Source organism: Chromobacterium sp. FG89, from assembly GCF_057808735.1.
Map to the genome: position 1 here is coordinate 1 of NZ_JBMDIQ010000034.1, position 46,778 is coordinate 46,778.

35 protein-coding genes are annotated in these 46,778 nt (G+C 64.7%); 25 read left to right on the forward strand and 10 right to left on the reverse strand.

The features are described 5' to 3' along the window. Nucleotides 1-137: 137 nt before the first annotated feature. Nucleotides 138-1,670: a type VI secretion system contractile sheath large subunit gene (gene tssC / locus ACODRW_RS22720; protein ID WP_488906737.1), complete on the reverse strand. Its 1,533-nt coding sequence runs from the start codon at nucleotides 1,668-1,670 to the stop codon at nucleotides 138-140. 15 nt (nucleotides 1,671-1,685) lie between these two features. After that, nucleotides 1,686-2,192, reverse strand: coding sequence for a type VI secretion system contractile sheath small subunit (gene tssB / locus ACODRW_RS22725; protein WP_107799467.1), 507 nt, complete (start codon nucleotides 2,190-2,192; stop codon nucleotides 1,686-1,688). Nucleotides 2,193-2,696: 504 nt separating this feature from the next. Between tssB and tssK the strand changes: the two genes are divergently transcribed. The 12 genes from tssK to ACODRW_RS22785 all read left to right on the forward strand — a co-directional run bounded on the left by tssK (nucleotide 2,697) and on the right by ACODRW_RS22785 (nucleotide 17,298). Then, nucleotides 2,697-4,040 carry a type VI secretion system baseplate subunit TssK gene (tssK, locus tag ACODRW_RS22730; protein WP_488906738.1) on the forward strand — a complete coding sequence of 448 codons (1,344 nt, stop codon included), beginning with the start codon at nucleotides 2,697-2,699 and terminating at the stop codon, nucleotides 4,038-4,040. After that, a complete protein-coding gene (locus ACODRW_RS22735) occupies nucleotides 4,037-4,699 on the forward strand; it encodes a DotU/TssL family secretion system protein (RefSeq protein ID WP_107799465.1) in 663 nt (220 codons plus the stop codon). The genes tssK and ACODRW_RS22735 overlap by 4 nt, the downstream gene beginning before the upstream one ends. 12 nt (nucleotides 4,700-4,711) lie before the next feature. Further along, a complete protein-coding gene (locus ACODRW_RS22740; RefSeq protein WP_488906739.1) occupies nucleotides 4,712-6,355 on the forward strand; it encodes an OmpA family protein in 1,644 nt (547 codons plus the stop codon). A 125-nt stretch (nucleotides 6,356-6,480) separates the two neighbouring features. Continuing rightward, complete coding sequence (locus tag ACODRW_RS22745) at nucleotides 6,481-6,966, forward strand: Hcp family type VI secretion system effector (protein WP_488906740.1); 486 nt, start codon at nucleotides 6,481-6,483, stop codon at nucleotides 6,964-6,966. 148 nt (nucleotides 6,967-7,114) lie between these two features. Then, nucleotides 7,115-9,736 carry a type VI secretion system ATPase TssH gene (gene tssH, locus ACODRW_RS22750; protein ID WP_488906741.1) on the forward strand — a complete coding sequence of 874 codons (2,622 nt, stop codon included), beginning with the start codon at nucleotides 7,115-7,117 and terminating at the stop codon, nucleotides 9,734-9,736. A gap of 192 nt (nucleotides 9,737-9,928) precedes the next feature. Beyond that, a complete protein-coding gene (motA, locus tag ACODRW_RS22755; protein ID WP_107799462.1) occupies nucleotides 9,929-10,786 on the forward strand; it encodes a flagellar motor stator protein MotA in 858 nt (285 codons plus the stop codon). 15 nt (nucleotides 10,787-10,801) lie between these two features. Continuing rightward, the gene (gene motB / locus ACODRW_RS22760) at nucleotides 10,802-11,731 is read left to right on the forward strand and encodes a flagellar motor protein MotB (RefSeq protein WP_107799461.1); all 930 of its coding nucleotides are present in this window, start codon (nucleotides 10,802-10,804) and stop codon (nucleotides 11,729-11,731) included. 19 nt (nucleotides 11,732-11,750) lie between these two features. After that, a complete protein-coding gene (locus tag ACODRW_RS22765) occupies nucleotides 11,751-12,494 on the forward strand; it encodes a class I SAM-dependent methyltransferase (protein ID WP_488906742.1) in 744 nt (247 codons plus the stop codon). After that, on the forward strand, nucleotides 12,481-13,806 hold the full coding sequence (locus ACODRW_RS22770; RefSeq protein WP_488906743.1) for an HDOD domain-containing protein: 1,326 nt from the start codon (nucleotides 12,481-12,483) through the stop codon (nucleotides 13,804-13,806). Before ACODRW_RS22765 ends, ACODRW_RS22770 begins: the two co-directional genes overlap by 14 nt. Nucleotides 13,807-13,811: 5 nt before the next feature. Further along, the gene (locus ACODRW_RS22775; RefSeq protein ID WP_227103699.1) at nucleotides 13,812-14,615 is read left to right on the forward strand and encodes a TrmH family RNA methyltransferase; all 804 of its coding nucleotides are present in this window, start codon (nucleotides 13,812-13,814) and stop codon (nucleotides 14,613-14,615) included. A 29-nt stretch (nucleotides 14,616-14,644) separates the two neighbouring features. Then, nucleotides 14,645-15,205: a hypothetical protein gene (locus ACODRW_RS22780; RefSeq protein WP_488878085.1), complete on the forward strand. Its 561-nt coding sequence runs from the start codon at nucleotides 14,645-14,647 to the stop codon at nucleotides 15,203-15,205. Nucleotides 15,206-15,315: 110 nt separating this feature from the next. After that, nucleotides 15,316-17,298: a rhomboid family intramembrane serine protease gene (locus ACODRW_RS22785; RefSeq protein WP_488906744.1), complete on the forward strand. Its 1,983-nt coding sequence runs from the start codon at nucleotides 15,316-15,318 to the stop codon at nucleotides 17,296-17,298. Between the two features lie 13 nt (nucleotides 17,299-17,311). On the opposite strand, the gene ACODRW_RS22790 is transcribed toward ACODRW_RS22785, so the two are convergent. The 7 genes from ACODRW_RS22790 to trkA all read right to left on the reverse strand — a co-directional run bounded on the left by ACODRW_RS22790 (nucleotide 17,312) and on the right by trkA (nucleotide 25,892). Then, nucleotides 17,312-18,430 (reverse strand): 2-methylaconitate cis-trans isomerase PrpF family protein, encoded by a 1,119-nt coding sequence (locus ACODRW_RS22790; RefSeq protein WP_253315413.1) that lies wholly within the window; start codon nucleotides 18,428-18,430, stop codon nucleotides 17,312-17,314. A 1-nt stretch (nucleotide 18,431) separates the two neighbouring features. Beyond that, a complete protein-coding gene (locus ACODRW_RS22795) occupies nucleotides 18,432-19,655 on the reverse strand; it encodes a multifunctional CCA addition/repair protein (RefSeq protein WP_253315414.1) in 1,224 nt (407 codons plus the stop codon). Between the two features lie 15 nt (nucleotides 19,656-19,670). Further along, nucleotides 19,671-20,618, reverse strand: a complete 948-nt coding sequence (locus ACODRW_RS22800; RefSeq protein ID WP_107799454.1) for a complex I NDUFA9 subunit family protein — start codon at nucleotides 20,616-20,618, stop codon at nucleotides 19,671-19,673. A gap of 71 nt (nucleotides 20,619-20,689) precedes the next feature. Continuing rightward, complete coding sequence (locus ACODRW_RS22805; protein ID WP_488906745.1) at nucleotides 20,690-22,585, reverse strand: lytic transglycosylase domain-containing protein; 1,896 nt, start codon at nucleotides 22,583-22,585, stop codon at nucleotides 20,690-20,692. 80 nt (nucleotides 22,586-22,665) lie between these two features. Then, nucleotides 22,666-24,120, reverse strand: coding sequence for a TrkH family potassium uptake protein (locus tag ACODRW_RS22810; protein WP_227103684.1), 1,455 nt, complete (start codon nucleotides 24,118-24,120; stop codon nucleotides 22,666-22,668). Nucleotides 24,121-24,123: 3 nt separating this feature from the next. Next, nucleotides 24,124-24,516: an SMU1112c/YaeR family gloxylase I-like metalloprotein gene (gene gloA2, locus ACODRW_RS22815; protein WP_488906755.1), complete on the reverse strand. Its 393-nt coding sequence runs from the start codon at nucleotides 24,514-24,516 to the stop codon at nucleotides 24,124-24,126. Between the two features lie 2 nt (nucleotides 24,517-24,518). Beyond that, on the reverse strand, nucleotides 24,519-25,892 hold the full coding sequence (gene trkA, locus ACODRW_RS22820; protein WP_107801804.1) for a Trk system potassium transporter TrkA: 1,374 nt from the start codon (nucleotides 25,890-25,892) through the stop codon (nucleotides 24,519-24,521). Between the two features lie 183 nt (nucleotides 25,893-26,075). Here trkA and ACODRW_RS22825 point away from each other — a divergent pair, with 183 nt between their 5' ends. The 7 genes from ACODRW_RS22825 (at nucleotide 26,076) to ACODRW_RS22855 (ending at nucleotide 34,212) form a co-directional block, all read left to right on the forward strand. Further along, nucleotides 26,076-26,807 carry a glutathione peroxidase gene (locus ACODRW_RS22825; protein WP_107799452.1) on the forward strand — a complete coding sequence of 244 codons (732 nt, stop codon included), beginning with the start codon at nucleotides 26,076-26,078 and terminating at the stop codon, nucleotides 26,805-26,807. Between the two features lie 148 nt (nucleotides 26,808-26,955). Then, nucleotides 26,956-28,350, forward strand: a complete 1,395-nt coding sequence (locus tag ACODRW_RS22830) for a dihydrolipoyl dehydrogenase (protein ID WP_488906746.1) — start codon at nucleotides 26,956-26,958, stop codon at nucleotides 28,348-28,350. A 517-nt stretch (nucleotides 28,351-28,867) separates the two neighbouring features. Continuing rightward, nucleotides 28,868-29,596, forward strand: coding sequence for a DUF1120 domain-containing protein (locus ACODRW_RS22835; RefSeq protein ID WP_488906747.1), 729 nt, complete (start codon nucleotides 28,868-28,870; stop codon nucleotides 29,594-29,596). Between the two features lie 135 nt (nucleotides 29,597-29,731). Beyond that, nucleotides 29,732-30,460: a fimbria/pilus chaperone family protein gene (locus ACODRW_RS22840; protein WP_488878079.1), complete on the forward strand. Its 729-nt coding sequence runs from the start codon at nucleotides 29,732-29,734 to the stop codon at nucleotides 30,458-30,460. A gap of 15 nt (nucleotides 30,461-30,475) precedes the next feature. Continuing rightward, a complete protein-coding gene (locus tag ACODRW_RS22845) occupies nucleotides 30,476-31,147 on the forward strand; it encodes a DUF1120 domain-containing protein (RefSeq protein ID WP_488906748.1) in 672 nt (223 codons plus the stop codon). Between the two features lie 33 nt (nucleotides 31,148-31,180). Further along, nucleotides 31,181-33,658: a fimbria/pilus outer membrane usher protein gene (locus ACODRW_RS22850; protein WP_488906749.1), complete on the forward strand. Its 2,478-nt coding sequence runs from the start codon at nucleotides 31,181-31,183 to the stop codon at nucleotides 33,656-33,658. Then, nucleotides 33,655-34,212: a DUF1120 domain-containing protein gene (locus ACODRW_RS22855; RefSeq protein ID WP_107799447.1), complete on the forward strand. Its 558-nt coding sequence runs from the start codon at nucleotides 33,655-33,657 to the stop codon at nucleotides 34,210-34,212. The genes ACODRW_RS22850 and ACODRW_RS22855 overlap by 4 nt, the downstream gene beginning before the upstream one ends. Before the next feature lie 10 nt (nucleotides 34,213-34,222). Here the strand turns inward: ACODRW_RS22855 and ACODRW_RS22860 are convergent, their stop codons facing one another. Then, nucleotides 34,223-35,530, reverse strand: a complete 1,308-nt coding sequence (locus ACODRW_RS22860; protein WP_235089064.1) for an MFS transporter — start codon at nucleotides 35,528-35,530, stop codon at nucleotides 34,223-34,225. A 99-nt stretch (nucleotides 35,531-35,629) separates the two neighbouring features. Here ACODRW_RS22860 and ACODRW_RS22865 point away from each other — a divergent pair, with 99 nt between their 5' ends. The 6 genes from ACODRW_RS22865 to ACODRW_RS22890 form a co-directional block, all read left to right on the forward strand. Beyond that, nucleotides 35,630-37,012, forward strand: a complete 1,383-nt coding sequence (locus ACODRW_RS22865; RefSeq protein WP_488906750.1) for an ATP-binding protein — start codon at nucleotides 35,630-35,632, stop codon at nucleotides 37,010-37,012. Continuing rightward, nucleotides 37,009-37,653 (forward strand): response regulator transcription factor, encoded by a 645-nt coding sequence (locus tag ACODRW_RS22870; protein WP_107799444.1) that lies wholly within the window; start codon nucleotides 37,009-37,011, stop codon nucleotides 37,651-37,653. The genes ACODRW_RS22865 and ACODRW_RS22870 overlap by 4 nt, the downstream gene beginning before the upstream one ends. Then, complete coding sequence (locus tag ACODRW_RS22875) at nucleotides 37,653-38,429, forward strand: DUF2861 family protein (RefSeq protein ID WP_488906751.1); 777 nt, start codon at nucleotides 37,653-37,655, stop codon at nucleotides 38,427-38,429. Before ACODRW_RS22870 ends, ACODRW_RS22875 begins: the two co-directional genes overlap by 1 nt. An 83-nt stretch (nucleotides 38,430-38,512) precedes the next feature. Beyond that, nucleotides 38,513-40,777 carry a glycoside hydrolase gene (locus ACODRW_RS22880; protein ID WP_488906752.1) on the forward strand — a complete coding sequence of 755 codons (2,265 nt, stop codon included), beginning with the start codon at nucleotides 38,513-38,515 and terminating at the stop codon, nucleotides 40,775-40,777. 404 nt (nucleotides 40,778-41,181) lie between these two features. After that, nucleotides 41,182-43,773 carry a TonB-dependent receptor gene (locus ACODRW_RS22885; protein WP_488906753.1) on the forward strand — a complete coding sequence of 864 codons (2,592 nt, stop codon included), beginning with the start codon at nucleotides 41,182-41,184 and terminating at the stop codon, nucleotides 43,771-43,773. 571 nt (nucleotides 43,774-44,344) lie between these two features. Then, nucleotides 44,345-46,778: TonB-dependent receptor plug domain-containing protein (locus ACODRW_RS22890; protein ID WP_488906754.1), on the forward strand; the 2,434-nt coding region annotated here is incomplete at its 3' end.

The following is a 46,778-nucleotide window of genomic DNA, read 5'->3' on the forward strand; positions in this document are numbered from 1 at the left end:
TCCAGGGTGAAGGATTCGACCGACAGCAGCTCGGCCGGCAGTTCGGCGATCTTCAGGTGATAAAACTGTTGCGGCGGCATGGCGGAGTCTCCAGGTGGACTTGCCCCTCGGGCCGTGGAGGCGGCCCGAGGGAGCGCTTAGTTCTTGGCCTTGGGCATTTGCGAGACCAGGGACAGGTTGATGTCCAGGCCTTCCACCTGGAAGTGCGGCACGATGAACAGCTTGACCTTGAAGAAGCCCGGATTGTCTTCGATGTCTTCGACGACGACCTGGGCGTCGCGCAGCGGGTGCGAGGCTTGCAGTTCGTCGCTGGGGTCGGTCATCTCCGTGACCAGGAGCTTGATCCAGGTGTTGAGCTCCAGTTCCAGCAGACGGCGGTCCTTGGTGGCGCCGATGTTTTCGCGCTGGATCAGCTTCAGGTAGTGCGCCAGCCGCGACAGCAGGAAGATGTAGGGCAGCCGCGCGTTGATGCGGCTGTTGGCGCTGGCTTGCTTGGTGTCGTACAGCGCCGGTTTTTGCGTGGAGTTGGCGGAGAAAAAGCAGGCGTAATCGCGGTTTTTGTAGAAGGACAGCGGGATGAAGCCCAGGTTGGCGAATTCGAATTCGCGGGTTTCCGGTATCAGCACTTCGGTGGGGATCTTCACCTGATTGCCTATGCCCAGGTCGTACAGGTGGATGGGCAAGTCTTCCACCAGGCCGCCGGCCTGCGGGCCGCGCACTTGCACGCACCAGCCGTTGCCGATGAAGCTGCGCACCATATTGGCGGCAAAGGCGAAGCCGGCGTTGGTCCATAGGTAGCGCTGATGGTCCGGGCCTTTGACGTTTTCGGCGTAGTTGAAGCTGCGCACCGGCACGGTGTCGGGGCCGTAAGGCAGGCGGGCCAGGAAGCGCGGCAAGGCGAGACCGATGTAGCGGGCGTCGTCGCTATCGCGGAAGCTGCGCCATTTGATGTATTCCGAGCGGTCGAAGTAGTTGGCCACGTCCTGGATGGCGGCGACTTCGGCCATGCTCTCCTTGCCGAAGAAGGCCGGTCCCACGGCGCCGATGAAGGGCATGTGGGCGGCGGCGGACACTTTGGCGATGTCGCGCAGCAGGGCGATGTCCTGCGGCCCGCGGTCGAATTCGTAGTTGGAGATGATGGCGCCTATCGGTTCGCCGCCGGGGGTGTCGTATTCCTGGATGTAGGTGTGTTGGTACAGGCCGCTCTGAATCACTTCCGGCGCGTCGTCAAAGTCGTTGCGCAGGTCTTCCTTGCTGACGTCCAGCACTTCGATCTTGACGTTTTTGCGGAAGTCGGTGCGGTCCACCAGGAAACGCAGTCCGCGCCAGGCGGATTCGATTTGCTGGAAGGACGGGTTGTGCATCACCGCGTCCAGTTGACGGCTGATTTGCGCGTCGATGCGGGCGATGTGGAAGTCCAGCAGGCTTTTGTCCAGGCGGTCCACTTTTTGCGAGGATTCCTGAATCATTTTCAGGAATACGTTCACCGCCACGGCGATGCGCTCGTCCAGCGGCGCGTCCGACATCGCCTCCGCGGTTTGGTAAGCCTCGATGGGCTGGGCGCTGGCCACCGGGGACAGGTTGATCTTGGCGCATAGCGATTCATACACGCTGGCCGGGGACTCCAGCACGATGGTGTCCTCGGGCTGCTGTTGTTTTTGGGTCGACATGAGCGGGCTCCTGATTTAGTGGGCGGCTTGGCTGAGCGGGATGATGCGTTCCAGTTCGCTGCGCAGGTTGGCGGAGAGGGAGTCGTCGCGCAGGATTTTTTCCAGCTCGCGGCGGAAGGAGGCGTTGTCCAGCAGATTGGCTTTGAGGTCGCGCAGCAGATTGCGCATCGCCAGCAGCGCGCGCAGTTCCGGAATCCGCGCCGCCACCTGTTCCGGGTGAAAGTCCTTCATGGCCTTGAAGTCCAGTTCCACCGCCATTTCGGAACCGTCGCCGGCCAGCGTGTTTTCCACCACCAGCTTGGCCTTGGGGTTGAGTTCGGCCAGCACCGCGTCGAAGTTGTTTTTGTCGATGGACACCTTTTCCCGTTCCGCCAGAGGCCGCTGTTCCTGGCCATGGCTGTAGTCCCCCGCCACCAGCAGTTTCAGCGGGAGTTCGACTTTCTTCTGCGCTCCGCCGGTATGCAGGTCCAGCTTGATGTTGACCCGCGCGGCGGGCACTTCGTTTTGAAAGCTTTCAGCCATGGTGTTTCCTCCTGCGATCAAGGTTTGAAGCATGTCCATTTTCCATGCGGGCAAATGGGCGGTTGGCCATTTTTCGCGTCGTCTCCGTATTTTTTGGCGATGCGCGATCTGGCGGATATTCTGTGTTTTCCCCTCTTTTATTTAGGTCAACAAGCTTGCGTTATTTGATTTTGTATTTATGTATGTTTCGTTTTATTTTTCAATGTTAACCAGATTATGGGGTTTGAGGCAATATGGTCGTTGGGTTGACAGGGTGGCTTGTTTGGTGGCTAGAATACGCCTTGTTTATGGCTTCGTGCCTTATTGATTTCAATGTCATAAATAGTTTATTTGTTTTTTTGTATTGATTTTATGGTTTAATTTTTGAAAATGTTTTTTGTTTTTATTGGTTATTTATTTTTGATTTTTTATTGTGATTGGCTTGCTGTGAATTTTCAAAAACTCCGTGCGCTGTTTTTCAATGTTACGGCGTGCTGTTTCAGAGCCTAATCAGAGGTTGTCCGCATGAAAGTTTTTCGTCCGATGTGGGTGGAGGGCGCTTTATTGTCCCCTCAGCATTTTCAGCAGCAGTCCTTGTGGTTTTCCCATTTGGCGGCCTTGTTCGGACGTTTGGCTCAGCCCTATTTTTGGGGCTGTTGGGAGGTGGAGTGGGATGAGGCCGCGCTGAGCCTGGGCAAGCTGAAGCTGGAAAGATTGCGTTTGGTCCTGCCGGACGGCGCCGTGGTCGACTGCGCCGAGGCGGACCGCTTGCCGCCGGCGCGGGATTTTGCCGCGCCGGCCGAGGCGCTGAGCGTGCAGGTTTTTCTGGGCTTGCCTTTGTGGGAGGCCGGGGGAGGCAATTGCGAGCGCGAAGGCGAGACGCCGGCGCGGCCCAGGCGGCAACGTTGCGAATACCTGGAAGTGGAGGACTTGTACGACGGCCCGCCGGCGGAGCTGGCGGTGGAGCGCGGCAATTTGCGCTTGCTGTTGGAGTTTGAGGAGCGGGCGGACTATGTCTGTTGCCCCTTGCTGCGTTTGAGCCGCAACGGTCAGGGAAGATGGACGCGGGATGCGACGTTCTGGCCGCCGGCGCTGCGTTTGGACACCGCGCCGGGTTTGCTGGACATGCTTGGGCGGATAGAGGAGATGCTGCTGGCGCGCAGCCGCCAGTTGTCGGAGCGCCGTCGCGAGCGCGGACACGGCTTGGTGGATTTTTCAGTGTCGGATGCGGGCCTGTTCTGGTTTTTGCACTGCGTGAACAGCGCCTGGCCGGTGCTGGCGCATTTGCGGCAGACGCCGGCCAGCCACCCGGAAACGCTGCACCGAGCGTTGGCGCAGTTGTGCGGCATGCTGTCCACGTTTTCGCTACAGCAAGATCTGGCGGATATTCCCGCTTACCGGCATGAAGACGCCAGGCCGGGTTTCCTGCAGCTGGAAGACTGGATCAGGGGCTGCCTGGATACGGTGATCCCCTCCCAGGTGGTGTCGGTGCCTCTGCAGAAAGGGGAGTCGTCGATGTGGCATGGCCAGTTGGCTGATCCCAGGCTGGGCGAGCAGGGCGGCTTTTATCTGTCGGTGAGGGCGGATATGCCGCCGGCGCAGTTGCTGGAGCGTTTTCCGGCGGTGTGCAAGATCGGCGCGCCGGAGGATGTGGAGACCGTGGTCAGCACCGCTTCCGGCGGCGTGCCTTTGAGCGTGCCGCCGCGTTTGCCCGCCGCCTTGCCGGTGCGGATGGAAAACCTGTACTTCGTTCTGGACGCCGGCCATCCGGCCTTCCAGCGCATGCTGGCCGCGCAGGCGTGCTCTTGCTATGTGCCCGCGTCTTTGCCGGGCGTGGTGGTTGAACTCTTCGTGGTGTTGAAATCATGAGCAAGCAATTTCCGCCGGAGGCTTTGGCCCGCAGTTTCCGGGACACCGCGCTGACGGTGTCGATGTTGGCCGACAAGGACGCGCCGGAGCATGTGGAGGATTGGCGCGAGCACGCGGCCGGACTGGTGAGCGCGACGCGCGAGGCGCTGCGTCAGGCCGGCGCAGGCGAGGCTTTGATCGAGCGGGCCAGTTACGCGCAATGCGCCTTGCTGGACGAGGCGGCGCTGCGCCGACTTGAGGGCGCGAAGCGGGCGGCTTGGGCGCGGGAGCCTTTGCAAGTGCGCTTTTTCAACAGTTATCAGGCCGGTGAGGTGCTGCTGGGACAGATGCGGGCGCATTTGGCGCAGCCGGCCGCGGAGCCGGCGCTGGGCTGGTGCTATGCGATGGTGCTGGCCTTGGGGTTTCGCGGCGGGGAGGACGACGCGGCCAGTCAGGTTCTGTTGGGGCAGTTGAGCGCGGGCCTGCCTGCGCCCTTGCCGCTGCCTTCCGGCGAATTCGACGGCGGGGTTGCCATGTTGCGCGGCGGCGCGTCCCGGCGTTTCCGGCGCTTGGCTTTGCCGCTGGCCGCGGCTGGGGCGGGCTTGCTTGCGGTGTGGCTTGCGCATGCCGCGCTGAGCGGTTGGTTGAATGCCGCCGATGCCGCCTTGGCGTTGACGTAAAGGGGGCGGGCGATGCGTATTCACGCGCATTTTTTCTGTTTATGGGCGCTGTCGCTGGCGGCGGCCTTGTGGTGGTTGGCGCAAATGGCGCCGTGGAGCGGGGCGGCGCGCCTGGGCGCGGGGCTGGCGGTTACGGCGTTCTGCTTGGGCTGGGCGGGCTTGAGGCTGCGGCGCTGGCGCCGCGACGGCGCGACGTGGGAGTTGTTGCTGCCGGGTTTGCTGGATTTGCCGCAGGGCTGGCGCAGCGGGCGCGCTGCGGTGGTGGAACTGGAAAGCCGGCGAGGTGCCTATGTGGCGGTGGAGGACGGCGTGCTGAGGGTGATGGTGCCGACTCCGGCTTTGCTGGAGCGCGCGGTAGCGGAACTGGTGGCCTGGCGGCGGGGTTCGCCGCCGGACGCCTTGGCCTTGCGTTTGGACGCGGCGGCCGAATGCAGCGAGCCGGCCTGGTTGGGGCGCTTGCAGGCGTGGCGACAGGCGATTGCCGACGTGGAACGTCGTTTGGCTTGCCGCTTGCCGGTTTATTTATTGGTGGGATTCCCCGCGCCGGCGCGCAGCGCAGGCATGGACGGCGCTCTGGGCGTGGTGTTGCAAGGCGATCCGTGCGCCAGCCTGCGGCAGTGGCGAGAGCGGTTGGAGGATTGGCGCGACCGGATGGAACTGCAGCCGCCGGCCTTGGGCGACGAGGGCGCGCGAGCGCTTTTCGATTTGCGTTTGCGCGCCGGCGCGGTGGGAGGCTGGCTGGGCGCTCAGGTCTTGCCCGCCATATTGCAGGGGGCGACGCCGGCCCCGGCGCCCGGCTTGCAGGGCATCGCCTTGCTGCCGGCTCAAGGGCGGGACGCGGCGCTGTCGCCGTGGGGCCGTTGCCGGCAGGCCTTGAGCGGTTTGGCTGTGCGTTCGCTCAGCCTGGACACGGGCGAGCCGGAAGGCGTGCCTGGAAGCTGGCTGTTCGGTTTGGCGCCGGGCGCGCGCTTGCCTGCCGTCTGGCGGCTGGTTTTGAGCCTTTGGCTCTTGGCTTGCCTGACGGCCGTGGCGGCGTTCGCGGCTTCGGCCTGGTCCAACCGAGCGTTGCTGGAGCGCTTGTCGGCCAATGTCGCGCATTATCGCGCGCTGCCGATAGAGCGGGACGAGGCGCGTCGCCAGGCGCTGCTGACGCTGGAAGGCGACGCGCGCGAGTTGCGGAGCCATGTCGATCTCGGCGTGCCTTTGCGCTTGGGATTCGGCTTTTACCGGGCTCAGCCGTGGCGGGAGCGCATTGCCCGGCTGATCGCCGATTACCGCCCGCCGGCGGCGGCTCCGGCCTCGGTGTCGCTGGACAGCCTGTCCTTGTTCGATAGCGGCAAGGTGGTGTTGCGCGCCGGAGCGGAGGCGGCGTTGCAGCCCGCATTGGCGGCGCTGGCGCGTTATCCGGAGCGAAATGTGCTGGTGGCCGGCCATACCGACAGCGTGGGCCAGGCGGAAGCGAATCAGCGCTTGTCGTTGCAGCGCGCCGCGGCGGTGCGCGACTGGCTGGCGCAGGAGACCGGCTTGCCGCTGACCCGTTTTGCCATCCAGGGCTACGGCGCTACGCGGCCGCTGGCGGGCAATGAGGATGAGGAGGGCCGGGCGCGCAATCGGCGAGTAGAGATTACCTTGCTGCCGGCGCTGCCCGTCAGGTGACGAGCGGCAGGCGGCGAGGAGGCCGCAGGGTGCGGCGCGCTCGCTCCGCGGCGTCGAGCTAGGACGAGACGGCGAGCGAGCTTGTTTAAACTTAAGTTATTAAGTTAAGCCAAGGAGGGTTTGATATGGCGATACCAGCGTATATGTGGTTGAAAGACGACGGTGGCGCGGACGTCAAGGGTTCTGTGACGGTGCAAGGCCGGGAGAACAGCGTGGAGGTGGTGGAGTTCGACCACGCGGTGCGCATTCCCACCGATGGCAACACCGGCAAGTTGACCGGCACCCGCGTGCATGAGGCGCTGACCCTGGTCAAGGAGTTCGATGCTTCATCGCCTTATCTGTACAAGGCGGTGACCAGCGGCCAGACGCTGAAGGAGGTCGAGTTCAAGTGGTATCAGATCGACGACGCCGGCAGCGAGCAGGAGTACTTCAACATCAAGCTGGACAACGTCAAGGTCGTGTCGGTGGCGCCCAAGATGTACAACATCAAGGACCCGGACCGCGAGCGCTACAACCACTTGGAGGAGGTGGAAATGCGCTACGAGAAAATAACTTGGGCTTACAAGGACGGCAACATCATCCACTCCGACAGCTGGATTGAAAACCGTTAGCGCCGCCGCGTACGGCAAGCGCGGGGCTTAGGCGAGCGGCCGGCTTGGCGGTTCGTTGCAGCGCCTCGCGCTTGCCGGCGGGGGTCCAAGGGAATTAGCGATGCCGGCCTTTCTGGCCGGCATGCGCTTTGTTTGGGAAAAGACGGACATGACTCTCGATTCTGTTCATTTGCTGCGGAGACTGAACGAGCACTGCGCCCGGGCGCTGGAGGCGGCGGCCGGATTGTGCCTGGCGCGCACACATGCCGAAATCACGGTTGAGCACTGGCTGGTGAAGTTATTGGAGCAGGGAGACGGCGATCTGGCCGCTTTGCTGCGGCATTACGAGATCGACGTGGATGAGATCTGGCAAGGCTTGCTGGCCGTGCTGGAGCGCCTGCCGCGGGACCGACGCGGCAAGCCGGGCTTGTCGCGAGGGCTGCAGGAGTTGCTGCAGGCCGCCTGGTTGATCGCTTCGCTGGATTTCGGCGGCCAGCAGATGCGTTCCGCTCATCTATACCTCGCCTTGCTGGCGGCGCCGGAGCGTTTGTCTTGCCGGCAGGCCTGGCCATTATTCAGTTTGTCCGCCGCGCAGGTGCGCGCGCGCTGGGCCTGGCTGGAGCAGGTGTCGGCGGAATCCGAGGCGTTGGGATCTGTGGAGGCCGCGGCATCTGCGCCGCCGGAGGCCGGCCGCGACGGGGCCGCGGCGGCGGATGAGCTGCCTGAGGTGTTGAGCCGTTTTGCCGGCGATCTGACCGCCAAGGCGCGCGAGGGTTTGATCGATCCCGTGTTGGGGCGCGACAAGGAAGTGCGCCAGATGGTGGATATCTTGCTGCGTCGGCGCAAGAACAATCCGATCCTGGTGGGCGAGCCGGGGGTGGGCAAGACGGCTTTGGCCGAGGGCCTGGCCTTGCGCATTGCGGCGGGTGAGGTGCCGGAGGCATTGCGCCGGGTGCGTCTGCTCGCGCTTGATCTGGGCTTGTTGCAGGCCGGCGCGGGGGTCAAGGGCGAGTTCGAACAGAGGTTGAAGCAGGTGATAGAGGCGGTGCGCACGGCGGCGGAACCGATTTTGCTGTTCATCGATGAAGCGCATGTGCTGGTGGGCGCCGGCAATTCCGCCGGCGGCAGCGATGCGGCCAATCTGCTGAAGCCGGCGCTGGCGCGCGGCGAGCTGCGGACGATAGCCGCCACTACCTGGTCCGAGTACAAGCAGTATTTCGAGCAGGACGCGGCGCTGGAGCGTCGTTTCCAGATGGTGAAGGTGGACGAGCCGGACGATGCCGCGGCCTGTTTGATGCTGCGGGGTTTGAAGCCGCGCTATGCCGAGCATCACGGGGTGGCGATCCGCGACGAGGCGATTACGGCGGCGGTGAGCTTGTCGCGGCGCTACCTGGCCGGCCGGCAGTTGCCGGACAAGGCCGTGGATTTGATCGACACGGCGGCGGCGCGGGCGCGGATGAGCCTGGAAGGGGCCGCGGCGGAGCTGCAGGGCGCGCAGGCGCGGGTCTTGGCACTGGAAAGCGAGAGCGAGGCTTTGCGGGAGGATGCGCGGCTGGGCGCGGGCAACGCGCAGCTTGAGTCCCGCCTGAGGGCGATCGAGTCGGAACTGGCGGCGGCGCGGCTTGAGAACGAGGCTTTGCAAGGGCGTTATCAGCAGGAACGGCAGGGCGCCGAGGTGCTGCGCAGGCTATGCCGGGAGTGGGCCGGGCGGCCGGACGGCGCTGCGCGGCTGGTCCAGGCGCGGGCCGATCTGGCGGCTTTGCAAGGAGAACGCCGCCTGGCGGCCGCCGACGTGGACGCCGCCTTGGTGGCGGAGGTGATTGCCGATTGGACCGGGGTGCCGGTGGGCAAGCTGCTGGCGGATGACGCGGCCAATCTATTGGGTTTGGCGCCGGCCTTGCGGGAACGGGTGCGCGGTCAGGAGGCCGCGGTGGCCGAGATCGCCCAGTCCCTGCTGGCGGCCAAGTCCGGATTGGCGCCGGGGCGAGGCCCTTTGGGCGTGTTCTTGCTGACCGGGCCGTCCGGCGTCGGCAAGACCGAAACCGGCCTGGCCTTGGCCGATCTATTGTTTGGCGGCGAGCAGGCCTTGCTGACCATCAATCTATCCGAGTATCAGGAGGCGCATACCGTCTCGCAATTGAAAGGCTCGCCGCCGGGTTATGTCGGCTATGGCCAGGGCGGGGTGCTGACCGAGGCGGTGAGGCGGCGGCCGTACAGCGTGATCTTGCTGGACGAGGTGGAAAAAGCGCACCGCGATGTGCTGAACCTGTTCTACCAGGCGTTTGACCGGGGTTTCATGCGGGATGGGGAGGGCCGCGAGATCGATTTTCGCAATACCCTGTTTCTGATGACGTCGAATCTTGGCAGCGAGCTGTTGCTGGAACAGGAGGGGGAGCGGGAGCGCGGGGCCTGGCTGGACGCGTTGCGCCCCGTGTTGCTGGCCCATTTCCAGGCGCCGCTGCTGGCGAGGATGCAGGTGGTGCCGTTTGGGCTGCTGTCCGAGTCCGCCTTGGCGGAGATTGCTCAATTAAAGCTGGCGACGCTGGCCGCGCATCTGAAGGAGTCGCAAGGCATTGAGCTTGAGGCCGGAGAGGACTGCGCGCGGGCGATGGCCGGCGCTTGCGGTAGGCGAGACAACGGCGCAAGGGGCCTGGATCATCTGATCCGGCAGCAGTTGTTGCCGGAAATGGCGGCGCAGTGTTTGCAGTGGCGTTTGGAGCGGGGGGGCATGCCGGCGCGGATTGAGCTGGCGGCGGGGCAGGACGATCAGCTGGAAATGACGTTGTTGTAATCGTCCCGGAGCCTCGCCGATACTTGGCTTCGTCATTTTTCAGCGCTAGTGAATATCACCTTCCATGTTTTTTGCAGCTGGGAAAGCGGATTGATACAATTCAATCCGCTTTTTCTATTATGAATAGAATAAAAGTCGTGCTGTAATGGAAATCGCAGCGATCCGAAAAATCACAAAGACAGGACTTGACGCATGTTCGTCGGAATCGGGTACCTCATAATTCTTGGCTCCGTGCTGGGGGGATTCGTCGCTGCGGGGGGGCATCTCGCCGCGTTGATGCAGCCGCTGGAGGTGGTGATGATCGCGGGCGCCGCGCTCGGCGCTTTCGTGGTGGCCAACGGCGGCGCGCCGCTGAAGGCCACGATGAAGGCTTTCCCCACCGTGTTCAAGGGCACGCCTTACAGCAAGGCCTTCTACATGGAGTTGTTCTCGCTGCTGTTCGAGATTCTGACCAAGGTGCGCAAGGAAGGCCTGATGTCCATCGAGGCCGATGTCGAGAATCCGGAAGCCAGTCCTGTCTTTTCCAAATACACCACTGTTCTGCACGACCACCACGTGGTGGAATTCATCTGCGATTACCTGCGCCTGATGGTGGGCGGCAACCTCAACGCTTTCGAGATCGAGAACCTGATGGACGTGGAGATCGAAACCCACCATCACGAGGGCGAAGTGCCGGTCAACGCGGTCAAGGGCCTGGCCGACGGTTTGCCGGCCTTTGGTATCGTGGCGGCGGTGATGGGGGTGGTGCACACTATGGAGTCCGTGGGCGCGCCGCCGTCCGAGCTGGGCATGCTGATTGCCCACGCGCTGGTGGGCACCTTCCTCGGTATTTTGCTGGCCTACGGCTTCGTCGGCCCGCTGGCCACTATTCTGGAGCACAAGCTGGGCGACGGCACCCGAGTCTACCAAACCATCAAGGTCACCATTCTGGCCAGTCTCAACGGCTACGCGCCGCAAGTGGCGGTGGAGTTTGGCCGCAAAGTGCTGGCTTCGCATGATCGTCCGTCCTTCAAGGAACTGGAAGACCATGTGAAACAGGCGAAGAAATAAGCGGGGGGCGCGATCATGGCTGACGAATCGCAACGGCCCATTATCGTCAAACGCATCAAGAAGGGCGGCCACGGCCACCATGGCGGGGCCTGGAAGATCGCCTACGCCGACTTCGTGACCGCGATGATGGCCTTCTTCCTGCTGATGTGGCTGCTGGGTTCCGCGTCGCAGGGCACCTTGAACGGCATCGCCGAATACTTCAAGACGCCGCTGAAGGTGGCGCTGTCCGGCGGCGCCGGCGCCGGCGACGCCACCTCGGTGATCAAGGGCGGCGGCAATGATTTGACCAAGCAGACCGGCCAGGTCAACAAGTCCGGCTCGCCGCAAGACGAGATCATGCGCAAGCAGCAGGAAAAAGCGTCGATGGAGCAGCTGCAGAACAAGATCCAGAGCACGGTGGATCACAGCGAGCTGCTCAAGGAGTACAAGAACCAGCTCAAGCTGGAAATCACCCCGGACGGGCTGAAGATCCAGATCGTGGACGAGCAGAACCGTTCGATGTTCGACTCCGGCAGTTCGCGCATGCTGCCGCATACCCGCGTCTTGCTGCAGCAGCTGGCGAAAGAGTTGAACATGATGCCGAACAAGATCAGCATCTCCGGCCATACCGACGCCAAGCCATTCGGCAGCGGCCAGGGCGGCTACAGCAACTGGGAGCTGTCGGCGGACCGCGCCAACGCGGCGCGGCGCGAGCTGGTGGCGGGCGGCCTGCAGGACAACAAGGTCTTGCGCGTGGTGGGCCTGTCCTCGGCCAACCCGCTGGTGAAGACCAATGTGTTCAGCCCGGAAAACCGGCGCATCGCCATTGTGGTGCTGAACAAGGAAGCCGAGAGCAATATCCTCAACGACGGCTACAAGCCGCAGATGAACCAGGATGTGATTGGCGGGCCCGCGGAGGGCGGGGCGGAGCCGGCAGAGGCGCCGGCGGAAGCGCCGGCCAAATAATGCCGATGCGAGCCTTGCCTTGTTGAGCCGCTTGCGCCATCTGGGCCTGCAAGTGCTGTCGGCCTTGGCGGCGATGTATTTCGTCGCCCCCGCCGCCCAGCCCTTGGCTTGGGCGATCCTGCAGGGCCTGTGCGCGGCGGCCTTGGCCATTTTCATGCGCCTGCCGGGCTGGCAGCGTTTGCTGCACGGGCTGTTCGTGCCGGCGCTGGCCTTGATGCATCAGGCGGCCTTGCCGCCTTGGGTGTATTTGCTGGGGCTGGCGCTGACTTTCGCGCTGGGCCGCAACGCCGTGCTGGAACGCGTGCCCTTGTATCGCTCTTCCGCTCAGGCGGCGGAGCGCCTGGCCGAGCGCCTGCCGGGGCGGGCCGCCTTGCTGGAGGCTGGCTGCGGAGACGGCAGGCTGGCGGTCTGGCTGTGCCGGCTGCGGCCGGATGTCAGGGTTAGGGCGCTGGAAAGCGCCTGGGGCAGTTGGCTGTTGGCCCGCGCGCGCTGGTGGCTGGCGCGGCGGCCGCGGCGGCTGGAGTTCGCCTGCCGCAGTTTTTGGAGGGAATCTTGGGGAGAGTACGATGCGGTGTACGTGTTTCTGTCCCCGGAGCCGATGGCTAAGGTCTGGCGCAAGTTTGTGGCGGAAGGCCGGCCCGGCAGCCTGCTGGTCAGCAACACCTTCGCCGTGCCCGATGTCGAACCCGATGAACGCATCCCGCTGGGAGGCGCTTTGCAAACCGAATTACTGATCTGGCGCCACCCACATGGAGCTTGCTAACTGGATCAAGTCCATCGCCGAACGGCGTTGGCCGATTCTGCCCAATACGCTGGGCGAGCTGAAGGACATCTGCGCTCGCCACAGCGATCTGATCAATTTCACCGACCTTGCCAATCTCTGTCTGTCCGACCCCTTTCTGCTGTTGGACCTGGTCCGGGTGGTGGGCGGTTCGCGCGCCTTGCAGCGCAATGAAAGCATTCCCTCGGTGGAGCAGACGCTGCTGCTGATGGGGCTGGAGGCGGTGACCAACCGCTTTGGCCGCGTCGCCGCGCTGGAGGCGGTGCCGGACAAGCTGGATGCCGAGGTGCTGGAGGCGGTGGAGGACTGGCTGGGCCGCTCCCGGGTGGCCGCCTTGCTGATCAAGGAGTGGCTGTCTCTGCAGGGCGATCACAAGGTGGAAGACTGTTTCGTGGCCGCCTTGCTGTACAATCTGCCCGCCTGCCTGTTCATGATGCAGCGCAATCAATTGCCGGACCGCCCGCTGCTGCAGGAAATGTCCAACGCCTTCGATTGCGATTACGCCCAGGTGCTGGAGCAATTCATCAAGCTGATGCCCTTGCCCACCGGCCTGAACGCCCTGCTGGGGCCGGGCAGTCCGACCAAGCGCCGCCAATTGCTGCGCCTGGCGATGGCCACCGCCAACTCTCTGGAGCAAGGCGTTTGGCGCAGCACCTGGCAGGTGGGCGTGGAGGCCGCGGCCAAGCTGATAGGCTGCGCGCCGCATCTGGCGCATCAGGCGGTGGTGCACGCGGCCTTGTCGGTGGCGCGCCACCCCCGGGCCGTGGGCTATATGTACCCGGTGCGCAGTCTGTTGATGCTGGAAGGGGAGTACAAGCGGCCCAGCTTGCAGAAAACCGCGGCCTTGAGCGACGCGGAGCAGATGGAAAAGGCGATACGCGAATCCATCCGCCACTTGGCCAACGATCTCAAGTTCGAGCGGGTGTTGTACTACCGTTACGATCAGGACGCGCATGCGCTGAAGCTGCGTTATCAGCTGGGCCTGGGCGACAGCCACCCGCTGCGCAAGCTGGCCCTGGGGCTGGAGCCGGGCTCTTTCTTCGCGGTGTTGACCAGCAAGCCGCAAAGCTTCCACGCGCCGGCCCTGGTGCGCCAGCAGTTGGAGCGGCGCTACGAGGATCTGTTTTTCGAACATGTCGGGGACAATGAATTCGCCCTGATCACCCTGTTTGTCGGACATGCGCTGTCCGGCGTGTTCTATGTCGACAACGGCCATAGCGGCCAGGCGATCGACGAGGACAGTTACCACCGTTTCAAGGATTTAGTGGCGCGCCTGACCCTGCTGCCGCAATAGGACACATGTCGTACATCAGCAAAACCATCACTTCCGCCCATAACGACGAAATCAAGCAATTGGCGCGCCTGGCGCAAAGCCCGCGCGAACGCCGCAAGCAACAGTTGATGTTGCTGGAGGGCATTCATCTGACCGAGTCCTGTCTGGACGCCGGCATCGTTCCCGAGCGGGTGTATCTCAACGAGGCGGCGCAAGCGCATCCTGAGGTGCAGGCCTTGTTGCGGCGCCTGAGCGCGCCGACGGTCGTGGTCACGGTGCCGGAAGCGGTGTTGGCCAAGGCCACCGCGCTGGCCAGCGCCGGGGAATTGCTGGCCTTGTGCCCGCGGCCGCAAGCGCGGCCCTGCCCGGAAGCCGCATCGCGGGTGATGCTGGAGGATATCCAGGATCCGGGCAATCTGGGCACCATTCTGCGGTGCGCGGCGGCGGCTGGCGTCAGCGAGCTGATGTTGTCCAAGGGCTGCGTCGACGTCTATTCGCCCAAGGTGCTGCGCGCCGGCATGGGCGCCCACTTCGTGCTCAATATCCACGAGCAGGCCGATCTTTGCGCCGAACTGGCGCGCTACGACGGCCGCAAGCTGGTCACCCATCTGGAAGGCTCGACTTCTTTGTACGCGCAGGACCTGCGCGGACCGGTGGCTTTCGTGTTCGGCAACGAGGGCGCCGGCGTCAGCGCGGAGGCGCTGGCTCTGGCCGATGCGCGGGTGCGGATTCCGATGCCGGGCCACGCCGAATCGCTGAATGTGGCGATGGCGGCGACAGTGTGTTTGTTCGAGCGGGTGAGGCAGCTGGAGACGGATTTCTCATCCTGAGCATTGAGAACGCTGGACTAGGGGGATATATGACTAGGTTCGCGCTGGCGGAGCGCATTCTGCCCAATTATCAGTTTGTCGAGACGCATTCCCGCATTCTGGCCGCCGATGCGGCCTCGACGCTGGACGCGGTGCAACGCGTCGCGCCGGCGGACGACCCTTGGGCGCGGCGCTTCATGGCGCTGCGCGAACTGCCCGGCCGCCTGAGCGGCGCCTTGCCCGGCAATCGTCCGCCGTTCGGCATGCACAGCTTCACGCCGCTGGCGCGCGACGGCGATAGCGAATTGACGCTGGGCCTGGCGGGCGCCTTCTGGCGCGCGGACTTCGGCCTGCGCGAGATCGGCGGCCTTGAGGATTTCATGGCTTTGAATGAGCCGGGCGTGGCCCGGCTGTTGCTGAGCTTTCACTGCGAAACCGTTGCCGAGGGCGTGCGGCTGTCGACTCAGACCCGCGTGCATTGCCCCGACGCGGGCACCCGTTGGCGTTTTGCGCCGTACTGGTATCTGATTCGTCCGGTCAGCGGCCTGATCCGCCGGCGCATGCTGCGGCAGGTGGAGCGGGCGTTGTTGCGCGATCCGGCAAGGGCTTGAAGCCTTGCGCATGAAAATTGAGTAGCGTTTGATTTTTATTTTGCCTGGTTTGCTTTATCATGCGCCGGAGATATTTAAACGGCAAATTGAAACAAAGGAAACCAGCACAGATGAATGAGGCCGCGCTTGATTCTTCCTCATCCCGCTTCGGCGGGCTTTCTTCTTTTCTGCGGCAGCAGTGGGCCACCATCGGCCTGGTGCTCGCCAATCTGATCGTTTACGTCTGGATGGGCGCCTCGGGCGTTTCCTGGACCGAGCCCGATCCCGAGCAACTGGTGAGCTGGGGCGCCAATCTGGCGCCGTTCACCCTGGGCGGCGAAAGCTGGCGGCTGTTGAGCAGCATGTTCGTGCACGGCGGCGCCATGCACCTGCTGCTCAATATGTATATGTTGCTGCTGATCGGTCCCTTGGCGCAGAAACGCTTCGGCGGCATCGGCTTCTTGGCTATTTATCTCGCCACCGGTCTGGCTGCGGGCTTGGCCAGCGCCTGGTGGCATGGCACCCATCCGGTGACCAATCTGCTGATGCAGAGCAGCATCCGCCTGGTGGCCAGCGTCGGCGCGTCCGGCGCCTTGATGGGCCTGGCCGGCGCGCTGTGCGTGGCCGGCCTCAGCGACGCCGACATGGGCGGCTCGCAGGGCAAGGCCTTGGCGCAAGTGGTGCTGTTGAACCTGGGCATGGGTTTCATGGTGTCCGGCGTGGACCAGGCCTGCCATATCGGCGGCTTGTTGGCCGGCCTGCCGCTGGGCGTGCTGGGGTGGCTGAGCCTGCGCCCGTTGCGGCGGCATTTGATGTTCGCCGCGCTGGCCGGCGCGGCGGTGGCCGGAGCGCAGCCGGCGAGCCAGGCGCTGGGCTCCGAGGAACTGAGTGAAATGGCGGCCAAGGTGCGTCAGCAGCGGCAGGAGGAGTTGGAGCAGGCGCGGCTGGAGGCGGAGAAAGCCCGGCGCGTGGAGTTGGCGCGCAGCGAGCGGGCGGCGCGGCCCAAGCCAGTGAGCCGGGAGCAGGCGGCCGGCGTGGAGATTCCGCTGAATCTGAGCGGGGTGTACGGTTCGGGCGTGTTGAGCGCGGATGGCGCCCGCCTGTATCTGGTCGACACCGAGCAAAACAGCCTGGAGGTGGTGGACCTGCGACAGCAGCGGCTGGAGCGCAGCATTGCCGGCCCCAAGCTGTTGGTGCCTAAGAATGCCATTTGTGGCCAGAATCTGTGCCGTGGCATTGGTGCCTGGTCGGTGGCGCTGAGCTCAGACGAGCGCTGGGCCTTGGTGCCGGGGATGGCGAACGACGCGGTGGCCTTGGTGGATTTGCGGACGGGCGGCATCGTCCACCGTTTCGCCACCGGTAAATCGCCGAGCCAGGTACTGTTCAGCCGCGACGGTCAGCGCGCCTATGTGATCAATGCCGGCGACAATACCTTGAGTACCCTGGATTTGGCGCAGCGCCGTGTCATCGGTCAGCCGGTGCGCTTGGGCGAGCCCAGTCAGGAAGTGGGCGCGCGCTTCAACAAACCGTTGCTGCGCCTGAACACCGTCGGCGACAAGCTGTTGTTGAGCGATGCGCGCAAGGACACGCTGCAATTGCTGGACCTGCGCTCGATGCAGCCTAGCGGCAAGCCGCTAAGCTTGCCCTCGGACGCGCTGGATGACTGGGCGGCGGACCCGGCCGGCAATCTGTGGTGGCCGACGCGTGGCGATGTGATGTGGCAGTATCAAGGCGAGCCGTTGGCAGCGCGTCAGGCCTGGCTGCATTGCAAGGCTGAGGGTTGGCAGAAGCTGGCAGCGAGCCCGGACGGCGCCTGGTTGGCCAGCCACAAGGACAGCGGCGGAGCGATCCGCTTGCTGAGCCGCCGCAGCCTGAGTACCGTCGGCGTGTTCCCGGTGAGCTCCATGCCGCGGCAGCTCTTGTTCAGTCGCGACGGCAAGACCCTGTTGAGCGTGCACTATCACGGCGTGACGATTTACACCTTGGACAAGAGCATGGATGCGGCGGCCTATGTCGCCGAGAACGAAGAGGCGTATTGCAATGTGCGCACGCCGCAGCAGATGGCCGCGGCGAAAGAGCGCCTGCGGCAGTCTGGCTGGCCGATGCTGCCTTGACGTGGCCGTTCCGTTACTCCAGCGGGATGTAGACTTCGCCGCGCATCAGCGGCCTGGCGGTGCGGGTCATCACCACTTCGCTGATGGTCCAGCCGTATTCGTCCGAGTGGCCCAGCACCGCTTCCACCGTTTGTCTGCCGCTGGCGTGGCTGAAGGTCAGCGGCATGCCGCGCACCGGCGCGCCGGCCACTTGCTGCGGCAGCGTGCCTTCGGTGGCGCAGGCGCAGGCCAGCGCGATGGCGCCGGTGCCGGTGTAGGCGTGGTGCAGCGAGCGGCCGGAGGTCAGGATGCGGGCGTTGATCTGGCAATCCTCGTCCCGGCTTTCCGATAGCAGGCTGATCCGCGGCGAGCCGGGCCGTTCCCGCCGGGCGGCGAAAATGTCGGGCGCCAGGCCCATGACCACGGCGGCGATTTCCCGCGCCCACTCCAGCCGGTGGCGCGCTGTCTCAGGCAAGGCCGCCATTTCTTCGTCGCCCTTGAGGCCGAAGTCCCGGGCGCGGACGAACACCGTGGGATTGCCGGCGTCCACCAGGGTGGCTTCCACCCGGCTGCCGTCCGGCAGCGTCAATTCGTCCACCAGCTTGCCGGTGGGGTAGAGTTCGCCGGAGCTGCCGCCGGCCGGGTCCAGGAAACGCAGCCGGATCGGCGCGCCGGGAAAGGCGACGCCGTCGATGCGGTAGTCGCCTTGCCAGACCGGCTGGCCGTGCATGATTTCCAGTTCGGCGACGATGCGCTTGCCGACATTGGCTTGCCAGATGCCGATGGAGGCCACGCCGTCGCGCGGCTCCACCAGTTTTTCCATCACCGCGAACAGCGGCACCGCGGCGCTGAGGTTGCCGCAGTTGCCGGACCAGTCTATCAGCGCGTGTTCTATCGACACATGGCCGAACAGGCAATCGACGTCGCAATCGTCGCGCCGCGACGGGCTGAGTATCATCACCTTGCTGGTGCTGGCCCGGCCGGTGCCCAGGCCATCGATCTGCTTGCCGTGCGGGTCCGGGCTGCCGATGGCGCGCAAGAGCATGCGTTCCCAGGAGGAGGTGTCCTCGGGCAGCGCGTCGGCGCGGATGAACAGACCCTTGCTGGTGCCGCCGCGCATCAGCGTGGACGGCAGACGGTAGATCGCGGCCATGTCAGTGCGTCTCCAGTTGCTCCTTGCGGACGGCGATGGCGCGGGTCCGGGCGCGATCTATCGCTTCCGGCAGCGTGCGCTTGTCTTCCCACTGGCGGGCGATGCCGCCGGCGTCCACCGCCAGCGCCGCGTCCAGCAGCGCGGACAGGTAGTCCGCCTGCGGATAGGGCCGGTCGTGGAAGCCCAGGCGTCCGCGCGCGTCCGCGCGGCAGGCGTCCAGCATCAGCAAGAAGCGTTCCGGCCGCCGCAAGGCGTCGGTTTGCTTGAACAATCTCAATATTGTGCTTGGCTTCAATTCGAAAGCACAGTGTACTTTGGTATGGCTCAACAGCGTGACGCGCGCCAGGTCGCGGCAGTCGGCCGGCACCCGCAAACGCTGACACAGCGTCAGCAGCGGGGCTTCGCCGGCGGCCTCGTGGCCGATGTGGCGCGGCAGCACGTCCGCCGGCGTCAGCGCCTTGCCCAGGTCATGGGTCAGCGCGGCGAAGCGCGCCGCCAGCGGCAGGCCTTGCTCGGCGGCGCAGTCCAGCGCCCGCATCACGTGGTCGCCGGTGTCGATTTCCGGGTGGTGGTCGGCCCGCTGCGGCACGCCGAACAGCGCGTCCAGCTCCGGCAGCACGCGGGCGAGGGCGCCGCAGGCGCGCAGGACCAGGAACATGCGCGACGGCCGCTCCTCCATCAGGCCCTTGGCCAGCTCCTGCCACACCCGCTCCGCCACCAGGGCGTCGGCTTCGCCGTCCGCCACCATTTGCCGCATCAGCGCCATGGTGTCCTCGGCCACGGCGAAGCCGAAACGGGCGGCGAAGCGCGCCAGCCGCAGGATGCGCACCGGGTCTTCGGCGAAGGCGGGGCTGACGTGGCGCAGGACGCCGGCCTCGAGATCGCGCCGGCCGTGGTAGGGGTCGATCAGGCTGCCGTCCGCCGCCTCGGCGATGGCGTTGATGGTCAGGTCGCGTCGGGCCAGGTCCTGTTCCAGCGTCACGTCCGGCGCGGCGTAGACGGCGAAGCCGTGGTAGCCCTTGCCGGTTTTGCGCTCGGTGCGCGCCAGCGCGTATTCCTCGTGGGTGTCCGGGTGCAGGAATACCGGAAAGTCCTTGCCCACCGGCTTATAGCCCAGCGCCAGCAGGTCTTGCGGGCTGGCGCCCACCACCACCCAGTCGCGGTCTTTCACCGGCAGTTTCAGCAGGCGGTCGCGCACGGCGCCGCCGACGATATAGCATTGCATTGATCCGTTTCCCGTTCAGCGCGCGATCTGGCGGCGGTAGGCGGACATCTGCAGATTGAATTCCTCCGCGCCCAGCAAGGCCGGCGCCAGCGCTTCCAGCGCCGTGGGGCTGAAGCCCAGCAGAGCGGCGGGGAAGGGCTGGTCGCTGACATTGTCCACGCTCAGCGAGCGCACATTGTCGCGGCTGATCAGCGCGGGACCGGGCAGGCATTCCATCAATGCTGCCTGCAGCATGGCCAGGCCCTGCGGCAGCGCGATTACCGGACGCGGTTTGCCGATATGGCGGCCCACCAGGCTTACCAGCTCGGCCAGCGTGTAAACGCCGGGGCCGGCCAGGTCCAGGCTTTGGCCGATGGCGGCGCGGCGCGACAGGCAGGCCGCCACCGCGTGGGCGACGTCGCCGGCCCAGATCGGCGCGAAGCGCGTCTTTGCGCCGGCCAAGGGCAGAAAGGGCGCTTTGCGCAGCAGGCCGGCGAACATATTGAGGAAGCTGTCGCCGTGGCCGAACACCACGGACGGCCGCAAGAGGGTCCATTCCAGGCCGCTTTCGCGCACGCGCGCTTCGGCGCGGCCCTTGCTTTGCTGGTACAGGCTGGGGCCGCGCTCGTCGGCGCCCAGCGCGCTGATGTGGATCAGCCGGCGCACGCCCTGGCTGCGGCAGGCCGCGATCACCTTCTCGGTCAATTGCACATGGGCTTTGTCGAACTGCGCGGCGCTGCCGTGCAGGATGCCCACCATATTGATCACTGCGTCGTGGCCGGAAATCAGTTGTTCCAGCGCTTCCGGACGGTGGATGTCCGCTTCCACCAGCTGCGCGCCGGGCAGCACCAGCAGCGAGGCCTTGGCGCGTTCGCGCCGGCGGGTGGCGATGGTCAGCTGGCAGTCTTGTTCGGTCAGCCGTTCTGCGATGTAGCTGCCGATGAAGCCGCTGCCGCCGATGACGCAGATGCGTTGGTAAGTCATGGGTGAGGTCCCTTTCTTATGGTACTTGTGGGAGTGGGCTTGGTCCGCCGCGAGGGGGACCAAGCGGAGGTTCAGCGCGCCGGCACTACGCCCATGCGGTTCTTCAAGGAGATGTTGGCGTGGCCGAAGGTGCTGGAGTAATAAGCGGCGTTGGCCATCACTTTCTGCACGTAGTCGCGGGTCTCGGTGAAGGGGATGGTTTCGGCATAGATGGTGCCGTCCAGCGTGCGGTCCGCCTGCCAGGCGCGCGCGCGCCCCGGGCCGGCGTTGTAGGCGGCGGTGGCCATCACTTCGTTGCTGGACAAGCTGTCCAGCACGTAGCGCAGATACCAGGTGCCCAGTTGCACATTGGTTTCGATGTCGTTGACCGCGTATTGGCCCAGGCCGATTTTCTTGGCCACCCATTTGGCGGTGGCCGGCATCAGCTGCATCAGGCCGGAAGCGCCGACGCCGGAGCGCGCCATGGTGATGAAGCGGCTTTCCTGGCGGATCAGGCCGTAGACCCAGGCGTCGTCGATGTCCAGTTGCTTGGCGTAGCGCTGGGTGACGTCGCGGTAGGGCGTCAGGTAGCGCAAGGAGTAATCGTGTTCTTCCTTGGTGCGTTCGGCGCTGTAGATGGCCATATCGTAGAAGCTGGCGCGGCGGCCCACTTCGGCGGCGGCCAGCAGTTCGATGTCGCTGCGGTTGCGCATCGCCCAGCGCCATTCGCGCTGCGCGTCGGCGCGGAACTCGGGCTTGACGTGGCGTTCGGCCAGCTCCAGCAGCGCCAGCGCGCGTTTGATCGCCGGCTCCTCGCTCATCTGTTTGATGTCGTCCTTGGCCGGGCCGCTTTTGCTGGCCGGGGTGGACAGGCTGTTGCCCAGTTCTTCCAGCGACAGCAGCGCGTAGTAGTTGTGGCCGATGCTGGCCTGGCTGAACAGCGGCGTCGCCTCGTTCTGCCGGCCCAGCTGTTGCAGCGAGCGGCCGCGCCAGTAGCGCCAGGCCGGTTTGGCGCTGACGGTGACAGGCATGGCGCGGATGATTTTCTCCAGTTGGGTCCATTGCTCCAGGCGCAGCGCCGAGCGCGCCCACCATTCCCATTGCTCGGCGGTCAGCTGGTCGGCGTCGGCCTTGTCGAACCACTGCAGCGCTTGCGCCGCCTGCTGTTTGCGCGCGGACAGCAGCGCCAGTTGGCCCCAGGCGAAGCCGGCGCGTTCCTTGCTCAAGGACTTTTCGTGATCGAGCAGTTTGCCCAGGCCGTTGCTGATATTGGCCTTGCCCTTGATCACGATGTCGTAGACCGCCGCTTCCTGGCCGCCGGGGGTCGACAGATCGGCGTTGGCCGGCTTGCTGAGCGCGGCGTTGTCCAGCGGCAGGCCGGTGTTGGCGGCCAGTTGGCGCGCCTGGCTCAGGTAGTTGCCGGCCAGGAGCAGGCGGGCGCGCTGCCACAGCCAGTCGCGCTTCACGACGCCGCGGCGCGCGGCCTCGGCGATCAGGCGGTTGCAGCCTTCCGGCAGCGGACGGCTTTCCAGGAAGCGGTCCAGATCCGTCGGCGCCTTGCCCTGATTCAGCTCGTTGAGCTGACCGTAGCAGCTGGATTCTTCGTCCCGGCCTTCCGGCGGCAGTTTTTTCCACTCCGCGGCGAAGCGGCTCCAGCTTTCGCGCGCGGCCAGTTTTTTCAGCCATTCGTTGCGCACGCGCTCCGGCATCAGGCCTTCGTCCACGCGGGCCAGGAAGTTCTGGGCCGGGCCGTCGTCGTCGCCGTCCAGCGCCTTGAGCGCCAGCCAGTAAGCCGGGTAGTCCTTCAAGGGGTAGTTGGACGGCATGCCGCCCGCCAGGCTGGCCAACTGGCCCAGCTTGTTGCCGCGAAAGGCGTCGCGGGCGGCGATCAGTTCGTCGTCGGCGCCTGCGAAGGCGGGCAGGGCGGCCGTCAGCGCCAGGCTGAGGGCGAGCATGCGGCTGGGGGCGGTGAATGTCATAGGGTTCATGATCCGGTTTCGTCTTTATTATCCGGCGCGGGGCGCCGCTTTGGTTCAGACCCGCGCGCGGCGGGTAAATTCTTCGCGTCCTATTTGCGCCAGAAGGCCGGCGTGAACAGGATCAGCAGGGTAAACACTTCCAGCCGGCCCAGGAGCATGGCCAGGCTGCAAGTCCATATCTGGAAGTCGGACAACGACGCGTAGTTCGACGCCGGTCCGACCACGCCGAGCCCGGGCCCGGCATTGTTGATCGAGGCGATCACCGCGGTGAAGGCACTGAGAAAATCCAGGCCGCTGGCGATCAGCGCGAAGCTTAGTATCACTATGCACATGCAGTAGACAAATATGAAGCCCATTACCGACAGCATCACGTCTTGCGGCACCACTTTGCCGCCGATTTTCACCGGACGCACCGCCGCCGGATGCAGCAGCCGCGTCATTTCATTGACGCTTTGCTTGCTCAGCATCAGGGTGCGCACCATCTTGATGCCGCCGCCGGTGGAGCCGGAGCAGGCGGTGACGCTGGACAGGAACAGCATCCACAATGGCACGAAGATAGGCCAGCGCGCGTAGTCCACGCTGGCGAAGCCGCTGTCGGTGGCGATGGAGATCAGATTGAAGCTGACGTGGCGCAGCGCGGTGGGGAAGTCGTAGACGCGGTGGGCCCACAGATAGGCGCTCATCGCCAGAATGCTGCCCAGCAGCAGCCACAACATGGCCTTGGCCTCCGGGTCGCGCAGATAGGCGCGCAGCGAGCGCTGACGCAGCGCCAGGAAGTGGGTGGCGAAGTTCATCGCGCCGACTATCATGCCGAAGCTCAGGATCAGTTCCACCGGCAGGGAATCGAAGGCGCCCACGCTGCTGTCCCGGGTGGAGAAGCCGCCCAGGGACAGCGCGGCGAAGGCGTGGCACACCGCGTCCAGCCAGCTCAGGCCGGCGGCTTTCAGGGCCAGGGCCACCGCCAGCGTCCAGCCGCTGTAGACCAGCCACAGGTTCTTGGCGGTTTCGGTGATGCGCGGCGCCAGCTTGCTGTCCTTCATCGGTCCCGGCGTTTCCGCCTTGTACAGCTGCATGCCGCCGATGCCGAGGATGGGCAGGATGGCCACCGCCAGCACGATGATGCCCATGCCGCCCATCCAATTGAGGAAGTGGCGCCAGAAGTTGAGCGAGGCCGGCAGGGCGTCCAGGCCGCTGATCACGGTGGAGCCGGTGGTGGTGAGGCCGGACATCGCCTCGAAGAAGGCATGGCTGAAGGACATGTCCGGCCGCGCCAGCATGAAGGGGAAGGAGGCGGTGATGGCGAAACCCACCCACAGCGTGGTGACCAGGATGAAGCCGTCGCGCGGCTTCAGTTCGCGCTGGTAGCGCCGGGTGGCGGACCACAAGGCGAGGCCGATGGCCAGGCCGGCCACAGCGGCGGTGACGAAGGTGTCCAGCGCGCCGTCGCGGTACAGGATGGAGACCAGCGCCGGCGCGAGGAAGGTGCAGGAGAACAGCATGATCAGCTTGGACAGCACATAGAGGATGGCGAGTATCTTGCGCATGTCTCAGTCCCGCGGCTGGTAGAACTCGAGCGGCAAGCCGTCCGGGTCCGCGCAGAAGAAAAAGCGCGCGCCGGTGTATTCGTCCACGCGGACATCCTCCACCGCCACGCCCTCGGCCAGCAGGTTTTGGCGACAGGCGGCGAGGTCGGCGCAGGCGAAGGCCAGGTGGCGCAGGCCGCAGGCTTCCGGCCGTGTGGGGCGCGGCGGCGGCGAGGGAAAACTGAACAGCTCCAGCTGGCCGCCGCCCGGCGCGGCCAGGTCCAGCTTCCAGGACTGGCGTTCGGGGCGCCAGTGCTCGGCCAGGATGGGCAGGCCGAGGACGCGGTGGTAGAAGTCGCGCGAGCGGGCGTAATCGGAGGCGATGATCGCCACGTGGTGCAGGCCGGTCAGATGCATGGTCACAGAAAGCCCAGTTTGACCTGAATGAGTTTTTCCACCTGGCGGATCACCCGGCGGCGCGACAGGAAGATGATCAGATGGTCGCCGTTTTCCACCGTCAGATCGTGGTGCGCCATCAGCACCTGTTCGCCGCGGATGGCCGCGACGATGTGGCTGCCGTGCGGCATGTCGATCTGCTCGATGCGGCGGCCGGTCAGCCGCGATTGCTGCGCGTCGCCGTGGATGATGACTTCCATCGCCTCCGACGCGCCGCGGCGCAGCGGATGCACCGCCTCCACGTCGCCCTGGCGGATATGGGCCAGGATGGAGCCTATGGTGGACAGGTGAGGCGAAATCACGATGTCGATGCGGTGGCCTTCCAGCAGGTCCACATAGCTGGTGCGGTTGACCAGGGCCACCACCCGGCGCGCGCCCATGCGCTTGGCCAGCAGCGTGGACATGATGTTGTCCTCGTCATCGTTGGTCAGCGCGCAGAACACGTCCATCTCGTCCACGTTCTCGGCGTCCAGCAGCTCTTCGTCGGTGGCCTCGCCGCGCAGCACCAGCGCGTGCTCCAGCCGTTCCGCCAGCCATTGCGCGCGTTCCGGCCGCGCTTCTATCACTTTGACGCTGAAATCGTTCTCCAGCAGTTTGGCCAGCCGGTAGCCGATATTGCCGCCGCCGGCGATCATGATGCGCCGCAAGGGCCGCTCGCTGAAGCGCAGCTCCTTGAGCATGGCCTGCACGTGCTCGCGCGCGGCGACGAAGAAGACCTCGTCGCCTTCCTCCAGCACGGTGTCGCCGTCCGGCACCAAAAGCGTGTCCCGGCGGTGGACGGCGCAGACGCGGCAATCCGCGTCCGGCATGTGTTCGCGTATATGGCGCAGCGGCATGCCCAGCAGCTTGCCGCCGGAGTGGGCGCGGGACACCACCAGTTGCAGCTTGCCATCGGCAAAGTCCAGCACTTGCAGCGCGCCGGGGTAGGCGAACAACTGATAGATGTGGTCTGTGACGATCTGTTCCGGACAGATGGCGGATTCGATGCCGAAGTGGGCGAGCGGATCGCCGTGCTCGGATTCCAGGTAATCGCTGGAGCGGATGCGGGCGATGCGGGTGGGGATGTTGAAACAGGCTTCGGCCATTTTGCAGGCCACCAGATTGGTTTCGTCGTCGCGGGTCAGCGCCAGCACCATGTCGCTGTCCGCCGCGCCGGCATCGGCCAGCACCTGAGGGTGGGCGGCGTTGCCGGCCACGGTGCGGATGTCCAGCCTGTCCTGCAGCTGTTTGAGCCGCGCGGCGTTTTGATCCACCACTGTGATGTCGTTGTTTTCCGAAAGCAGGTTTTCCGCCACATTGGCGCCGACCTGTCCGCCGCCGAGAATCAGAATCTTCACCGCGTTGGCCTGATTGTTGGTTTGTTTATGCAATTTTAACGGTTAGCGCGGCCGCTTGCTTGTCGATTAAAAAAGCAAATCAGCAGCCTTGCCACAATCAATTAGACGAATTTGCTCTCAGCTATCAGAATGCATCCATCGATTTATTAAACCTGTCAGTCAATCCAAACAAGGAGTCTCGCCATGTTGCAAAACCGTGAAGGCCAACGCGTACCGAATGTCACTTTCCGTGTTCGTGACAACAACGAGTGGAAAGATGTCAGCACCGCCGAACTGTTCGACGGCAAAACCGTAGCGGTGTTTTCGCTGCCGGGCGCGTTCACCCCCACATGTTCCTCCACCCACCTGCCGCGCTTCAACGAGCTGGCGCCGGCCTTCTTCGCCAACGGCGTGGACGCCATCCTCTGCGTATCGGTCAACGACACCTTCGTGATGAACGAATGGGCCAAGGATCAGGAAGCGCAGAACCTGGTGATGATTCCGGACGGCAACGGCGATTTCACCGCGGGCATGGGCATGCTGGTGGACAAGCAGGACCTGGGCTTCGGCAAGCGCAGCTGGCGCTACTCCATGCTGGTGAAGGACGGCGTGGTGGACAAGATGTTCATCGAGCCGCAAGAGCCGGGCGATCCGTTCAAGGTGTCCGACGCCGACACTCTGCTGGACTACGTCAATCCCAGCGCCAAGAAGCCGGACCAAGTGGTGGTGTTCTCCAAGACGGGTTGCCCGCATTGCGCGCGCGCCAAGGCGGTGCTGAGCGAAAACGGCTACGACTTCGTCGAAGTGCCACTGGACAACAAGGTGCGCGGCAAGGTGCTGGGCGCCGTGGCCGGCAAGATGACCGCGCCGCAGGTGTTCATCAACGGCCAACTGATCGGCTCCGCCGACGAAGTGGAAAAGTACTTCTCCAAGTAAGCCTCAACCGTGTTCGTCCCCGGTGGCTCGGGCCCTGATGCCACCGGAGTTGTTGCGGGCCGGATGCTCCGTCCGGCCCTTTTTTTACCGGGATACGAGACGGCATGCCCAGCGTGCCGTGCCGTATCCCGATACCGAAAGGAATGAAATGCATACCTTGAACATCGATGTCGCCGTGATCGGCGCCGGCACCGCCGGCCTCGCAGCCTACCGCGCCGCCAAGGCTCGCGGCGCCAGCGCCGTGGTGATTGAAGGCGGTCCTTACGGCACCACTTGCGCCCGCGTCGGCTGCATGCCGTCCAAGCTGCTGATCGCCGCCGCCGAGGCCGCGCACGAACTGCGTCACAGCGCGCCTTTCGGCGTGCATGTGGATGGGGACGTGCGCATCGACGGCCGCGAGGTGATGGACCGCGTCAAGCGCGAGCGCGACCGTTTCGTCGGCTTCGTGCTCAAGGGGGTGGAAAGCATTCCGCCGCAAGACCGGCTGCGCGGCTACGCGCGCTTCATCGACAACACCACCTTGCAAGTGGACGAGCACACGCTGGTGCAGGCGCGCCGCGTGGTGATCGCCACGGGTTCCTCGCCCTTGATCCCGCCGCCGTTCCAGGTGTTCGGCGACAGATTGATCATCAACGACGATGTGTTCGATTGGGACACGCTGCCGGACAGCGTGGCGGTGTTCGGCCCCGGCGTTATCGGTCTGGAACTGGGGCAGGCGCTGTCCCGCCTGGGCGTCAAGGTGCGCGTGTTCGGCCGCGGCGGCGGCGTCGGCCCGCTGTCGGACCCCGCTGTGCGCGACTACGCCAGCCGGGCGCTAGGCCGGGAGTTCTATCTGGACCCGGACGCCAAGGTGCTGGAAATGGGCCTGGTCGACGACAAGGCGCAAATCCGCTACCTCAATCTGGACGGCGAAGAAGTCTGCGAGCGTTTCGATTACGTGTTGGCCGCGACCGGTCGAGCGCCCAATGTGCGCGGTCTGGCGCTGGAAAACGCCGGTCTGGCACTGGACGCGGGCGGCGTGCCCAAGTTCGATCCGCGGACGCTGCAGTGCGGGAATTCGCCGATTTTCATCGCCGGCGACGCCAACAACATCCTGCCGCTGCTGCACGAGGCCGCCGACGAAGGCAAGACCGCCGGCGACAATGCCGCGCAGTATCCGGCGGTACAGCCCGGCCTGCGCCGCTCCAGCATCGCCGTGGTGTTTTCCGATCCGCAGATGATGATGGTGGGCAGCCGCTTCGCCGATTTGCCGGCGGATGGCTTCGTGGCGGGCGCCGTCAGTTTTGAAGACCAGGGCCGCAGCCGGGTGATGGGCGTCAACCAGGGTCTGCTGCATGTATACGCCGAGCGCGGCAGCGGCCGCTTCCTGGGCGCGGAAATGATAGGTCCGCGCGCCGAGAACCTGGCTCACTTGCTGGCCTGGAGCCATCAGCAAGGCCTGACCGTTGCCCAGATGCTGGAGATGCCCTTCTATCACCCGGTGATAGAAGAAGGCTTGCGCACCGCGCTGCGCGACGCCGCCACCAAGCTGGCGCAAGACTGAGTCTTGCCGGCGGCATTCCCAAGCGGGATGTCGCCGTTTTTCCGCCCGTCCATGGTCCCCGCCATGGCGGGCTTTTTTGCGTCTGTCTAAGACCCGCTAACCAAACCCCTGATCCTGTGTTGCGCCTCCTTGTCGTACGGCTGGCGCTGCCTGCGTCGGCGCGCCTTGGCTCAGCTACGCTGCGCGGCTTGTTAGCGGCTCTAAGTGGAAGGCCATGAGGGAAATCCTCAACAACTCTAAATATTAATATATTAATTATTTAGATTTGTTGATTTTTTTGAAGTGATGTGACTGAGGTTTGTTGTGCGTTTTTTATTTGTGAATATTGAAATGAAATTGGTGTGCTTGTTGTTTTTTTAGGAAAAATCCTATTGTAGGCATTCTTACGAAAAAGCAAGATGACCTCGCCGCGAATCAATAAGCGGATGTCGCCGGAATGGGGCGGCTGTCTTGCAAGAAAACATCGTTTAATGCGAATGATTTGATTGCGAACTTTCATCTAATTGGAGGTTTAATCATGAAGAAGCAGAATATGATTTTGGTGGTGGCCACGGTTTTTGCCGGAGCCGCTCAATGGGCTTCGGCAAATAGCGCAGATTTGCTGATTACCGGCAAATTGGTGCCGCCCGCGTGCACGCCGGCTTTGAGCGGCGGCGCGGTGATTGATTATGGCAATATCCCGGTGTCCAACCTGAGCAATCGTGACGCGTACACGCTGGAAGATCGCAATGTCAGCCTGACGGTGACCTGCCAAGAGGATACCGCGCTGGGCATCCGCATCACCGATGCCCGCGCGGAGAGCAAGCCCTTGCTGGTTAGCGAAATCCCGAGGCCGACTAAGCCTTCCGGTAGCCATGCGGTCGCTAGCCTCAACGAGCAAACCATGGGTTTGGGGAACGATGCGGAGGCGGGAAAACTGGGCGTTTGGTGGCTGAGCATGGAGTTTGACAAGCTGAAGGCAACCAATAGCGCGAACGCGGAGGTGGGCGATACCAAACTATTGTACTCGTCTAATAATGGCTCGAGTTGGGGGGAGACGAATACCACTCCGCTTAACTCGCATTACGGCGGCGCCAATGTCACCACTTTCGCCATCAAAGGAAAAACGATCGATACCCCTGCGGTAGCCTCCGTACATGAGTTCCCCATGGTGGTGGGGGCGGCATTGAACACCAAGGGGCGCTTGAGTGTGAAGGATGACACCAAACTGGACGGCAAGGGTACTTTCACTATTTATTACCAGTGATTGGGTTACGCGAGTCGGCGCTGAATAAGTCTTGAGTCAGCGTGCTTGAATACGGGCCGGCGGCATGCTTGCCGGCCCGGTTGATACGGTTTGACGCGGTGAATCAACGCCGTCCTTGATGGAAAAGAGTTTCATATGATGCATGCGCTGAATGTGTTCGCCGTTGCGGTCCGCGGCGGCGCTATGGCCGGCGCCTTGGCGCTGGCCCTGCTGCCCGCGGCGGCCTGGTCCGCCGGCGTGGTGCCGGAAACCTCGCTGGTGGTGGTGGAGGAAGGCGACGGCGAGGGCGTGATCAACGTCAAGAATACCGACGCCCACGCCAGCCTGATGTATGTCCGGCTGGAAAACCTGCCCGAAGACCCGGAGCAGCTATTGCTGGCGACGCCGCCGATTTCCCGGGTGGAAGGCGGGGAGAAACAACTGGTCCGCTTTTTGTTGAAATCGCCGCAGCCGCTGCGGACCGAGCGGCTGATGCGGGCGTCCTTCGAGGGGATTCCCGCGGTGTCCGCCGATAAGGGGCATCGCATTCAGATGACTTTCAATCAGAACCTGCCGGTGTTGATCCGTCCCAAGGGCCTGCCGCGCGAGCGGGAGCCGTGGGTCAAGCTGCAGTGGGGCCTGACGGAAGACGGCCGGGTGGAGGTCAAAAACGACAGTCCTTACGTGGTGCGCCTGTCCACGCACAAGGTGGAGTTGCAGCCCGGACGGCAAGGGCTGGAGCTGCCCAAGGCCTATATCCTGCCCGGCGAGCGCTTGCAGCTGGCGTCGGCCGGCCAGACGCCCTTGGACGCCACTCACGTCAAGCTGTGGCCGGCGACCAGCTACGGCTATGCGGTGGACTCCTTTACCGCGACCTTGAACTGAGCGGCCTAGCCCGTGATGAAATATCGCCAAGCAATCGCCGCCGCGCTATGCGCATCCATGCCGGTGCTGGCGGCGAACGCGCCATTCGCGCTGACGGCCGAGGTGGTGCCGCCCAGCTGCACGCCCGGCTTTTCCCATAACGGCGTGGTCGATTACGGCCTCATCCCCTGGTCGGCCTTGAATCCAGGCGCGACGCTGCTGGGCGAGCGGGAGATCAGCTTGCATGTGCAGTGCGATCAGCCGGCGCTGGTGGGTTTGAGCATACGGGACAACCGCGGCGACAGCCGCGCCGGCATCGCCGCCATGGCCGGGCTTCAGACGACGGGGGCCGCATCGCCGTCGCTGCCGGCGGAGGCGGAGCAGACTCTGGGCCTGGGCCGGGACAGCCGCCAGCAAGCGCTGGGCTATTGGTGGCTGAGCCTGATCGAGGCTCATGCGGACGAGCGTCCGGCGACGCTGATGCGCAGCGCCGGCCGGCAGGAAGGCTGGTCGCAGGCCGGCGGCGAACCGCTAAACCTGCGTTACGGCTATGCCTTGGGCTCGCTGCAGCGTCAGGCGCTGCAGCCGGCCGGCACCCACGTGTTCAAGCTGCGCGTCGGCGCGGCGCTCAGGGGGCGGCAGGCGCTCAGCGCGCGCGAACCGGTGCGCTTGGACGGCCACGCCACTGTCACGGTCTTCTATCCCTGACGTCTCCATCCATCCAATCTTGGGTCCTGTTAGATGAAGTGTTCAATTGAATGGCTGCTCAGACCCATTCCGCTATTACTGTGGCTGGCCGGGGCGTTCCCGACGGCGTCGCTGGCGGAGACCGGGGCGCGCGACGCGCCCGGCGAGGGCGTGCAGTTTGACCTGGGCGTGTTGAAGGCGAGCGGCATCGATCCCGGCGTGGCGGAGTACTTCAGCCTGGGCGCGCGCTTTGCGCCGGGCAGGAATCGGGTGTCCTTATTCGTCAACGGCGCCGGTCGCGGCGGCGCCGAGGTGAGCATAGACGAGGGCGGCCGCCTGTGCGTCGACGACGGATTCTGGACGGCAGCCGGCTTGCTGCCCGCGGACGGCCAACCGCCGGCGGAGGCCGGCTGCCGGGAGTTGACGGCTTTTTATCCGCAGGCGGTGGTCAAGCTGCGGCCGGAGCTGGCGCGGGTGGACATCCTGGCGCCCAGCGGCGCCTTGCGGCGCGAGCAGGAGCCACTGGGCGGCTACGACAGCGGCGGCACGGCCGGCCTGTTCAATTACGAGGTGCTGGCCATGCGCCGCAGCGGAGGCGGGCGGAGCCAGCAGTATCTGCAAGGTTTCACGGAAATCGGCTTCAATTGGCGGGACTGGATGGTGCGCAGCCGGCAAAGCTTCGCGCGCAACGAGGCGAGCAATCGTTTCCAGTATCTGTATAGCTATGCGCAGAAGACCCTGGTGGACAGCAAGGCCATCCTGCAAGTGGGCGAGTTGTCGCTGAACAACCCCCTGTTTGCCGGCGTGAATTTCTCCGGCGCGCAGTGGCTGCCGCAAGGGGCCTTGCTGCAGCGCGGCAATCGGCCGCAGGTCAGGGGCATCGCCCAGAGCGAGGCCCGGGTGGAGGTGAGGCAGGCCGGCGCTTTGGTGTACAGCACGCTGGTGCCGCCCGGCGCTTTCGAATTGAACGATGTGCCCATCCTGTCGGCAGGCTTCGATCTGAATGTCACCGTCACCGAAAGCGATGGCGGCCAGCACGCCTTCACCGTGCCGGCGGCGGCGTTTTTCGCCAGCCCGGGCGGCGACGTCGAGGGCTTCAATATGGCGGCGGGCAAGATGCGTCAGTTTGGCGGCCAGGACGGCGACACGCCGTGGCTGTTTTCCGGCAGCCGCAGCTGGCGGCTGGGCCGGGAACTGGACCTCAGCCTGGGCGGCCTGTGGTCCGAACGCTTTCATTCCGTCGGCGGGGCCTTGTCTTATCTGTTGAGCCCCGGGCTTGTGGCCGGCATGCGCGCGGTGGCCTCCCGCGACGGCGAGGCGGGGCGGAGCGGCGCGCAATACAGCGCGTCCTTGAGCGCGAGCTGGGGCGAGCGCCTGTCCGGCGCGTTGAACCTGAGCCGGCAGAGCGCCCACTTCCGCACGCTGTCGGATTACGCGGCTCGTCAACAAGAGGCGCCGGCCGCGCTGACGCAGTACGGCCTGTCCCTGTCCTACCACCATGAACTCATGGGCGCGTTCAGCCTGAGCGCGACCCGCTCGCATCACGGCGGCGACGCCTCGCAGCGCTTGAACGGCGGCTGGTCGCGGCGGATGTGGGGCGCCAATGTCTCTTTGAACGTGGGCCGAGATTTGAGTCGGGGCGCGGGCGCGCATCGCAATCAGTTTTACTTGAACGTGGATCTGCCGCTGGAGCGCGCCAGCCTGAGCGCGTATCTGCAACGCTATGGCCAAAGCCAAACTTTGGGGAGCAGCTACCGCGAAGTTGTCAGCGACAGCTTGAATTACGGCGTGGCGGTGGATCGCGACGCGGACCGGAACAGCACCGGCTTCAACGGCAATCTGCACTGGATTCCGCGTTACGCCCAGCTGGGCCTGGGCATGAGCCAGCGCGGCGGCGCGCAGTCGTACAACGCCAGCCTGCGCGGCGGCGCGCTGCTGCATGAGGGCGGACTGACCTTCTCGCCCTATCCGCTGCGCGACAGCGTCGGGGTGCTGTCGGTGGGCGGCTTGCCCGGCGTGAAGTTCAGCACGCCCAGCGGCCCGGTGTGGAGCGATGGCGACGGCCATGCGGTATTGGCCAATCTGAACGCTTACGCCGATACCCGAGTGGAACTGCAGACGCCTAGCCTGCCGCGCAATGCGGACGTGGCGAACGGCTTGAAAGTGGTGCGCGCCGGGCATGGCTCGGTCAGCCGGGCGGAGTTCTCGGTGCTCAAGACCCAGCGCTTGCTGATCCAGATCGCGGCGGAGGACGGCGAGGCCTTGGCGTCCGGCCTGAGCGTGGTGGATGGGGAAGGGCGTTTCATCACGCTCACCGGGAGCGGGGGCGAGGTGTTTCTGGATCAGGCGACCGCGCGGAACGGGCTGTATGTGGAGTCTCCGCCAAGGCGGCGCTGTCGCTTGGACTATGTCTTGCCGGACGAAGACGTTTCCGCCTTGTACCAAACCGTCAGGGCGCGCTGCGCGCCGGGTTCGCTGCTTGAAGCGGACGCGTCGGAGCGCGGCGCCGGAGACCGAGGAGTTGAGGGATGAGCATGGGGAAATGGGTTTTGATGGCGCTGACGGCCTTGAGCGCCGGCGCGGCGGCCGAGGAAGGGCCGTGCGCGTTGAGCTTGAGCACGCCCAATCTGGACTATGGCGTGCTGCCCTTGGCCGCCTTGCGAGAGGGCTTCGGCCGGGGCGCGCCGGGGGGCGGCCTAGAGGCGCGTACCTTGAGTTTGCAGGCCGTTTGCGAAGAGCCCCGGGCTTTGGCCCTGCGTTTCAACGGCCCGGCGGCGGACGCGGCCTCGTTCCGCTTCGGGCCTCAGGGCGCGGCGCGCCTGATCTTGCGCGCGGCGACGCTGGATGGCCGCGACGCCTATTTCCGCGTGGAGGGGGAGAGCGGCGGCGAGCGCCTGCGCTCAGCCCCGCTACGCCCCGGCCAACTGGTGCGGGTGTATCCGGACAGCGGCGGCGGGACGGGGCGGGCCTTGCGCTTGGAGCTGGAAGTCCAGCCGCTCTTGCCGGCCGGCGCGGCGCATGCCCGCGAGCGGGAGCGCTGGCGGATGGACGGAGTGTTCGAACTGCAGGCCTCCGCCGCGGAATGAAGCGCCGGCCTCAGTCGCGCAGCGCGCGCAGCCAGTCCAGCCGCTGTCGCCAGATCACCGGCGCGGCGCTGAGCAGGTGCAGGGTGGCCAGGATGTTGAGCGCGGCGGTGGCCAGCAGCAGGATGGCGATGCTGTCGTAAAGCTTCAGCGCCAGCGCGCTGCCGATGGCGGCGGCCACCATGTAGAAGCCGTTGGCGATATTGTTGGCGGCCACGGCCTGAGAGCGGAAATCGTCTGGGCTGGCGGTTTGCAGCCAGGTGTACAGCGGCACGGTGAAGAAGCCGCCGAAGAAGCCCAGCAGCGCCACGTCGACCATATTGCGCCAGCTGCCGGCGCGGGCCAGGTAATCGGCGAGGCCGATCAGCTCGCCGCGGTAGTGCGGCAGCGCGGACAGCGCCAGATCGCCGCCGAACAGCGTCATGCCGACGCTGCCCACCAGCACCATGCCCAATTGCAGTTTGCCTTGCGACAGCTTGGCGCACACCACCGAACCCAGGCCGATGCCGATGGAGAACAAGGCCAGCAGCAGGGTGTAGACGGCGGCGTCCCCGCCCAGATGCAGGCGGGTGAAGGTGGGCAGCTGGGTGGTGTAGACCGCGCCCATCAGCCAGAACCAGGAAATGCCGAGGATGGCGCAGCGCACGTCGCGGAGGCGCCAGGCGTCGCGCATCAGCAGCACGGAGTCTTTGAGGAAGTTGAAGGACAGCTTCAGCTGCGGCGCGCCGGGCCGGGCTGGCGGCATCTCGCGGCTGGCGCCGTAACCCAGCATGGCGGTGGCCAGCAAGGTGGCGGTGATCAGCAGAGGGCCGCCGGTGGTCAGCATGCTGCCGCCGATCTGGCCGATCAGGATGGCGAGAAAAGTGCCCATCTCGATCAGGCCGTTGCCGCCCACCAGTTCTTGTTCTTTCAGATATTGCGGCAGCACCGAGTATTTGAGCGGGCCGAAAAAGGCGGAGTGGGCGCCCATCAGGAACAGCGCGGAAAGCAAGAGGCCGGCGGAGTGCAGGAAGAAGCCGGTTCCGGCCAGCAGCATGATGGCGATCTCGGCCAGCTTGATCCAGCGGGCGATGGCGGCCTTGTCGTAGCGCTCCGACAATTTGCCGGCGGTGGCGGAAAACAGGAAAAAGGGCAGGATGAACACGCCGGCGGCCAGATTGACCAGTTGTTCCGGCGGCAGCCCGGCCAGGCTGAGTCCGTGAAAGCTGATCAGCACCACGATGGCGGTTTTCAGCAGATTGTCGTTGAAGGCGCCCAGGAACTGGGTGCCGAACAGCGGGAAGAAGCGCCGGGTGGCGAAGAAGGAAAAGCCTGCTTTCACGGGGATGCCGATCTTGTGTCATGAGCCGGAAACGCATGCTAGCGGATTCGCGCCGGCCTGTCAGCCGAGTGGCGGCGGGTTTTCCGTATAATGCGGCGCATGAAGCTACGTCTGTGTTGTTGCCTATTGATCTGCCACGCGGCCTGGGCCGGCGAGCTGTCGTCGCGGCTGGACGCCGCCTTGGCCGAATCGCGGCCGGCGCGGTCTTTGGCGCTGACGCGGATTCAGTCGCTGGACGAGGGGCTGATCGCGCCGGCGTCGTTGCAGCCGGCCTGGTCCCGCTACAGCCTGCGCGCCTTGCGGCAGCTGGAGGCGCACGAGCGTCGCTGCGAGGGGGATCTGTCTGCCCTGCCGGCGCTGTGGCGGGATTTCGAACGTCGGCGCTGCGCGGACGGACGTCTGCCAGACGACTGGCTGCGCCTGCATCCGGTTCATCCCTTGGGCGGCAGCAGCGCCGCGCACTGGCGGCAGGGCCGGCCGCGGGCGGCGGTGGCGGACTGGCTGCATGTGCGCGAACGCGACGACGATCTGGGGCTGTTGGGCGGGCTGTCGGACGACAATCTGGACGCCTTGCTGGCCGGCGCGCGTTGGCTGTGGCAGGACGGCGCGCTGTGGCGGCTGCGGGACGGCCAATGGCGGCTGTACCCGGCCGCCGCCTGGCGGGAACGGGCGGAAGCGGCCGGGGTCAGGGTGTCCGCGGCCGGCGCGGGCGCCTGCGCGGAGCGCCAGGACGGACTGTGCTTGAACCCGACGCCGGCGCCGGCCTGGCCCTGGCGGGCTTTACTGGCGGGCCTCGCCGGGCTGGCGCTGGCCGCCGGCGGCTGGCTGGCCTGGCAGCGGCGGCGCCTGGAACGGGAGCGGCGTTTCGCCTTGCAGATGCTCACTCATGAATTGCGCACCCCCATCGCCGGCCTGGCCGGCGTGGTGGAGGGGCTGCGCCGGGATTTCGACCGCCTGCCGGATTCCGCTCAAGATCAGTTCGGACATTTGGCCGGCGGCGTCAGCCGCCTGCGTCAGTTGGCCGAAGCCAGTCGCCATTACTTGTCCGCCGAACGCCTGGACGAAGGGCGGCAAGCGGTGCGGCTGGCGGAATGGCTGGACGCGATCACGGAGCGGCATCAGGCCGCGTTTTGTCTGAATGAGGACGCGACTGTGCTGTTGCCGGCCTATTGGCTGGGCTTGTGCCTGGACAATTTGCTGGCCAACGCGCGCCGGCATGGCCGGCCGCCCTGGCGCGTGCTGGCGGATTGGGACGGCCGCACTTTGACGCTGACGGTGTGTGACGGCGGCCGCCTGAGGGATTATCGGCTGCGCCGACTGGCGCGGCGCGACGGCGGCGGCGAGGGCATGGGGCTGGGCCTGGCCATCGTCCGGCGGGTGCTGAAGCGGCTGGGCGGCCGGTTGAGCCTGTCCGGGCCGCCCACGCGCTTTAGCTTGCAACTGCCCGTCAAGCGGGCGCCGCGACAGGATTCCCCGCGATGAACACTTTGCTCTTGATTGAAGACGACGCAACGCTGGGCGACGGCCTGAGCCGCTTTCTGGAGGATGCGGGTTATCGCTGCCTGTGGCTGCGGCGGGCGGAGGACGCGGCCGCGCAGTGGCTGCGCGCCGATCTGGTCATCCTGGACCGCAGCCTGCCGGACGGCGACAGCCTGCGGCATTTGCCCGGCTGGCTGGCGCAGAAAGCCTTGCCGGTGATTGTGCTGACGGCGCGGGTAGAGGTGGGCGACCGGGTGGCCGGGCTGGAGGCGGGCGCGCGCGACTATCTGAGCAAGCCTTTCGCCCATGCCGAGTTGCTGGCGCGGATTCGCGCCCAGTTGCGGCCTTTGGGCGACGGCAGCCTGAGCCTGGGGGCCTTGAGCCTGCAGCCGGCCAGGCAATCGGCGAACTGGCAAGGACGGGAGGTGGCGTTGACGCGCACCGAGTTCGAACTGCTGGCGTTGTTGGCGCGCATGGCCGGACGAGTGATGAGCCGCGACGAATTGCTGAATCAGGTCTGGGGCTACGACAGCTTTCCGTCCACGCGCACCGTGGACACTCACATCCTGCAACTGCGGCAGAAGCTGCCCGGCATCGCCATCGAAACCGTGCGCGGCGTCGGCTACCGTTTGGAGAAGAACTGATGCTGCGCGCATGGTGTTTGTGGCTGGCGCTGGCCGCGCCGGCCGTCGCGGATCCGCTGGCGGCCTTGAACCGCGCCTTGCTGGGCGCGGACGACGCGGCCGCCTGGCAGGCGCTGTCCGAAAGCTGGCCGGCCTTGCGCAGCCAGGCGCAGCGGCAAGCCTGGGCGCAGGCCTTGGCGGCGCTGAGCGCCGAGCACTGCGGCAAGGATGCGCCGCTAACGCTGCCGGCCTGGCTGCCGCAGCTGACGCTGGAGCTGGCGCAGCGCGACATGCCGCTGGCGCGCGCCTACCGGGTGGTGCTGAGCGGCCGCGGCGCGCTGGAGGACGCCCGGCTATTGGACGTTCAGGGGCATGATCTGCTGCGCGGCGGCTTGCTGGAGCGGGAAGACGGCCAAGGCTTCCGCCTGGAAAGCGCGGACCTGAGCCGGCCGCTGGCGGCGGGCGCTTACCGCTTGCAGCTCAGCGCCGCCGGCCGGCAATGGCAGGCCGAACTGGCCTTGCCTGAGGTGGCCAATCTGGATTGGCTGTCGCGCAGCCCGCTGGCGGTGTCGCGCTTGCCGCCGCCGCGCGCGGCCTGCGCCCAGCCCTGGCTGGAGCAATCGCTGTTGCGTCGCAGCGACTACGGCTTTGTCTGGTGGCGGCGGCGCGAGCTGGGCGAGGCGCTGCGCTGGCCGCCCGGCCGGGGCGAGTTATGGCAGAGCGTGGCCCTGGTGCGCGCGGAGGCGCGCGGCCAATTGGTGTTGAGGCTGGCGCACCGTCAGGTGGGGCCGCGCTGAAATCCTGACATTGGCCTGACAATCGGGGCGGCCTTTGCCTTTTTAATCTCTCCGTCTTGATTCCCATACGGAGAGTGCCCGCAATGCCGATATCCCCTCATTCCCTTGTTTTTGCGCTGGCGGCGATGTGTCTGCCCCTGAGCGCCTGGGCGCAGATCCGGCTGGAGAACGCGCAATGGAGGGTGGCGCTGGACCCGGCCACCCTGGCGGTGACCGCGACGCCGGCCGGACAGCCGCCGCTGACGGTGTCGAGCGGCGGCCCGGCGCGCGCGGTGGCGGATCTGAACGCGGACGCGGCCGGCGCCGCCTGGTCCTGGGAGCGCGGCCGTTATCGCTTGAGCGCGCGCCTGGACGGGCCGGACCTGACGCTGACGGTTCAGGCCGGAGCCGGCGCCGTGGAGACCGTGCCGCTGCTGCGGCAGCCGGCGGCGGCGATGGGGCGCGGCTTGCTGCTGCCCTTGGCCGAGGGCAGTTATGCGCCGGCCGGCGACCCGCTGTGGCTGGATTTCCTGCCGCGCTTCGCCGGCGACGGGCTAAACACCTCGGAAAACCTCAGCCTGCCCTTGTGGGGCATGGACTACGGCGCGAGCAGCCTGCATTGGCTGTTGCTCAATCCCTTCAACAACCGTTTGAAGGTAAGCCGGGACGGCGCCGGCCTGGGGCTGGCGCTCAGCCATGATTTCAACGCCTTGAACCGGCGGGAGCCGATGACCTTGCTCTTGCATCTGGCGGACGGGGACCTCTTGGCCGGGGCCAAGCGTTATCGGCAATGGCTGATCGGGGCGGGGCGTTTCGAAAGCCTGGCCGACAAGATGCGCGCGCAGTCGGAAACCGCCAAGCTGGTGGGCGCCAGCCATGTCTATCTATGGGGCAACGATTTGCTGGGCGCGGAGGATGTGCGCGACTGGGGACGCTGGCTGAGTCTGTTGCGCGGCGACAGCGCGCTGGCGCGGCGGCTGAGAGGGCGCTTCGACGCCGAAGCCGCCGCGGCGCTGCGGACGGCCTCGGCCCGGCCCGACGCCTACCAGCGCCGGGTGCTGTTGGCGGCCTTCAATCAGGCGGCCACGGCGGAGGCGCGCGCCGGCTGGCTGAGCGCCGCGCCGGCGTGGAACAAGCTGGCCGAGCCTTACCGCCGCCTGCGGCGCGAGGTGAGGGAAGTGTTCGGCGCGGCCTTGGGCGAGCCTGACGATTGGGGCGGCGGCTTGTCGCTCCGCACGCTGCGGGCCTTGCGCGCGGCCGGCCTGGAGCGCCTGTGGCTGGGCATGGACAATTGGGAGGGCGGCTTGTGGCAGCCGCAAGCGATGAAGGCGGGCGTGCGCGCCGGCTATCTGATGGCGGCCTACGATTCCTATGAAACCGCCTTGCCGCCGGGGCAGCGCGAGGATTGGCTGACGGCGCAGCAGGGCGCCGCCGCGTACCGGAACTGCGGCATTACCTTGGCCAGCGGCCGGCGCAAGAGCGGCTTCCAGCAGTCCGGCTATTACACCAACCCGGATTGCGTGCGGCCGGTCTTGCGTCAGCGCAGCCAGGCGCTGCATCAGGCGCTGGGTTTCAACAGCTGGTTTCTGGACGCCTACGCCACCGGCATGGTGTTCGACGATCACAGCCCCGGCCGGCGGACCAGCCAGGCCGGCGTGGCGGCCGGCAATGAACGCAGCATGGCCTGGGTGCGGGACCGCTTCGGCGTGCCGGTGGGTTCGGAAAACGGCAACGCCGCCACCTCGCGCGGCATCGCCTTCGCGCACGGCATGCAGGTGCCGGTGCTGGGCTGGGGCGATCCCGATCTGCAGAAAAATCCCAAATCGCCGTATTTCCTGGGCCGCTGGTTTCCGGCGAATCAGCCTGAGGTGTTTTTTCGCGCCGTACCCCTGAAACAGCCGTATCTGAATATTTACTACCAGCCGGGCTACCGCTTGCCGCTTTACCAGGCGGCGTTCCACGACTCCATCGTCACCAGCAATCACTGGCTGTACGACAACCTGAAGTTCAGCAACGCCTATGCCGACAATCTGCTGACGCAATGGCTGTACAACACGCCGCCGCTCTGGCACCTGAGCGCGGAGAGCCTGGAGAAGCGGCTGCCGCTGATGCGCTGCGCCGATCAGGTGTTCCGGCCGCTGCACCGGCAACTGGCGACTCAGGCCATGACTGGTTTTGCCTGGCTGACGCCGGACCGCTTGTCGCAACAGACCCGCTTTGCGGACGGCAGCCGCTTGACGGTGAATTTCAGCGCCGAGCCGCGGCAGCTGGAAGGACGCGAACTGGCCGGCCGGACGATGCGGGTGCAACTGTCCGGGCAGCCGGAGCGCACGGTTTCCTTAAAGGATTGCGAGCCGGCTCCGGCCTGATGGACCGCTGTTTGGCCCGGTGTTCCGTAGGCATGAGTTAAATGCATTGATTTAATCGTCTATCTGATTTTTACACATGTCATAAAAATATCGTGCCACACAGCGCATTGGCAAAATGACAACGCGCCGCTGTAAACGCCACAGCGGCGGCCTGCGCGCCGCCATCGGGCGTAAGCCTTTGCCGGCGGCCTTTCCGGCCGATGGCGGCGCGGCGGTTTTCATCCAGGACGCCGCCGTGGGCGGAAAGACGGTATGTGACGATTCATGATGTCGATTGACCGTCTGTAATAAATGCTCCAAGCATCGTGTCAGGCCATATGACAAATAGTCTGCGGCTGGATGATCTGCCGAAAGCGTGTCTAGAGAAGCGCGCTAAGCAGGTTAGACACATGACTGGAGAAATCATGAGAACTAGCAAGAAGAAGTTGGTGCTGGCCCTGGCCCTGGCAGGCCTGGGCGGCCAAGCCGGCAGCGTTTGGGCGGCGGAATCGAGCAGCGGCACCCTGGACCGGGTGGAAATCACCGGGTCTAACATCAAGCGCAGCATCAAGCAGGAAAAAGCGCTGCCGGTGACGGTGGTTCGCACCGAGGAAATGAGCAAGCAGGGCTTCACCACGGTGGAGCAGGTGGTGAATTCGCTGGCCAGCAACCAGTCCAGCATGGTGGGCGCTTCGTCGGTGCAGACGGTGTCGGGCGGCGCCTCCTACGCCAGCCTGCGCGGCCTGGGCTCGCAGTACACGCTGGTGCTGCTGGACGGCCGCCGCGTCGCCAGCCAGGCGATTGGCGGCTACGCCACGGATTTGAACGCCATCCCGCTGTCGGCGATTGAGCGCATCGAGGTGCTGCGCGACGGCGCCTCCGCCATCTACGGCACCGACGCCATCGGCGGCGTGATCAACTTCATCACCAAGAAAAGCTATCAGGGCGTGACGGTGGCGGGCGAGCTGGTGTCCACCGACCACAAGGGCGGCAATACCGGCAGCGCCAGCATCACCGCCGGCATCGGCGATCTGAACAAGGACGGCTACAACGTTTACGGCTCCCTGAGTTATCAGAAGCTGGACGCCATCACCACGCTGAACCGTTCCTTCGCCAACAAATACCTGACCGCGGACAATCTGAGCGGCCGGGTCTTCCCGTCCAACTTCACCTACAAGGGCAACGCCTACAACCCGACGGCGCCGAATTGCAAACCGCCGTACGCCAAGCCGATAGACGCCAACTCCTGTGGCGAGAACGCCACCCTCTACATGGACTTGACGCCGGAGGTGGAGCAACTGACCGCCTTCGCCAAGGGCACCAAGCAGATTGGGGAACATACCCTGTCGCTGCAGTACATGGGGGCGCGCAACCTGAGCACCACGCGCATCTCGCCGGCGCCGCTGGCCAAGATCGCCACCCTGAAGGCGGGCGACAAGTATTATCCGACCCATTTGCCGGACGGCACGCCCACCGACGGCAGCGATGTGGTGATCAACTCGCGCGCGGTGCCGCTGGGGCCGCGCGTGACCGAGAGCCTGTCCACCACGCAGCGGCTGGCTTTCAACGCCGAAGGCTTGCTGGCGGGCTGGGATTACCGCGGCGGGGTGGCCTACTCCGAGAACAAGACCATCATCAATTACAAGTCCGGCTATGTGCACGGCGACAAGGTCGCCGCCGCCTTCCAGGACGGCACCATCAACCCCTTCGGCGATTCCGCGCCGGGCGCCTGGCAGAGCACCGAGCTGAAGGGCGACGGCTGGATCGCCAAATATCAGACGGTGATGGCGGACTTCAAGGTCAGCAAGGAGGTGTTTCAGTTGCCGGCCGGCATGGTGGCGACGGCTTTCGGCGTGGAAACCCGGCGGGAGAAACTGGACAGCCAGATCCAGGACATCGCCCAGTTCGCGCTGGGCTCCGGCATCGCCGATTCCAAGTCCACCAGCGGCAGCCGCGGCGTGACCGCGGCCTATGTCGAAGCGGATATCCCCATCTTCAAGAACTTCGACGCCCAGCTGGCGGCGCGTTACGACCGCTACACCGACTTCGGCAGCTCCTTCAACCCCAAGATCGCCGTCAAGTATCAGCCTATCCCCCAGGTCTTGTTCCGCTCCTCGGCCAGCAAGGGCTTCCGCGCGCCGACGCTGTACGACGTGTTCACGCCCAACAGCAAGACCTACACCGCCAACAAGTTCAACGACCCCTTGCGCTGCCCGGGCGGCACGCCGGCCAACGGCGGCAACAAGGTGGACGATTGCAACACCCAGTTCGAAGCCTTGCAGGGCGGCAACAACAATTTGTCGCCGGAGAAGGCCAGCTCGCTGACCTTCGGCATCGTGATCGAGCCGATCAAGGAAATCACCGCCAGCGCGGACTTCTGGTGGACCACGGTGAAGGACACCATCGGCGCGCTGGATCCGGGTGTGATTTTCGCCGATCCGGGCAAGTACGCGGACAAGTTCGTGCGCAACCCCGATGGTTCGCTCAACCATGTCATCACCACCACCCAGAACCTGGGCACTCTGAGCGCGGCCGGCGTGGACATCAGTCTGGCTTTCCGTCTGCCCAAGATGGCTTGGGGCAATTTCGGCGTCAATCTGGACGGCACCTACACCTCCAAGTACCAGCAGCAGATGGAGCCCAAGGGCCCTTATCTGAGTTCGCTGGGCGGTTGGTATCAGAATATTCTGCAGCCGACCTTGCGCTGGAAGCACAGCCTGGCGTTCAACTGGGCCCGGGGGCCGTGGAGCGGGGTATTGGTGCAGAACTACTCGTCCGGCTACACCGACCTGAATCCCAACGATGAAGGCCATAATGTGCGCCCGTACTCCAACTGGAACCTGTCCGGCAGCTATGTATGGGACAAGAAGCTGACCATTACCGCCGGCATCCGCAATCTGTTCGACCAGGAGCCGCCGTTCAGCAACCAGACCAAGACCTTCCAGTACGGCTTTGACCCGGTGGTGGCGGATCCGGTGGGGCGCGCCTACTTCCTGAAAGCCAGCTACAAGCTCTAAGCCTCGCCAAGGCGGTTTGATCTAGCCCCGTCGCGCCGTTTGGCGCGGCGGGGTTTTATGTTTTTGGAATGAATTTGGCTGGTGGCGTGTAGCTAAGTTGGCGTGGTTTAGATTGGATATGAATGTTTTTTTACATGCCTGCCATTAAAAAAACGAATGCATAAGTTTTTGCAAAATTAGTCTAACCTGAAATTCTTGTACGAATTTGTCGTAAAAATGCAAAAAAGCAACAATGGCAAGTTGTTCTCATCATGGAAAATGACATGGAATTAGCGGCTTTCTGTAAAAGCTGCTGGCAAAAATCAGGGGCATAGTCTATTGATTTTCAAGCGCTAACATGATTTTTGCGCATTTCTCCGTCAAAAGGCGCATTTAAACGGGGCGCCGGACGAGCAGGATCGCCCCTCAACAAATATTGACGGAGGGCAACAATCCTTAACACACTCGAAACACGGTCATGACGTTCGATTGTCGACGACCTGCAGTATCCAGCAAACGTTCGTCAGAAGCGCTGCTGGTTTCCGTGTGCAGTTAAGGAGAAATCAAGTTGAGAAGTCAAAAGAAGCAGCTAGTGCTTGCCCTGGCCATGGCCGGCATGGCGAGCCATGCGCCGTTCGCATTCGCCGCTGAGGCGAACTCCGGTCAACTGGACCGGGTGGAGATCACCGGTTCCAACATCAAGCGCAGCATCAAGCAGGAAAAGGCGCTGCCCGTCACCATTCTCAAAACCGAAGACCTGGCCAAGCAGGGTCTGACCACGGTGGAGCAGGTGGTCAACAGCATCGCCGCCAACCAGTCGTCGCAAGGGGCGGCAGCTGCAGTGGGCGCCTCCACAGGTGGCGCTGCGTTTGCCAGCTTGCGCGGCCTGGGCAATCAATACACGCTGGTGTTGCTGGACGGCCGTCGCATGGCCAATCAGGCGATTGACGGCACCTCCGCCGACCTGAACGCCATCCCCTTGTCCGTGATTGACCGCGTGGAGGTGTTGCTGGACGGCGCCTCCGCCATCTACGGCACCGACGCCATCGGCGGCGTGATGAACTTCATCACCAAGAAGAGCTTGAAGGGCTTCAGCATTGGAGGCAGTTTTTCCAATCCGCAGCATGGCGGCGGCGATGATAAAAACATCAATGTTTCCTATGGCTATGGCGATTTGGGCAACGACGGTTTCAATATTTACGGCGCCATCGATTACCAGAAGAAAGACCCGGTGATGGCATCTCAGCGCGGCTTTGCTTCGTTGATCAATAAAGATACCGGTTCAAGTCCCAATGCCTGGCCTGGCAACTATGTGGATGGGGTTACTGGGGACTTAATGACTCCATCCACACCGAATTGCCGGCCGCCGTTCTCCACGTTCAATGGCGAAAACTGCCAGGAATATTACTCGCTGTACCCCAGCATTATTCCGGAGGTAGAGCAGGTGTCCGGCGTGATCAAGGCCACTAAACGCATTGGCGACAATCACGAGTTGTCGCTGCAATACACCCGTACCGAAACCACCACCACCTCCCAAAACGCGCCGTTGCCGACCGGGGGCGACATCACCCGCGCCAATGCGGTGGACCCGAGCAAGCGTGACCAGTTGTATGTGCGCACCATTCCGTTGGGTAATCGCGTGACTGAAGCCAATTCAGTCACCCAGCGCCTGATGCTGAATATGGAGGGCTTGATTGCAGGTTGGGATTACCGCGCCGGCATCGGTCGTTCGGAAAACTTGGTCAAGGAAAACCTGAACTCCGGCTATGTCAGCAAGAGTAAGATGCAGTCCGCGGTCGACAGCGGCGCTTTGGATCCGTTCGATTTGTCCGGCAACAATCTGGCGGCTTGGCGTTCGGTCAGCATGACCGGCCAAACCAAGGAAGCCAAGTCCACCATTGACATGGCCGACATCAAGGCCAGCCGCGAAGTGTTGCAACTGCCGGCCGGCATGATGGCCATCGCTTTTGGCGCGGAAGTACGCCGCGAGTCCTTGAGCACGGTCTACAACAAAGCGGTGACCCGCGACGCGCTGAGCACCGGTCAGAACAAGACGGAGGACGCCGCCGGCAGCCGTAATTCCTACTCGTTGTACGGTGAGGCGGATATTCCTGTTCTGAAGAACCTGGACGCGCAATTGGCCGCGCGGTACGACCACTACAGCGATTCCGGCAGCTCCTTCAATCCCAAGGTGGCGATGAAGTACCAGCCGTTGCCGCAGCTGATGTTCCGCTCCTCCGCCAGCACCGGTTTCCGCGCGCCGTCTCTGTACAATATGCACAAGCCTAACCAGTTGCAGCTGACAGGCCGCGCCTATGTAGATTACGGTGCTTGTCCCAATGGCAAAACCCCGGTGCCGGGCGCGAACGCCTTGGCATGCCAGAGCATTCAGCGCGATATCCGTTACGGCGGTAACAAGAATCTGGAGCCGGAGAAGTCGTCCTCCTTGTCCTTTGGCATCGTAATCGAGCCGGTGAAGAGCTTTACCGCCAGTGCCGACTTCTGGTGGACCATGATCAAGAATCAGATCAATGTCATCCCGGAAGACACCATCTTCGCCAACCCATCCAAATATTCGGATCGTTTCATCCGCGATAGCAACGGCAATCTGTCTTATTTGGTCGATGACTATTCCAACCTGGGCAACCTCAGTGCCGCCGGGGTGGATATCAAGATGAACTGGCTGCTGCCCAGAACCGCGATTGGCACTTTCAATGCTTCTCTGGATGGCACCTATCTGTCCAAGTACTCCTACCAGAAAGAGAAAGAAGGCCCGTACTTCAGCAACTTGGGGTCTTACATTGATGCGAATGGCCCTGCTTTCCGCTGGCAGCACACTCTGTCGATGAACTGGTCGCTGGGTGCTTGGAGCGGGGTGCTGGCGCAGAATTACCGTTCGGGCTACACCGACAGCAACTCGAAGAAAGGTCAGAACAATACTGTGCGGCCTTACTCCACGTGGAATCTGTCTGGATCCTACGCCTGGAACAAGCAACTGACCGTGACCGCCGGCATCAAGAACCTGT

What these genes read in the sequence shown, in the direction of transcription:
- tssC (WP_488906737.1), bottom strand. Translation starts at nt 1,670, where the DNA reads ATGTCGACCCAAAAACAACAGCAGCCCGAGGACACCATCGTGCTGGAG.
- tssB (WP_107799467.1), bottom strand. Translation starts at nt 2,192, where the DNA reads ATGGCTGAAAGCTTTCAAAACGAAGTGCCCGCCGCGCGGGTCAACATC.
- tssK (WP_488906738.1), top strand. Translation starts at nt 2,697, where the DNA reads ATGAAAGTTTTTCGTCCGATGTGGGTGGAGGGCGCTTTATTGTCCCCT.
- ACODRW_RS22735 (WP_107799465.1), top strand. Translation starts at nt 4,037, where the DNA reads ATGAGCAAGCAATTTCCGCCGGAGGCTTTGGCCCGCAGTTTCCGGGAC.
- ACODRW_RS22740 (WP_488906739.1), top strand. Translation starts at nt 4,712, where the DNA reads ATGCGTATTCACGCGCATTTTTTCTGTTTATGGGCGCTGTCGCTGGCG.
- ACODRW_RS22745 (WP_488906740.1), top strand. Translation starts at nt 6,481, where the DNA reads ATGGCGATACCAGCGTATATGTGGTTGAAAGACGACGGTGGCGCGGAC.
- tssH (WP_488906741.1), top strand. Translation starts at nt 7,115, where the DNA reads ATGACTCTCGATTCTGTTCATTTGCTGCGGAGACTGAACGAGCACTGC.
- motA (WP_107799462.1), top strand. Translation starts at nt 9,929, where the DNA reads ATGTTCGTCGGAATCGGGTACCTCATAATTCTTGGCTCCGTGCTGGGG.
- motB (WP_107799461.1), top strand. Translation starts at nt 10,802, where the DNA reads ATGGCTGACGAATCGCAACGGCCCATTATCGTCAAACGCATCAAGAAG.
- ACODRW_RS22770 (WP_488906743.1), top strand. Translation starts at nt 12,481, where the DNA reads ATGGAGCTTGCTAACTGGATCAAGTCCATCGCCGAACGGCGTTGGCCG.
- ACODRW_RS22775 (WP_227103699.1), top strand. Translation starts at nt 13,812, where the DNA reads ATGTCGTACATCAGCAAAACCATCACTTCCGCCCATAACGACGAAATC.
- ACODRW_RS22780 (WP_488878085.1), top strand. Translation starts at nt 14,645, where the DNA reads ATGACTAGGTTCGCGCTGGCGGAGCGCATTCTGCCCAATTATCAGTTT.
- ACODRW_RS22785 (WP_488906744.1), top strand. Translation starts at nt 15,316, where the DNA reads ATGAATGAGGCCGCGCTTGATTCTTCCTCATCCCGCTTCGGCGGGCTT.
- ACODRW_RS22790 (WP_253315413.1), bottom strand. Translation starts at nt 18,430, where the DNA reads ATGGCCGCGATCTACCGTCTGCCGTCCACGCTGATGCGCGGCGGCACC.
- ACODRW_RS22795 (WP_253315414.1), bottom strand. Translation starts at nt 19,655, where the DNA reads ATGCAATGCTATATCGTCGGCGGCGCCGTGCGCGACCGCCTGCTGAAA.
- ACODRW_RS22800 (WP_107799454.1), bottom strand. Translation starts at nt 20,618, where the DNA reads ATGACTTACCAACGCATCTGCGTCATCGGCGGCAGCGGCTTCATCGGC.
- ACODRW_RS22805 (WP_488906745.1), bottom strand. Translation starts at nt 22,585, where the DNA reads ATGAACCCTATGACATTCACCGCCCCCAGCCGCATGCTCGCCCTCAGC.
- ACODRW_RS22810 (WP_227103684.1), bottom strand. Translation starts at nt 24,120, where the DNA reads ATGCGCAAGATACTCGCCATCCTCTATGTGCTGTCCAAGCTGATCATG.
- gloA2 (WP_488906755.1), bottom strand. Translation starts at nt 24,516, where the DNA reads ATGCATCTGACCGGCCTGCACCACGTGGCGATCATCGCCTCCGATTAC.
- ACODRW_RS22825 (WP_107799452.1), top strand. Translation starts at nt 26,076, where the DNA reads ATGTTGCAAAACCGTGAAGGCCAACGCGTACCGAATGTCACTTTCCGT.
- ACODRW_RS22830 (WP_488906746.1), top strand. Translation starts at nt 26,956, where the DNA reads ATGCATACCTTGAACATCGATGTCGCCGTGATCGGCGCCGGCACCGCC.
- ACODRW_RS22835 (WP_488906747.1), top strand. Translation starts at nt 28,868, where the DNA reads ATGAAGAAGCAGAATATGATTTTGGTGGTGGCCACGGTTTTTGCCGGA.
- ACODRW_RS22840 (WP_488878079.1), top strand. Translation starts at nt 29,732, where the DNA reads ATGATGCATGCGCTGAATGTGTTCGCCGTTGCGGTCCGCGGCGGCGCT.
- ACODRW_RS22845 (WP_488906748.1), top strand. Translation starts at nt 30,476, where the DNA reads ATGAAATATCGCCAAGCAATCGCCGCCGCGCTATGCGCATCCATGCCG.
- ACODRW_RS22850 (WP_488906749.1), top strand. Translation starts at nt 31,181, where the DNA reads ATGAAGTGTTCAATTGAATGGCTGCTCAGACCCATTCCGCTATTACTG.
- ACODRW_RS22855 (WP_107799447.1), top strand. Translation starts at nt 33,655, where the DNA reads ATGAGCATGGGGAAATGGGTTTTGATGGCGCTGACGGCCTTGAGCGCC.
- ACODRW_RS22865 (WP_488906750.1), top strand. Translation starts at nt 35,630, where the DNA reads ATGAAGCTACGTCTGTGTTGTTGCCTATTGATCTGCCACGCGGCCTGG.
- ACODRW_RS22870 (WP_107799444.1), top strand. Translation starts at nt 37,009, where the DNA reads ATGAACACTTTGCTCTTGATTGAAGACGACGCAACGCTGGGCGACGGC.
- ACODRW_RS22875 (WP_488906751.1), top strand. Translation starts at nt 37,653, where the DNA reads ATGCTGCGCGCATGGTGTTTGTGGCTGGCGCTGGCCGCGCCGGCCGTC.
- ACODRW_RS22880 (WP_488906752.1), top strand. Translation starts at nt 38,513, where the DNA reads ATGCCGATATCCCCTCATTCCCTTGTTTTTGCGCTGGCGGCGATGTGT.
- ACODRW_RS22885 (WP_488906753.1), top strand. Translation starts at nt 41,182, where the DNA reads ATGAGAACTAGCAAGAAGAAGTTGGTGCTGGCCCTGGCCCTGGCAGGC.